Genomic DNA, 57671 nt, shown 5'->3' on the forward strand with positions numbered 1-57671 from the left:
ACAGGTGACGCTGTTAATCCTGACTGGTGGCGTACCGTATGTCCCCGGCGAACGTGAGCAAGCTCTGCCACGTGGCCCGGTGTTTCCGCTCGACGTGACCACTTGGTGGAGCAGTCGGTGTCCGCACTGCGTGAGGCTATGCGCGGCTTTGGCCCGATGCTGCGCTCAGCATGTCCAGATCCATGGAGTACCAGGTCGATCGCAGGAAGGCGTGCAACACATCGCCTCTGGCGGTGTAACGCAGTCCGCTGGCCTCCATGCCGTCGGGCAGGACCACACGGCATTGCCTGCCTTCTTGACGTACCCCGTCACGGCTGATGCGCAACAGGGTCGCGACGTCGTACTCGGGGCCCCAGCCGGTGAGGAGTGCGAGGTCTGCACCGCGTCGCAGCAGCTGGTGGGCTGACCTGCACGGGGAGGGGCCCCAGTCGGTCACCCGCGTGCCGGCGACGGACAGGATGTGGAATTCGGTGTAGGGGCAGAAGTAGGCGGTCTCATCTTCAACGTTGAGCGAGTAGCAGTCGGAGATGTAGGGCAGACCGGCATCCAACGGATAGAGCCAATCGACGGTCAGATCCTCCCTGAAGCGGGCGAGCCCGTGCCCTTCCGGGCCACTTCCGCCCATCGCTTCGTCGAAGTACCCGGCCCAGACCTTGCCCTCGGGCGTGGTCAGCAGCTCCTCGATCGCGTCACCGATGTGACCGCTGTGCCTGAGCTCGCCGCTGCCGGTCCACACCTCCGCGTTGACCGCGCCGCGCTTGGCCCGGGCAGCCGCCAGTAGGACGTGCCCCTCGGGCAAGGGCTGTACGAAACTCACCCGCAGGTCGGTCTCCACGTCGACGGCACCGATGACTCTCCGCCGGCCGCCGACGTGCCAGGTCACCTGCTTGCGGTTGCCGCCATCGCGGTATGGCCACACGGCAAAGGCCGTGCCGTCGGGACCCACGCCTACTGCCTCAGGCTCCGGCATCGTCGCGACACGGTCCGCCGGCATCACGAAGCCGTGACGTCGAAGCGACACGACCGGCAGTTTCAACACCTCCAACCGCCGCCGAAGGCTCGCCTGGTCGCGTTCTGCGTGAGTGCTCATCACCGACATCATCCCCGCTGGGAATGGCGCGGCTGGTGCTGTGTCAACGTAGGTGCGATCACGTCCAACCGGCCTCCGGCACGGGCAGGACCACGCTCACCCACGAAGACCGATGACGGAGCCGGTCTCGTCGGGAGACACCCTCGGCCCGGCACGAGTCGCGTTGACGTCGGGAGACTGTCCGCAGCACCTCCGTGCTACCTGATCACTTCCTCCCGACGGCCCGAGCAACGCGCCGTCGATTCAAGCCCTGTCACCTGCCCGGTTCCGCCGCAGTGCCTTCCGTAACACTTGACCACGTCATCAGGCATGACAGGAGGCTTGTCGCCGTGGCTGATCTTCCAGTGCATCCCTCGGCCGGAGCGTTCGTCGAGCCGGGCGTGGGGCGGACTTTGGCCGTCGGGAAACTGCTCGCCGGGCTCGCCGCGCCGGACGGGGAGATCGCCGCGGAACTGCTGGCACGTCTCGATCCGGGTGACGTCGGAGAGGCCGTGGTCGAGCGGGCGGACCTGCTGACCGCGGCTTCGCGGGAGGCCGAGCGGCTCGGTGACATCGCGGTGCGCCCGGAGCATCTTGTGCTGGGGTGGGTGCGGGTGGCCGAGGACAACGCTGCCGTCCGGTCACCCGGAGTCGCGGGAGTGGACCGCGCGCGCGAGGAGTTGCAACTGTTGATGGCGGACCGGGCGCACGCTCAGTACGAGAAGCTTCGGCCGATTACGCGGGCGGACGCCGTGCGGCGGCCCCGGACGGTCCTGCTCGCCGGTGTCCCGGGGGTTGGCAAGAGCACCCTGGCGGAGGCGCTCGCGTGGCGGATCACCGCTCCGGTGTTCTCCATGGACTGGCAGTTGGGTGCGCTGGTTCCGTTCGGCGCTCTCCGCTTGGACAACACGACGGCTTTGGCGGAGCTGAACCTGACCGCGTCGATCGCGCGCCAGCTGCAACTTGGGCTCGACGTGATCGTTGACGCGACCGGGCACCGCCGGGAAACCCGGCGGCGGTGGCGATCGGTCACCGAGAACCTGGGCGGTGTGTTCGTGGGAGTGGAGTGCGTGTGCTCCGAGGAGCGGGTGCAGCGCAGCCGGGTCGAGGGCAGGGTGCGCGGCATCCCCGGCTGGCATCCGACAGTGTCGTGGGAGCACGTCCTGCGCATGAAGGAGCGGTGGGAAAGCTGGGACGAGCCGCACCTCGTCGTGGATTCGGCGATCGAGTCACCCGAGAGCGCGCTTGTGTTCACCGAGTCCCCGACTGCGTTCGCTGCTGAGGATCAGCGCGCCGGGGACTCGCGCCCGATTCAATCCACCGAGGCGGCGGTCGACAACGCGTCAACGACGGGGGCAGCGACGTGCCGGTCGCTAGATCCGGGCGCGGCCGGCATGTCGTTCAGTGGCCGATACGCTCCAGGTCGGCCACGTCCTCATCGGAGAGGGAGAGTCCAGCGCCGGCGATGTTCTCGCGCAGATGGGCTGTCGATGATGTGCCGGGGATGAGCAGGATGTTCGGTGAGCGCTGCAACAGCCAGGCCAACGCGACCGACATCGGTGTCGCCCCGACCCGGACCGCGACCTCCGAGAGCGCATCGGACTGTAGCGGGGTGAAGCCCCCCAGTGGGAAGAATGGCACGTAGGCGATGCCATCGGCGGCGAGCCTGTCGATGAGGTGGTCGTCATGGCGGTGGGCGAGGTTGTACATGTTCTGCACGCACACGATGGGGGCGATGCCGCGGGCCTCGGCGACCTGCTCGGCGGTGACGTTGCTGACCCCGAGGTGACGGATCAGCCCCTCTCGCTGGAGTTCGACGAGCGTCTCGAACGCCTCGGCGAGCGAACCGGGCTTGGGGCCTTCGGCGTCGCCCATGCGCATGTTGACCAGATCGAGGGTCTCGACCCCGAGGGACTGGAGGTTCTCGTGGACCTGTTTGCGCAGATCTTCGGGTCGCCGGGCCGTGGGCCAGCCGCCTTGCGCGTCTCGGTTCGCCCCCACCTTGGTGGCGATGAACAGCGACTCCGGGTAGGGATGCAGCGCCTCACGGATCAGCTCGTTGGTGACGCGTGGTCCGTACGCGTCGCTGGTGTCGATGTGGGTGATACCGGCGGCGACCGCCTCGCGCAATACGGCTAGGGCGCCATCGTGGTCGGCGGGTGGCCCCATGACCCACGGGCCGGCGAGTTGCATCGCGCCGTAACCGAACCGGGTGATCGTCGAGTTGCCCAGCGTCCAGGTGCCGCCGGGAAGTGATGTGGTGGGCGCGTTCATCGTTGTGCCTTTCGCTTGTCGCCGTGGGTGGCGTCTTCGGCCTCCCCGGACGAGTATGGGAGAGGTACTTCCCGTAGGGAAGTAGGCACCCTGAAGTGCGTAACTCACCCACAGGCGGAAGGCGAAATCAGTGAAGCCGACGAAGGCCGCGCGGAGGGCCCAGGCCAAGATGGAGTACAACGCGTTCCTGGCGGTATGCCCCAGCCGCCAGCTCCTCGACCGGATCTCCGACAAGTGGGTCGTGCTGATCCTGTGCGCGCTTGGCGGCGACACAGCAGACAAACCCGGCCGGCCCGGTGCGCCGGATGCCGCACGAGCGATGCGCTACTCCGAGATCTCCCGCCTGCTGGCGGGAGTCAGCCAGAAGATGCTGACCCAGACCCTCCGAGCACTCGAACGCGACGGTCTGCTCACCCGCACCGTGACGCCGACCGTCCCCGTCACCGTCACCTACGAGTTGACCGAGCTCGGCCTCTCACTCCACCACCTGACACGCGGCCTCAGGCACTGGGCACAGACCCACATGGACCAGGTCCTCGCCAACCGCGAGAATCACGACGCTCGCACTTCCTGACCTGGTACGACCAACCGTCCGATACCGCCACGCTTTCACGCGCCACACCTTCGATTGCGATGAGCCACTTTCCCGCTCTGTCGGTCATGCCGAAGCCCTTCTGTGCTTGGTTGTCAGGAGCTGCGTCGGGTCCGCGCGGCCAGGTAGGCGGTCCAGTCGGTTTGGGCTTAGGTGGACCACGTGATGGCTGTGTTGATGTTGATGTCGAGCAGGTCGGCGAGCACTGCGGCGGGCCGGTCGGGCGCGAGTGCGGCGAGGGCGGCGCTGCGGGCGCGGCGGAGGTGGGTGCGCAGGGCGCGGTAGAGAGCGTCGCTCGCGGGTCCGCCGGGGAATAGCCACGCGGTGTCGCCTGGATGGGCGCGGGCGATCTCGGACGCGCCGACGGCGTGCTTCTGTTGGGCGAGAAGGAGGGTGGCGACGGCGGGTGGCAGGCGCAGACGGTGTCCACCGAACTGGAGCCAGGTGCGACGCTTGGTGTCGGTGTGGATGTCGTCGTGGCGCAGCGCGGTGACGCGGCTGACGGGGAGCCCGTAGAGCAGTACGAGGGCGCCGCCGGCCCGCACGGGCGTGGGGAGGGTGGTGTCGTGCAAGCGTCCGCGAAGCTGATCGACGAGCTTCCCGACCGTCGCCGGGGCGGGTTGGGTCGGCCCGGGGCGCGGTTCCGGTTGGGTGACCGGTCCGTTTCCCCAGGCCGCTTCCCGTACCCGGCGTGCCCCTTCAAGGCGCCGGGCGCTCCACAAGTCCCGCTGGTGCGCGGGTTCTGCCTCGTCAGGCGGTGGCCCAGGGCGACGGATGACCGATCCCCGGTATCGGTAGCGTGTTGTGCTGACCTTCTTCGGGTCGAACAGCAACCTGTCCTGGCCCGTGGGCCACCATCCGCCGCCGCAGTAGCGGTGGCGCAGTTCCTTCCAGGTGGTCCGGCGGTGTTTCCGACGTATCCATCTCCATACCGTTGTGAACACGTAATGGCTCAGGTAGGCGAAGGTCGTCGGTCCCTGCGGCGGGGAGGTCGATGAGGAGTGCGGTCGTCGTCGGAATTGCGTGAGCGCTGCGATGACGACGACCTTGACCGGGTCGTGCACGTCACAAAACCTAAATAATTTGCGCTCAACCGTTCGCCGGGCTTGCGGCAGCGCCTCACAGGTGGAAGGCGAAGGGGGTTCGGTCGAACCGTCGGGTTGGGGCAGCGCGAGAAACCTTGATCAGCGCCGGCAGTGTGAAGAGGATCTCTGAGGAACCATCGGTGTCGATGGCCCGAGAAGACTTGAATTTTCAAATGTCTCAGAAGTGAGAGCAAGCTGCGACGGGTAAGGCTGTCGCCACCCGAGCGAACCCGGTATACGCTGCGGAAACCTCCTACGTCAAGGCGTTGACCACTACTGGTCATGCTGATCACCGCGCCGGATCACGCGTTTCCCGCCGCTGTGTGGATGGTCGTGGTATATGGTGCCGCGACTTGCACTCCCATCCCTTGGAACGGGTCAGGTTCAGGCTCGTATGTTCGGGAGTTCAGTCCACCTTGCTCCGCTCGGCCTATTGTTGAAACTTTCCGGATCTGGGAATGTTGCCGGTGGATCGTGGTGCCAGGGATGGGGTCCTGACGAGGCACGCGTTTCCAGCCGTGCGCCTGGAAGTCGAGTTCGCCGGCGCTGCGTGTCAACTGGGGAACTCGCAGGGGGATTCATGATAGTGCGCAGTGTGGGCGACGCTGTCGTCAAAGACATGTTCTACGAGCTGCGGGACTTCGTGCCGGGGCTCGACGTGCTCGTGAAGCTGGAGGGTCTCAACCCGGCCGGGTCCATCAAGGTGAAGTCCGCCGCCGCGATGATCCGCAGGCTGGCCGAACAGGGCGTGCTGCGCCCGGGCTCGCACATCGTCGAGTCGACCTCGGGCAACCTCGGGGTCGCGTTGGCCGCGGTGGCGGCGGCGGAGGGGTACCAGGTCACGCTGGTCACCGACCCGAACGCCAGCAGCCACAACGTGCGGGCGATGCGCGCGTTGGGCGCCGAGGTCGTGGTGGTCACCAGGCGCGACGCCAACGACGGGTTCCTGGGCAGCCGCATCGACTACATCCTCGGCATGCTGGCCGCCGAGCCGGACCTGTTGTGGCTCAACCAGTACGCCAATCGCGCGCCCGTGGTGGCGCACCGGGACGGCACGGCGGAGGAGATCCTCGCCGAGGTCGGCCCGCCGGACTGGCTGTTCGTGGGAGCGGGCACCACGGGGACGTTGATGGGCGTGGTTGAGCGGTTCGCCCAGTTCCGCAACCGCACGACCGTGGTGGGTGTGGACGCCGTCGGATCGGTGACCTTCGGTGGCGCGCCCGCCAGGCGGCGCGTGCCCGGCCTCGGCACCAGCCGGGTCCCGGAGATCTTCGACCCGACCGCCGAGTTCACCCGCGTCCAGGTTTCCGAATCGGACACCATCCGCACCTGTCGGCGGGTGGCCCGCGAGCACGGGCTGCTGCTGGGCGGTTCCTCCGGCACCGTCCTGGCCGCGGTGCACCTGCTGCGCGACCGGATCGCTCCGGGCGCACGGGTGGTCGCCATCTCCCCGGACATGGGAGACCACTACCTGGACACCATCTACGACGACGAGTGGGTCACCGGGTACTTCGGGCCCGAGGCCGTCGACATCGGCCAACCGCTTTCCGGGAAAGGGGTGTTGAACCTTGTTTGACTTCACCGTGGTGCCCGGCAAGCACATCGCCGAACTGCTCGACGGCCACGAGACCGAGGTCGTGGACCTGGTCCGCGCCGCTTACCTGGCCCATGAGGACGGCCGGACGGTGAACCCGGACAGCTACTTCCTGCGGTTCCCGGACAAGCCCGAGGCCCGGATCATCGCGCTGCCGGCCTACCTGGGCACCGATGGCGCGGGCACCGATGGCGCGGGCACCGATGGCGCGGGCACCGACGAGAGCGGTGACGCGGGGATCGCCGGCATCAAGTGGATCGGCAGCTTCCCCCGTAACATCGAGTCCGGCCTCCCGCGCGCCTCCGCCGTGCTGGTGCTCAACGACTACACGACCGGCTACCCGTTCGCCCTGCTCGAATCCGCGGGCATCAGCGCCGCCCGCACCGCCGCCTCCGCCGCACTGGCCGCGACCGTCCTTTCGCGACAGGACGTCGGCAGCGTCGGTGTGGTCGGCGGAGGCGTCATCGCCCGCACCATCACCACGTATCTCCGCGCCGTCGGTGTCCCGCTGCAGGACGTCCGTTGCCACGACCTGAGCGCCGAGTCGGCCGGGTTCCTCGCCGAGCACCTGCGCACCAGGCACGGCTCGACGGTGGAGATCACCGACCGCAGCACCGCGCTGGAGGCCGACCTGGTCGTGCTCGCCACGACCGCGGGCACCCCGTACATCACCGACCACGAGTTCCGGCCGGACCAGGTCGTGCTCAACGTCTCGCTGCGTGACCTCGCGCCGGAGCTGCTGTTGGGCGCCAACAACATCTTCGACGACGTCGAGCACTGCATGAAGGCCAACACCTCGCCGCACCTGGCCGAGCAGCTCACCGGTGGCCGTGACTTCGTCACCGGCACCCTGGCCGGGGTCGTCCTCGGCCGCGACAGCCTCGACCCGGCCAAGCCGACCATCTTCTCCCCGTTCGGCCTGGGCGTGCTCGACCTCGCGGTCGGCCACTACCTGTACCGGCAGGCCAAGGCCGCGGGTACGGCCGTGGACATCCCCGGTTTCTTCGGCGAGACGAGCCGCTGGTGAGGGGCCGGGTGGCGATCGTCGGCGGCGGCCCCCGCTGCCTGGACCTGCTGGAGCGGTTGGTGTGCCGGGCGGACGGGCACGCGCTGGACGTGCACGTGGTCGAGCCGGGTCCGCTCGGCGTCGGCCTGCACGCGGTGGACCAGCCGGACTACCTGCTGCTCAACACGGTGTGCGAGCAGGTCACCGGCTTCACCGACGAGTCGATGCTCGGCTCTCCCGGAGCCGTGGTCACCGGCCCGTCGCTGTTCGACTGGGCACGCGGGAGCGGTGTCCTGGTCGACGGCAGGCCGGTGCGCGGTACCGACCACCTGCCCCGCGCGTTGCTTGGCGAGTACCTGAACTGGGTCACCGCACGAGTGCTGGCCGCGGCCCCGGGCTCGGTGCGCGTCCACGTGCACCGCACCTCGGCGGTCGCGGTGACGACCGTGCCCGGTGGCGAGCGAATCGACCTGGTGGGCGAGCCGCCGCTGGTGGTGGACCGCGTCGTGCTGGCCGTCGGCCACGGCGAGCGGTCGCCGCACCTGCCCGGGCACGTCGGGGACGGGCCCTACCCGCTGCCCGCCGCGGTGGCGGACGTCGTCCCCGGCGAGACCGTGGCGCTGCAGGGGGTGGGGTTGACCGGCATGGACGTGCTCGCCGCGCTCACCGTCGGCCGCGGCGGCCGGTTCGTCGACGGGACCTACCTGCCCTCCGGCAGGGAGCCGCACGTCGTGCTGGTGTCCAGGCAGGGCAGGCCCGCCATGGTCCGGCCCAGGCTGAACCCCGGTCGGCGGGCACTGCCCGCCCGGTACCTGACCCACCAGGCACTGGGAGGGGGTTCGCTGGACTTCGCCGCCGACGTGCTGCCACTCGTGCTGGCCGAGATGGAACACCGCTGGCGGTCCTACGGCGGCGGCGCCTCCCCGGACTTCCGCGACCTCCTGCTCGGCGGGCCGCCCGCTGCCGCCCTGCGCTCGACCGGGACGTACCGCGCCTGGTACACGGCCCAGCTCACCGAGGACCTCGCGCGCGCCGGGGCCGGGCTGGGCGTCGACCCGGTCAAGGAGGCCGTGGAGGTGCTCCGCGACCACCGCGACGTGATCCGCGCGGCGGTGGACCACGGCCGGCTCACCCCGGCCTCGCACGAGTGGTTCTACGGCGTCTTCGCGGGCGCCGCCAACCGCCTGGTCATCGGCCCGCAGCTGGAACGGCACTCGGAGCTGCTGGCGCTGCTCGCCGCAGGCGTGGTGTCGGTCGGCCCCGGCCCTCGTCCGGTGCTCGGCTTCACGTCGGGCGGGCGGACCCGGCTCACGTCGCACGACCTGGTCGAACCCGGCTCGGTCGTGGTCGACCGGCTGCTCATCGGCCACAGCCCTGCCGTCGACCCGGTCAACGCTGCCAACCCGCTGGTCTCCGGGCTGGCCTGGGCGGGCAGGCTGACCGCGGTGACCGCGTCGGGTCGCCCGGTCGGGGTGCGGGTGGACCGGGCGTTGCGCGCGCTGACGCCGACGGCCGGGCCCAGCCCGCGCTGCACGTCTTCGGGCCGCTGGCCGAGGGCAGCACCTACTACAACCACTACGTCACCTCGCCGGGCGGCCCGTCCAAGGCCACGGCCGACGCCGACCGCCTCGCCCGGCACCTCCTCTCCCCCCTCGCACAGGAACAGGAACGAGAGCATGTCCCAGCCTGACCCGTCCCGATCCAGCTGGCGGAAGGACTACGACCGGCAGACGCTGGCCGCCCAGGCGGGCGGCTGGCGCGACCCCGGCACCGGCGCGATCCCGCCCGCGGTGCACATCGGCGCCACCTACGGACGCGATGCCGACTACCGGCTACCCGGCGGCTACGCCTACCTGCGTGATCAGGGCAGCCCGATGTACGAGCAGGCCGAGTCCGTGCTCGCCCGGCTGGAGGGCGCGGCCGACGCGCTGGTGTTCTCCTCCGGCATGGCCGCGGCCACCGCCGTGTTCGCCGTGCTGCCCGCGGGCGCGCGGGTGGTCGTGCCGCGGACGATGTACTTCGGGCTCACCAAGTGGCTGCGCGAGTTCGGGCCGATCCGCGGGCTCGACGTGGTCACGGTGCCCACCGGCGACCTCGACGCCATCCGGGCCGCGGTGCAGGCGGCACCCACCGCGCTGCTGTGGGTGGAGACCCCGTGCAACCCGACCTGGCTGGTCACCGACGTGGCCGCCTGCGCGGACATCGCGCACGCGGCGGGGGCGCTGCTCGGGGTGGACAACACCGTGCCCACCCCCGTGCACACCCAGCCGATCGAATTGGGCGCCGACCTCGTCATGCACTCGGGCACCAAGTACCTCAACGGGCACAACGACGTCGTCGCGGGCTTCCTCGCCACGGCCGCGGACACCGAACTCTGGCAGCGGCTGCGGCTGCACCGCCAACTCGGCGGCGCACTGCTCGGCCCACTGGAGGCGTACCTGCTGGTGCGCGGCATGAAGACGCTGTTCACCCGCATGCGCCAGATCTCCGCGACCGCGCAGACTGTGGCCGAGCACTTCGCCACCGACCGCCGGGTGCGCCGGATCGCCTACCCGGGCCTGACCACCGACCCCGGGCACGCCGTCGCCGCCAAGCAGATGTCCGGCGGGTTCAGCGGAATGCTCTCGGTGCACGTCGACGGCGACGCCGACCTGGCGCTGCGCACGGCCAACGCCACCGGGCTGTTCATCCGCGCCACCTCGCTGGGCGGCACGGAGAGCCTGGTCGAGCACCGGTTCACCTTCGAAGGGCCGGGCAGCACCGCGCCCCCGGATATGCTCCGCGTGTCCATCGGCCTGGAAAGCGCCGCGGACCTCATCGCCGATTTGGACCAGGCGCTCGACCGGGCGCGGGGGGAGTGACGGTGACCGACGCGTCGGGGAGCACCGCCGTCGAGACGAGGCAGCCGGCCGGGTTCTTCCGCGATTCGTCGATCTCGGCGGTCGTGGCGGGGCTGATCGCGGTCGTGGTGTCGTACTCCGGTCCGATGGTCGTGATCCTCACCGCCGCGGCCACCGGGCGGCTGACCGACAGCCAGACCACGTCGTGGGTGTGGGCGGTGTCGCTGGGCAGCGGGTTGACCTGTGCGCTGCTGAGCCTGTGGACCAGGCAACCGATCATCACCGCGTGGTCGACCCCGGGGGCGGCGCTGCTGGTGACCAGCCTCGGGCAGTTCACCTACGCCCAGGTGGTCGGCGCCTACATGGTGTCCGCGGTGGCGATCACCCTCGTGGGGCTGACCGGTGTGTTCGGCAAGCTGATGTCCCGCGTCCCGGGGCCGATCGTCTCCGCGATGCTGGCGGGCATCCTGTTCACCTTCGGCGTCGACGCGTTCAAGGCGCTCGGAGTGAGCCCGTTGGTGCCCGCCGTGGTGCTCGTGACCTACCTGGTGGTCAAGCGCTTCTCCGCGCGCTACGCCGTGCTGTGCGCGTTGATCACCGGCGTCATCGCGGCCGCGGTCGGCGGCGACCTGCACCTGTCGGCCGTGCGGTTCGACCTCGCCCGACCGGAGTGGACGACGCCGTCGTTCGGGCTGGCGGCGATCATCGGCATCGCGGTCCCGATGTTCATGGTCACCATGGCGTCGCAGAACGCCCCCGGCCTGGCGGTGCTGCGCGGCGCGGGCTACGAGCCCGACGACCGCAAGCTGATCGGCACCACCGGGGCGGTGTCGGTGCTGCTGGCGCCGTTCGGCAGCCACGCGCTCAACCTCGCCGCCATCACCGCCGCCATCTGCACCGGCCCGGAATCCCATCCGGACCCGCGCAGGCGCTACCCGGCCGGCGTGTTCTGCGGCGTGTTCTACATCGTGGTCGGCCTGTTCGGCGCCACGCTGCTGGCGCTGTTCACCGGCCTGCCGAAGGAACTGGTCGCCGCCATCGCGGGCATCGCGCTGCTGGGTGCCCTGATGGGCGGCCTCAAGGGCGCCATGGACGACGACAAGCACCGCGAGGCGGCGCTGATCACCTTCCTGGTGACCGCGTCGGGACTGACCATCGCGGGCATCGGTTCGGCGTTCTGGGGCCTGGTGTTCGGTGTGGCGGCCCACTTGGTGCTCGCCGCTCGCCGCAAGGGCTGACGCCGTTCCTCCACTCGGCCGGTGTGGCTTGTGCCCCCGCCGAGGGTCGGTCGGCGGCGTGTCGATGTGTAGCCCGGTTCTGTGATCGGGTGGTCCGGTGGTGGTGGTGCGAGTTGTAGTGCTTGGTGTGGTGGGCGGTGGTTGTGGTGGGCCGTGTAGTGGTTCAGCGCTGTTCTGAGGTGGTGTTTGTTGATGATGAGCGGGCGGTTGGTGATTTCGTGTCGGATGGTGCCGGCGAATCGTTCGGCGTGGGCGTTGGCTCGTGGGCACCGTGGTGGGGTCTTCACGACGTTGATTCCGGTGTCGGGGAGGGTGGCGTCGAATGAGGTGGTGAACTGGTCGGCTCGGTGTCGGATGAGGAGCCGGAGGTCGTCTGCCTGGTCGTCGAGATCCGTCAGTGGGTTGCGGGTTTGTTGTGTTGTCGCGGGCGGTCGTCGACCAGCCGCTGCACCAGATCGGACAGCCGTGGGCGAAGCCACAGCGGGGCTGCGGTTACTGCGCGGTGAGCAGGACGCGCTTGCGCAGCAGGGCAAACCCGGCTCGACCGTACATCTGGCGCTTGAGTGGGTTGATCTTTTGACCCGGGCCCTCCACCGGACCGGAACTCCACCTCGTGAGGCCCGCACGACGGGGTGTTCAGTTTGTGTTGGGCCAGAGGCGGATGTGCCAGGTTTCGATACCGCGGTGTGTGCTTGCTTCCGGTAGTTCGGCGGCTTCGGTTCGGCCGGTGACGGTGAGGTCGAAGTTGTAGTGGCCGGGGGAGGGGAGTTCGAGGTGTTTGATGTGTGGCGTGTCGTGGGGTTGTTCTGGGTTGGGGAGGTGGATGACGGGTCCGTTGACGGTGGTGGCGAGGCACAGTCGTCGGCCGTCGGTGTGGAACGACCCGGACTCGGTGGCTGATCGGTCGTGTGCGGGTTCGGGTGGTCGGGTTGTCCACAGTTCGAGGCGGACGCGGGCGTGGTGGTCTGTGGCGGCGCTGTAGAACCAGATCCGGTGCGGGTGGGTGGGTGGTAAGGATGTGGTCGTCGGTGAAGTCGGGTTCGCTCTGCCAGTAGTCGGCGTCGGGGTCGACGAGGGAGAGGGTGCCGTGCTCGACGCGGACGTCTTCCTCGATGGCGGCGGTCGGCTGTTGTGTTGTCATGGTTGAGGTTCCGGGTCGGGCTGTGCCGCCGCCGGTAAGCGGCGGCACACCTGGTGGACGTTTGATGAAGTCCTGGTGCCACTGAAGCACTGTCTCCGGGCGTACCAGCAGTCGGAGCCGACGAAGCGCATCGACCGGAAGTCGGCGCAGCAGTGCCGCGAGGAACGCTCGGTCGCCGGGGGAGAACCGTGGACGGGCGTTGCCCAGTTGGCGTTCAAGGACGGTGATCTGGCGCCGTAGCGCCAGGATTTCCGCATCCGTGTCCCGGTCGCTCATGGGCAGCAGGCGCCCGGCTCGGAGTCTCGGGCGAGATGCTGAGGCTGGTCTCGAAGCGGTTCGCCGAGACCGGTGGTGATGTCCTTGCCACGGTCTCGCGCAAGAGGCGTGCCCTTCCGCCGGTGCCGTCCCCGGTGACCGGCGAGGCCGAGGCCCGGCTGATCGCCCTGGCCTGCTCGCAGCCACCGGCCGGGCATGCCCGGTGGTCGTTGCGATTGCTGGAAAAGCACGTCGAACTCACCGAGGACATCCCGAACCTGGACCACTCCACCATCGGCCGGGTCCTGAAAAAACGGAATTGCGCCCTCATCTGAGGAAGTGCTGGAACCTCCCGCCACGGGCGAACGCGGAGTTCGCCGCCCGCATGGAAGACGTGCTCGCCGTCTACGCCCGGCCGCACGACCCCGCCCGCCCGGTCGTGTGCATGGACGAGAAACCCTTCCAGCTACTCGGCCACGTCCGCGACCCGCTCCCCGCCCGGCCCGGCCCGGCCGCGATGCCCGCCAGGACAGCAAATACGTCCGGTGCGGCACCTGCTCGATCTTCGTGTGGACAGAACCCTTACGCGGGTGGCGCCGTGTGCACGCCCTCGAGATCCACCACACCCCCGAACACGGGTCCTGGCTCGACATCGCCGAGATCGAACTCTCCGCATTGTCGCGGCAATGCCTCGACCGCCGCATCGGCGACCTCGACACCCTCAACACCGAACTCGCCGCCTGGCAACACACCACCAACACCAACCAGCGCGGAGTCGACTGGCAGTTCACCACCGACAACGCCCGCACCCGACTCCGCCACCTCTACCCCAAAGGTTGGAAGCGACGGTCTACTAGACTGGCCGCCCCACGTGAGAAGCCAGGGAGTCCCCTTGACCGCACAGGAAGACGCCGAGATCGCAGTCGCCATCGGCCGCGTCTGCGCCGAGGAACCCGCTATCCGAGCCCTTCTCGAAGAAGCCGGCGATGCCGCTCCGCTGGACCAGTTCCTCGCCGCCGCACGGGGCGGCCAGGAACTCACCGCGCCCGTCACCACCCTGCACGCCGCGCTGCAACGCAGTGGCGACGCTCTGGGCCTCCTCGGCGCCGTCCGCACCGCGACCCCATGGGGTCTGGGGCAGATGCGGCCCGTTGACGTCGTCCTGCTGTGCCCCCGGCACCGCTGTTCGCGCACCCAGGTTCCGTCGTCCGACAAGTCCACGCGCTGCACCCTGTTCGATGAACCGCTCCGCCCCGAACGGATCTAGCGATGGGTGGCTTCCTCACGGAACTCGGCAAGAAGCTCGCCGAACGCTGGCTCACCCTGCTGGCTCTCCCCGGCGTGCTCTACCTGGCCATCCTCGCCACCGCCCACACACTGGGGCACACGCGCCCGTTCACCCTCAGCCGCCTCACCGACCGTTTGTCGAACTGGACCACCTCGTCGGCGACCACGACGGCCCTGCTGTTGTTCGTGGTTCTGTTGGCCGCCGCAGCGGCTGGCCTGACCGCCCAGGCTCTCGGTTCCCTGATCGAGCGCGCCTGGCTCGCCGACCGCTGGACATCCCGCCGGCCGCCACTCCGGCACCTAGCCCGCCTGCGCGTTCGCCGCCGCCACCGCCGCTGGTCGACCAAGCAGAGCGCCTACCACGCCCTCGCCCAAGCCAAGGCCGAACGCCTCGCCCACGGCGACCCCGTCCCGCCTGAAATGGACCAAGCCCTGATCGCAGGGCACAGCCGCATCGCGCGCATCGCCCTCGAAGAACCTGCCCGACCGGGCTGGATCGGTGACCGCCTGCACGCCGTCGTGCACCGCATTGACCGCGACTACCGCCTTGACTTGCCCACCGCGTGGCCCTACCTCTGGCTCACCATGCCGGAAGAAACCCGCATCACCATCACCGATGCCAGAGCCGCGTTCGGCCGATCCGCCACCTTGGCTGGCTGGGGCGTGCTCTACCTGGCCGCGGGCATCCTGTGGTGGCCAGGTGCCCTGCTCGCCGCGGCGATCCTGATCACCGCTCGCCACCGCGCCCGCGACGCCACCGAGACCTACGCTTCCCTCGTCGAGGCCGCAACCCGCCTCCATACCCCTGCCCTGGCCACCACCCTCCGCCTGGACCACACCGGACCGCTGGACCGCGCGACCGGCTGGGCCGTCACCTGCCTGTTGCAAGGCCGCCCAGACCTGATCCCCTTCGTGCCGCACAAGTGAATCCCGTCGAAGAGGCGAAGTGGGGAACGGGATGGCTGGTTCGAGCGGCGCAGTAACAATAGGCGGTTCAGACTGACTGGAGGACCCTGCCGATGAGGACGCGGACCCGGGCCGAGTGTGCCGTGTGTGGCACGGGCCTGGTGGTCCGAGGGTCGAAGGTGTCACGGCATTGATGAAGTGACCTCTACGGGCCGGTGTGGAGGTAGGGCGCCCATACCAGTGGGTCGGTGGGCCATTGCGCCCGTAACGCGGTGACCGCGTGGTGCAAGGCGTGGGCGGTGTCCGGGGTGCCGGTGGTGGTGAGGGCCGCGTAGACCGCGTCGGCGACGTCCGGGGCCAGGTGGTCGTAGATCGACCACAGGGTGGCGATGACGTTCCGGTAGCCCAGGAGTTGCATCGCCGCGGCCAGGTGCACGGCTTCGTCGACCATTCTGGGGCTGCCGGTCGCCGTCTGACAGGCGGACAGGAACGCCAGCTCGCGTCGGCCCGGGTTGTGGTGGATCAGATCGGCGATGCGGAGCGGGCCGTCGGCGAGCCAGAACGCGCTCTCAGTGGGGTCGCTGAAGTGTTGGCTGCCGTGGCAGGAGAAGTGCGCCCACGCATGCCGCGGCAGCTCGGCGAGGACCCGGGCCGTGGTCGGGGTGTCCGGGGACTGGCCGTCGGTCCGGTTCTCCAGGCGGGTGGTGATCGGGTAGCGGGCGTGCACGCGGTCCAGCTCGTCGGACACGGCGGGCAGGTCGGTCGCGCCGGGAGTGGTGGGCACGCCGACGGCCAGCAGCGCCGGCCTGCCCGTCGGGGCCGGTGCGTTTCTGGCGCGCAGCAACGCGGTCAGCGTGGGGGTGTACGACGAGATCACGCGGTCGGGCACCGTGCCGCCGGCGGCGTCGGTCCGGCGACGGGGGTGGTGGCCGGCGGCGTGCAGCGGCAGCAGGGCAAGGGGGCCGGTCGGGCACCACCAGATCCTCGGCCACGCGCCGGCCGGCGGGGCGATGTGGCCGAGCCTGGTCAGCACCGGGTCGGCGATGGTGTCCCACAGCCACGCCAGGACGTCCAGGATCGTGTGCCGGTCCTGTTCCCGTTCGGCGAACGAACGGTTCGGGTCGGTGGCGCGGCCCAGGGCGCCTAGCAGGGCGTTGGCCCGTGTCGTCGCCGTCGCGCGGGTCAGGGTGGTCAGCTCGACCACGTCGACACCGGTGGCGGAGACCAGCAGCGCGTGGCAGCCGTGGCGGCTGAGGTTGACGATGACCACCGTGCCGGCACCGGCCGCGGCCCGGAGTTCGGTGAACGACGTGGGTTGGAGGAACCGCTCGAAACCGTCGATGGCACGTATCCGGCCGATGAGGTCGTCGAACTCGCGGGCGGCGCGCATGCGCTCCTCAGCCACGCGATTCTGTTCGGCGCGTGGGTCGTCGTCATCGCCGGACGGGCTCACCGCGGGCAGCGGCGCGTCCAACAGCGTCCGGATCCGCTCGAAGTGCTCGGCCAGCGCGGGTGCGCGTTCGGCCAGCTCGGTGAGGTCGGTGCGCAGGTTGAACAGCTGTGCCCACAACACCGACCGGCCGGTGTCGAGCAGTTCCACCGCCTCCTCGGGACGGCCGGCGCGGACCGCGCACGCCGCGCCGTCCGCGGCCAGGCCACTCCAGCGTGCGACCCGGTCCTCCTGGGTGGCGCGGGCCAGGCCGTGCGAGGCGAACCGCGGCAGCAGCCGTACCGCCGCCGCGTACCCGTCCGCAGCCGAGTCGATCCGACCGGCCTCGGCCGCCATCTCTCCCCACATCCCGGCCGCGGCCATCCGATCCGGGAGTGCACCCGACTCGACGCCGTACGCCTCCCGGAATGCGACGGTCGCCTGGTCAAGGTCTGCCGGTTGACGGGTGCGCCTGAACCGGTCGCGGAGCATCGCGCCGAGGACGATCAGTGCCTTCACGCGATCGGGGTGTTCGCGTGGGAGGCCGGCCACCGCCTCGCCCGCAGTGGTGATCGCCTCGTCCACATCCGTGAGTTCGCCGGTGCGCTCGAACCGAATGCCCAGGAGGACGGCGAGGTGCACCAGAGTGCTCCGGTCGGGATCGTCGGGCGGGGTGGCGGCGATCGCGTCACGTGCGGTCGACAGCGCCTCGTCCAGATCGCTCGCCTCGGCGGTGCGCCGATACCGGGTCTGCAGCGCGTTGCTGAGGCTGTTCAGATGGGTGGAGCGCACTGGGTGGTCGTGCGGCGTGCCCGCGATCGCTTGCCGGATGGCGGTGATGGCCTCGTCGAGATCGGCCGGCTCGTCGGTGACGCGGTACCGGTCGATCAGCCCCGTACCGAGGTTGCCCAGGAAGATCTGGTGGTACGGGTTGTCCGGCCGGCTGGCGGCGATCGCGTCGCGATCCAGCGCGATGCTGTCGGCCAGGTCGGCCAGGCGATCGGTGTGCAGGTAGCGGGTGTGCAGCGCGGAGCCCAGGTTCGCCAGGTACCGGTGGTACCTGGCGTGGTCGGGTGCGGTGCGGGCGACCGCGTGGCGGCCGGCGACGACGGCGTCGTCCAGGTCGGCCTCCTGGCGGGTGCGCCGGTACCGGTGATGCAGGGCGACGCCGAGCCTGTCCTGGATGCCGGGGTAGTCCGGGTGCGTGGCCGACGTGACCTGCGCTGCGTCGCGTAGGGCGCGGACGCCCTCGTCGAGGTCGGCCGGCGTCCCGGTGCGCTGGAACCTGGTCAGCAACGCGGCCCCGAGTCCGGCCCGGTTTAGGGCGAAGTCCGTGTGACCGGCCGGTGTGGCGACCACGGCCTGACGATGTGCGGTGACGCCGTCGTCGAGGTCGGTCAGGTCGCCCGTGCGATCGAACCGGGCGAGCAACGCCGTGCCGTACTGCGAATGGAACTTCGCGAAGTCCACGTCCTCCGGGGTTGCCGCGGCCGTCGAGGTGCGGGCGGCGGCGACCGCACCCTCCACATCGGATAGTCGGCTCGTCGACTCGAACCGGGCGAGCAGCGTGCGGCCGAGGTTGTGGTGCAGCCCGGCGTAGTTCGGGTCGTAGGGTTCGGTGGCGGCGCACGCCTCCGTCAACGCGGTGATCGCGTCCGTCAGCGCGACTTGGTTCCCGGTGGTGATGAACTGTTCGTGCAGTGCCAGGCCGAGTGTGCTCACGCACGCGACACGGTCGGGGTGACCGGGCTGAGCGCCTGCCACGGCCGCGCGTCCGGTCGTGACGGCCTCGTCTAGGTCCTCCCTCCGGCCGATGTGCTCGGACCGGACGCGGAGCGTCGCCGACAGGTTGGCCAGGTACCCCGGATAGCGGACCGAGTTCGGGGGAGTCTCGGCGAATGCCTCGCGACCGGCGGTGACGGCGTCGTTCAGGTCGTCGAACCGGCCGGTGCGTTCGAAGCGGTCCCGCAGCGCGAGACCGAGCTGGGAGAGCACCGCGGGCCGCTCGGACGCCACCGGTGACAGGGCGGCCCGCGCCGTGAGCAACCTGTCGATGACCGCGTCGAGGTCGGCCAACCGGTCGACGAGGTGTCGCCGGGCGTTGAGCAACCGGACGACGGCGAGCAGGCGCTCGGCCCGCGCCGCGTCCCCAGGAGGGGTGGTGTCGGCGGCCTCGGTGAAGGCGGCGAGCGCCGCGTCGAGGTCGGCCGGTTCGCTCAGCCGGATGAACCGTTCCTCGATGGCACAGCCCAGGTTGAACAGCCGGCCGGGGCGGTGCGGCTGCCCAGGCAGCGCCGCGGCCACCGCGTCCCGAGCGGCGGTAATGGCGTAGTCCACGGCCGTCAGCGCTACTTGCGGGTTACCGCCGTCGGCCGGTTCCGCGTCCTCGTGCGCGATGGCGTACGGACTCATGATGACTTCGGTCTGCTGGACCGGATCGGTGGTGACGGTGATCCCGGACGAATCGACGGTGTTCGGCGCCGCGCAGCCGGGGCAGCGGACCACCGTGTCGTTCCGGTAACGCAGCGCGTCGTGCCACGAATGTCCGCACCGGCCGCATTTGACCCGCGCGACGAAGTTGTCGCCGTGGCCCCGGGCCGCCGATCTCAGGCCGAACGCATTGGTGATGGACTCGATTCGTCCGACGCAGTCCGCCGACCTGGTGTCGGCTTGCCAGGGCAGCAGGTTCTCCAGGTACAGACCCTCGATGTCCGTGCCCCAGTTCCCCTGCGGGGTTTCAACCACGATGTAGAACAACTGGCGCTCGACCCGTCGGGTCAACAGGAACGCCTTCGCGACCTCCGCATCGGCAGCGCGGTAGGTCTCGTAGACAGCACCATTCTGGTTGGTTTCGGTGAACACGTACACCGGTTGACCCTGGTCCGGCGTCGACTCGCGTCTCGACCAGCTCATCGAACCTCCTAGTGCTGTCGAGGTCCGACTTTACTGGGTGTTACTGGCTGGTCACACCGGTTTCGCGAGTCCAGCCGGTTGTTGCCGGGTGGGCCACGGGGGCGCACTTCGTGACTGGCGCAGGTGCGGTCGGCGTGGTGGGAGTTGGGCCACGACTCGCCCATGGACAGGATCGCCGGTGCGGCGTCCCGCCGTGACGGCGAAACGCTCCCGGCTCGAACCCGACGGGTTCGAGCCGGGAGCGTCGTGAGATGGGTCAGGAGCAGGTCAGCGTCGGCGCGATCCAGTCGGGGTGGTCGGAGCCCACACCGTCGATGCCGCCGCCGACGACCAGATCGAGGATGTCCCCCGTGATCGGGACGTCGATCGCCACCGCGGCCTGGCCGGCCCTGATCACCGGGGTCGTGGTGAGCGTGACGCCGTCCACGACGACGCTGAAGGTGACGCTGCCCGCGCCGCCGGTCTCGTCGTCCACGCCCACGAGGGCCGTGAAGCGCGAGCACTTCCCGCCGAGGTAGAACTGCAGGTCGCTTTCCGCGTGCACTCCGAGGCCCTTCGGGTAGACGGTGCCCGCGATGGTGAGGGGTTTGCCGTCGCCCGCAGCCAGTTCGCCGTTGCTCATGTCGCGCTCGACCGGGCCCCAGCCGCTGACGGAGCCGAGGAAGGGCAGGCCGCCCACCTCGACCTCGCCGCTCGGGGGCAGGGCCGGGACCACGCCGATGATCCGCTCGTCGGTCACCGACGTATGCCTGCCCTGCTGCTGGAAGCTCGCCTTCACCTGGAGGTCGGCGGGCACCGGTGTCCCGCTCGGCGCGGTGACCGGCCACGAGAACACCGCGGACGTGCCGCCGTTGACGCGGCCAACCGACGCCGGCGTCGCCCGGCCGACCGTCCAGCCCTCGGGTGCGGTCAGCGTCGCGGTGACGTTCCGCGTAGCGGGCGCACCGGTGGGCACCCGCACCGTGGCGGTCGCCGTGAACTGCTGCGCGTTCCCGGCCGTGTCCGGCACGCTCAGCGAGACCGACGCCTTCGGCGACGAAGGTCCCGTTCAGCCAGACGGAGAACGCGCCGGCCGAGCCGCCGCTCTGCGACGACGGCGAGATGCCGGTCTGCTTCCCGTCACTGGTGAAGCGGCCCCGGTACCAGGTGTTGCCGGTGTGGAAGCCGTAGTCGTCGGCGAACAGCACGGGCAGCGTGCCCGGCGCGGTCTTGCTGTTGGTGGTCATCTTGTCGGCGACCGGCCACGCCGAGTCGTCGAAGTCCGGTCGGCTCTCCGGCGACTCCTGCTGGTGCTTCCAGTCGGTCAGCGCGGGCAGGGTGACCGGCGCGGCCACGGGCAGCGCTCCCGTGCGGCTGCCGCTCGGGGTGCTCCGCGTCTGCACCCGCTTGCCGTTCCAGTCGACGTGTGTGGCGGTGGAGAACACCTCCACCGTGCCGTCGGACGTGGTGTCGCCGGTCAACGTCAGCAGCCCGCCCGCGGCCCGAGCGGAGCGCAGGAGGTGGGTGCCGCGGACGAGTACCGGACCCGACGCGGTGTCCTGCCGCCAGAACGTCGCCGCGGTCTGCTTGTCCGCGAGCAGCAGCAACAACGGCTGCCTGCCGTCGTCGACGAGCACGCGGGTCAGCCCGCCGTGGGTGTAGTTCAGCCGCAGGTCGCCGCGGGCGGCGTCCCAAGTGCTGGTGGCCGCGCTGATCCTCCGGTGACCTGGCCGAACCGGGACAGGTCGAAAGTCAGCCTCTGCGCGGCCCCCGGGTTGGCAGCGACGATGACGAGACGGCGCGCGGCGCTGTCGTAGGCGGCGACGGCCAGTTCACTGCCGGTGTCCAGGATGCGCATGCCCGGCCGGATGTGCCGGGTGAACTGGGCGACCACGTAGAACTTCGTCTCCACCGCCGGATGTCCTAAAAGTACGCGTGGCCCTGGACCGGCGAGTTGTCTTCCGCAGCGATTTCACCGGCGACCGGCTTTATCGGCGAGACAACGTGCATGAACTGGCTACTTCACGCGTGACCTATGGCCACCAGCCGACACGACGCCCACCACCCCGCCGACCACAACCCGGTCCGCAGTTCCTGACAACCAAAGCTCCGGTACGGCGGGCGACCGTCCACACGGCAGTCAAGACCGCCTTCGGTCGGGCCGGCTATCGCCAATGATCATCTAGCCGGCCCAACCGGTACCTGCATACAAGTCGGAACTTCACAGGTACTGGTCGATGTGATCGTCCGCGCTCGGCATCGCGCCGTTGGCAGCCGCACCCGACGGGACGTCCCCGCGGTCACAGGCGTCGCCAGGATTTCCGGCAGTGTTCGCTGCCCTGCACACGTCTCCTGCACCAAGTCCTCGACGGCCACCTTCGCGTCCAGGTCGGAATCCGCGGTGCGCGGTCGGCGGTGCGGCCGTCGAGGCGCGGGAGCGCGGCCACGGGGTTGTGAAGCCGCGCTCCCACACGCGTGTGCGGCTCCGGGGTCAGCGGCGACCCAGGTTCAGGCCGAGGTCGAGTCCCAGGCCCAAGTCCAGGCCGAGGAGTCCGCCCCGGCTGGTGCGGAAGGGCCCGCAGGCGGCCGGTGAGGTGGCTTCCAGCGGCAGGGACGGGTCGAGGTCGCTGGGTGCGCTGCCGTCGTAGGTTCCGCTGCGGTTGGGGTCGATGCCGTGCACGACCAGCACCGCCTTGCCGTTGCGGATGTTGCTCGCCACATCGGCGGTCACCGTGATGCTGCGCCGGTAGTTGTAGGAGTTGCCGTCGGGCGTCGGGAAGCGGTCGATCGCCAGGCCGCTGGCCGGGCTGGTGTCGCCGCTGGTGGTCAGCGAGGTGCCGATGTGTCCGTAGAAGGGATGCCCCTCGGTGGTGTTCACGATGCCGTCACCGCTGGTGTCGGCCCGCTGGGTCGGGCATCGGCCCTGTGCTCCGATGTGGATGTGCTGCGCGTGCGGGGCGTCGGCGAGTACGCCGCGGACGCGGACGGCGATGTCGACCTGGTTGCCGCGCAGGACGAGAGCGCCCTGCCCCGAGGCGCCGCTGTGGTTGAGCTGCCGGAGTTGCACGGTGGCCACCGTGGTGCCGCCGTCGTCGCCGGAACCGGTGCCGTGGTCGCCGTCGTGGGCCGAGGCCACCGCAGGCGCGGTGAGAGCCAGCCCTAGGGCGAACACCGGAACCGCCGCACGTGCCGCTCGGGTCTTGAACGTCGTCATGATCGTTCCTCTTCTTGAAGGGGTTCGAAACGGTCTGGCCTACACATGGCCTTCGGCGCGAACCCCCATCCGGATTGCCCGTATCGCAAAGTCGCCTGCCGCCCTCGACGCCACGGCGGACAACCCGGACAACAACACCATCAGGTGACACCCCGCCGACCGTGTCATCTCACCGAAACCAGCGTCACGCAGCGGCCCACCGCGCACCCGACCCACCGTGCCGGCCGCCGTTGCCGTCCGAGTTGGACACGGTTACGACGGTCACGAGGCCGACGCGGGGCGAACCACTGTCGGTACCGCAGCCGTCGTCGCGCACGCTCGCCGACGACGGTTGAGGGCACTGAAACGATCACCGGCGAACCTGGCGGCCTACCGCGTCGCGCGATGGAAACGGTCGTGCAGCTCAATCAGCGATGCACCGTGCGGTACGGCCACGCAAGCTGCTCTCGTCCGAGGACGCACGGGCCCCTGGACGAGACGCTGGCCTGGTACGCGACGTGCGCCGCCGCCAGGCCGGAGTCAACCTGCTCGTCGAGGGTCTGATGATCTAGTGGTCGGTCGAGGCCACCGGGCAGGACCACGGCGCGGTCGTCCAGCGCCTGGCGCTCGCGGTGGGACGGCTGATACCGCCGACCGCAGTCGACCCACTTCGGCGGATGCGCGGTGGCGGACCGGCGGAGAACGCGCTTCATCGCCCGGGACCACCATCCGTCGTCGGCAGAGCCCAAGCCTGGCTGCCGGCCACCCGCGACGGCGCACTCACCGTGGTCACGGTGGCCTGGAACTGCGACTCCGAGAACCGGCCGTTCGGCATGACGATCCACGACGAGCCCCGAGTGATCGTCGGCGGCGCGGGCGTCGGCAGTGCGATCGAGTGGTCCGCACCCGCGATCACCCGGCCACGGCCGCCGACTCGCCCGTTGGTGACCTGGCGTTGTGGTCCTTCGACGGCCGGTCGAACCACTGAACGAACCTCAGCGGGGGGCCGCCGATCGCGTTGCCGGACGCGACGAGGGGTCGCGGCCACGGTGAGAGTGGCCACGACCCCTCGTCGCATGGGGCGGTACGGGTCAGGAGGTGGGCATCATGACCTTGTCGATGACGAAGACGGTGGCGTTGGCGGTCGGGATGTTGCCGCACAGGACCTTGGCGCCGTTGACCGTGACGTTGTCGCCGGAGCCCTCGACCTTGAGCGTGCCGCCCTGGACGGTGGGCAGGTTCGCGGAGGACAGGATGCCTTCCTTGTCCATGCGCTGCGGCACGACGTGGTAGGTCAGGATGGAGGTGAGCTTGGCCTTGTCGGCGAGCACCGCGTTCAGCGTTTCCTGACCCAGGGCCTCGAACGCCGGGTCGTAGGGCGCGAAGACGGTGTACTTGGCGTCGGTCTTGTTGAGCGTGTCGACGAGGCCGGCTTCCGTGACCGCGGCCACAAGTGTCTTGAGGAGCGGGTTGTTGCTCGCCGCCGTGGCTACCGGGTCGTCGACCATGCCGTCGAGGGAACCCTCGGTGTCCTTGGGCAGGCTGGCGCAACCGGCGCCGAAGACGTCGCTGGTCGTGGTGACGCCGTCGCTCATCGCCTTGCTGGTGGTCGTGGTGGTGGTGGTCGTCGTGGCGGCGGCCGAGGTGGTGGCGTCCGAGGCGGTTTGTTCGCCGCTGCCGCACGCGGCGACGGAGATCATGGCCGCGGTCAGGACGCCGATCGCGGACGCGAGCCGGGTGCTGCGCATGAGATTGCTCCTTTGAGGACGGTGCCGGACTGTGTTTCCCGGCTTGTCATGAGTGGTTCGGTGCCGGTGTGGCGTCGGATTGGTCGATTCGGGAAAATGTTGAGTCGTTTCCGCGCCGGCCGTTGCACAGGTGGTCAGGGTCGTGCGGTGAACACGATCGTGTGCCATCCGGCGGCGCCGTCCGGGATGGGTTCGGCGCGTTCGCTGGTCTGGGTGTAACCGGTTCGGTCGGTGGCGCGGACTTCCAGGGTGTGCGAGCCGGCGGGGAGCTCGAGTTCGGCGCGCCACATCCGCCAGGTGTCGACGTTGACCTCCGTGCTCAAGGCGGTGGCCTGCCAGGGGCCGCCGTCGACGCGGACCTCGACCTTGTCGATGCCTTTGTGCTGTGCCCAGGCGACCCCGGCGGCGACGAACCTGCCCGCGGGCACCTGTTCGAAGGCCTTGGGCCGGTCGATGCGGGACATGGTCTTGATCAGGGCTCGTCGTGCCCAGTCGCGTTTGACCCAGTAGGCGTCGAAGTCGGCGAAGGTGGTGAGTTCGGCGTCGACCAGCCACTTGGTGGCCGAGACGAACCCGTACAGGCCGGGCACGACCATGCGCACGGGGAAGCCGTGCTCGGCGGGCAGCGGTTCGCCGTTCATGCCGATGGCCAGCAGCGCGTCGCTGTCGGGTTTCATGATGTCCTCGACGGGTGTGCCGCAGGTCCAGCCGTCCACGCTGCGCGTCGCGAGCTGGTCTGAGCCTTGTTGCACGCCTGCTTCGGCGAGGATGTCGCGAAGGGACACGCCGATGAAGTTCGTGGTGGAGATCCCGTGGGGATCGGTGGCGCGGTCACGTCCGGGGTGAGCCGGATGGAGCGGCGGGAGGCCTCCACGTCGACCCGTCCGCCGATGAACTGCCCCGCGCCGGCGGTCACCCCGGCCGCGGTGGCGACAGCGGTGGAGGTGATCAGGAAGCGGCGGCGCCCCAAGCCGGGAACCGACCAGTCCAGCGCACGCGTCTGTGGTGGACCGGCGCTGTCGACGGTGTCGTTGACAGGCTGCGGCTTGTCCGCACCGGGCTTGCCCGCAGAGGTGCGGCGGGCGAGCCCGTGCAGCCACCGGAAGATCAGCACACCCACGACCAGGCCGGCCAACGGTGCCAGCACGGCGATCGGGGCCAGCGTGGGGCGGGTGAGCACCGCCGCGACACCGAGCACCCCCAGCGCCGCGGCCAGGAGCGTTCCGGGCAGCGGACCGCGGCGGGACAGCAGTCCGGCCAGGACGGCCGCGGCGGCGATGACGAACGCCATGCCCGCCAGCAGCACGATCTTGTCGTCCTCACCGAACGTGCGGATCGCGAAGTCCTTGACCGGGTGCGGTGTCAGATCGATCGCGGTGTTGCCCACGGCCAGGAACGGCGAGGCGAACGGGTCTATCAGCGCGGCCACGAGGTGTCCCGCGGCCAATGCGGCGGCCACGGCGATCAGGCCCACCGCAGTTGCCGCCAACAGCGGCAGCCGCGGCACCGCGGTGTCGGACGACTGCCTGGGCGTGGATGCGTTCATACCAGGTGTTCGCAGCCGGCCTCCCTGCGGATTGCCTCTTTCGGTCAGGTGTTGCTCAGACGAGCGGGAGAACCACCACGGTCGGGGTCGTGGGCCGAGGGGATCCGCCTCGTGGCTCCACGGTCAGGCCCACGGCTTCCCGGCCGGTGAAACCACTGGCGAGCAACGGATCGGGATGTTCGTCGGAGGACGCGAGCAGACCGGCCGGACGTGGGCCGTCGGCGCCGATCAGCCACATCTGATAGGTGCGGTCCTCGGGCAGCCGTGCCAGCCCGTCGGCGAGGAACACCACCTGTCCCTTGGTCGCCGACGCCACGACAGTGCCCGTACCACCGCCTGCGACCTCACCGCGGACGAGCTTGGCGTCCGGTGCGGCCAGCAGTTCGGCGACCTGGCTGTTGCGGGTGTTGACCTGTTCCAAGGCTTGCAGGTCGCGTTCCAGCCGATTGTTGGTGTCCACGGCCTGGATGCCCAGCGTCACGGCGACCGCGATGCCCGCCGCGGCGGCCAGCGTCGCGGTCCTGCGCAACCACAGGCTTTGGCCCGTGGATCCGCCTGGGCGCGGGAAGTGCGCTTCGGGTGGTGGGCCCGCAGGATTCCCGGTTCCCGGTGGCAGTTGGCGGGTGTCGGCGACGGCGGCCAGTACCCGGTCGCGCAGGTGGGCCGGAGGCTCGACCGCAGTCTCACCGGCCAGCAGCGCCGTTGCCTCGAACAGTTCGGCCGTTTCCCGTGCGCAGCTCGAGCAGCCCGCGATGTGGTCCTCGAAGAGGCGGCGCTCGGTATCGGCGACGGCGTTGAGCACGTAGGCGCCGATCAGCGTGTGCGCTTCGATGCGCGCGGTGTCGTCGGTCATCGGGTCACCCCCAGGCAGTCTCGGAGTCTGATCAAGCCGTCGCGCATCCTGGTCTTGACCGTGCCCAGCGGGATGCCGAGCACGGACGCGGTCTCCGGGTATGTGTAGCCCTGGAAATAGCCCAGGAGGATGGACTCTCGCTGAAGGTCGGTCAACGTGGACAGGCAGCGGCGCACCTGCCGCTGTTCGATGCGGGCGGCGACCTGCTCGCTGACCGTGTCGAACGGTGTCTCGACGTCGCGGCGGGCGGCGATGTCCTCGCGCCGGGTCGCGGCCTGCGCGGAACGGACCCGGTCCACGGCGCGGCGGTGCGCCATGGTCATCACCCACGTCAGCGCGCTGCCGCGTTGCCGGTCGTAGCGGGCGGCGGTGCGCCACACCTCGACCAGCACCTCCTGAGTGACCTCCTCCGACTGCGCGTGATCGCGCACCACCCGACGCACCAGGCTGAACACTCTGCTCACCACCACGTCGTACAGCCGGGCGAACGCCTTGTCGTCACCGCGCGCCACCAGGCTCAGCAACTCCTCGGCGGTGGCGTCGCTCCCGTCGTGGGTGTCGGCGGATACGGCCTGGAGCTTGCGCTCACGCCCTGCCATCGTGCCCCTTCCCGATCGAATCGTCCTTGACAGTTACTCATCGCCGAGCCCTTGCCCGGCTCGTCCACGAGGGAGATCAACCGATAGGAGGACGAGTCGAGCGGCTACCTCTCGTTCGTCGCCGGACGCGGATCAGATTGGTTCGCACGGCCCGCGTCATGTCGACCGATCCCCGAAGCGGCGAGCGGCACGGCGGGGAGGCAGCGGGAAGAAGCCGCTCGTGCGCTGCACGTAGTCGGCATAAGCGGGACGTCGACGGCGCAGGTGCTCCTCGAGCATCGGTTTGCCCGTTCCTCTCGCGAGGACGAATGTCATGAGCACCGGTGACACGACGGTCACGAGGCCGTGCCAGGAGGAGCAGGCGAGCAGGAACAGGCCCCACCAGACGCAGGCGTCGCCGAAGTAGTTCGGGTGCCGGGTGTAGCGCCACAAGCCCCGGTCGAGCACCCGGCCCCGGTTGCCCGGGTCGGCCCGGAAGCGCTGCAACTGCCAGTCGCCGACCGCCTCGAACACCACTCCCACCAGCCACAACACCGCTCCAGCGGCCATCAACGCCGGGTGGACGCCGGTGCCGTACTGGGCGACTTGGACCGGCAGCGACACCAGCCACAGCACGATGGCCTGCGCCACGTACGCGCGCACCAGCACGTGCAGGTGAGGGTTTCCCCTGGCACGCCGGCGCATCTCGGCGTAGCGGTGGTCCTCGGGCTCACCCCGGCTGCGCAATCCTATGTGGACCGCGAGGCGGACGCCCCACACCACGGTCAGCACCGTGACCAACACCCGCGTCGTGGTGTCGTCCTGGCCGCTGGAGAGCAGGAACGTCGTGCTCGCGATCAGCGCGAAGCCCGGGCCCCAGGCGATGTCGAGGGTGTCGTGCCGATTCCTGACCACGGAGACCGTGAAGGTGACCACCATGAGCAGCGCCACCACGGCGGCGCTGATCGCGAGGTTGAGGGGCAACCCGGCGGGCAGTTCCGGCCAGGTCACGTGTCACCGCCGGATGCCGCGCTGTCCAGAGCCAAGGGGTCGGTGCGGTGCCATGGCATACCACTCGCGCCGTCGGTGGTCGGGCGCACGGCGAGGATCTGGTCCACGCCCATGCGGTTGTCCTCGAAGGCCAGCGCCCCGCCGGCCAGGTAGAGCCGCCACACCCTGGCCTGACCTTCGCCGACCAGTGCGACGACCTCGTCCCAGCGCCGTTCAAGGGTGGCCGCCCACTCCCGGACCGTGCGCACGTAGTGCTCGCGCAGGGCGTGCACGTCGCGGATCTCCAGCCCGGCGTTCTCCAGGTGTGCCAACGTGCGGCTCAGCGGTCGCATGGTCATGTCGGGCGCGACGTAGGACTCGATGAACGCGCCGCCGCCCGGCGCCGTGGCTCCACGCGACATCTGCTGCAACAGCAGTCGACCCGCGGGGCGCAGCAGGCGGTGCAGGGTCGAGGCGTACACCGGGTAGTTCTGCTCGCCGACGTGTTCGCCCATCTCGATCGACGCCACCGCGTCGAACGGCGCGTCGCTGATCTCCCGGTAGTCCTGCAACCGGACCTCGACGGCGTCCCGCAGGCCCAGTTCGGTGATCCGGCGGCTGACGTGGGCGTGCTGCTGTCGTGACAGCGTCACCCCGGTGGCGTGCACGCCGTGGTGGCGGGCGGCGTACAGCAGCAGCGAGCCCCACCCGCACCCGACGTCCAGCAGGCGCATCCCCGGGCGCAGGTCGAGCTTGCGGCAGATCAGCTCCAGCTTGTCCCGCTGGGCGTCGACGAGCTCATAGCCGGGTCCTTCGACGGCCCAGTACGCACAGGAGTAGGCCATGCTCGGGTCGAGGACGAGCTGGTAGAACTCGTTGCTCAGGTCGTAGTGGTGGGCGATGGCCGCACGGTCCCGGCGGCGGGTGTGCAGGCCGCCCGCCAGCCTGGCCTCTTCGGCCGGCGGTCGCGGGCGGGGACCGAGCACACCGAGCCGGATGGCCGTGCGAAGCAGCGCCACGCGTTCGGAGACGGTGAGCCCGCGGCGCGGGCGGTCGGCTCGGGCCAAGGCCCAGAACCGGCGCAGCCCGGTCGTGATGTCGCCTTCGACGTCGAGGTCACCGGAGACGTAGGCGCGGGCCAAGCCGAGTTCGTCGGGGTTCCACAGCAACCGGCGCAGGGCGTGGGGCGACCGCAGCACCACCCGCGGACCGTCGGACGGGCCGGCCTCGCTGCCGTCCCAGGCCCGCAGCCCCACCGGCAACGCGGTGCCCAACACCCGCTCCACGACATCGGCCAGCACCGCGGCGTGTCCGGTCTTCCTGTCCTGCACGTCGTCCCCTTCACCGTCGGCTTCCCGGGTGGTTCGAGACCACGGGCACGGCGGGTTGGCCCAACCAGGAAATGTGACGCGCGACACAGCACCCATCTGGTGGATGATGTGCGCCGAATGCTGGTCGTGTCACACCTCCACTCCGACACCGGGCGGGTCCGGCAGCCCTCGATCCAGAGCTGGGGTCAGCCGACGACGGCCGGCTCCGCGGTACTGGTCATACCGGGCGGTCGTGCTCGCAGCTGTGAACCCGCGAGCCGGGCCAACCTGGCCTACCAGCGGATGGTGCCGTTCGCCCGGGACCTCAGCCGGACGGTGCCCGCCGTCTGGCTGTTGCGTTACCGGTACCGGGGGTGGAACGAACCCGACCGCGACCCGGTGCGCGACGCCCGCTGGGCATTGGCCCGGCTGCGCGAACGGCACCCCGGGGCGCGGGTCGCCCTGGTCGGCCACTCGATGGGCGCACGCACCGCCCTCCGGATCGCCGACGACCCCGCCGTCACCGCGGTGTGCGCGTTGGCGCCCTGGATCGAACCCGGTGAACCGGTCGACCAGCTCCGCGGGCGTGCTGTCCTGCTCGCCCACGGCGACGTGGATCGGTGGACCGATCCACGGGCGTCCTACCGCTACGCGGTGCGCGCGAAACAGGCCACTGCGACGACCTGCCGGTTCGTCGTGCACGACAGCGGCCACACCATGCTGCGGCGGCGTGCCGACTGGAGCGGGCTGGTCCGCCGGTTCGTGCGCGGCGCGTTCGACCCCACCGCCACCGATGCCCTGATCGCCGAGGCGATGACCGCCCCTGCCCCGCACGGACTCTCCGTCGCCCTGCCCCGAGGAACCCGATGACGACCACACCCCGCCGCGTCGCCGTGATCGGCGCGGGAGTCGCCGGCCTGACCGCCGCCTACCTGCTGCAACGCCGCTACGACGTGCTGCTGTTCGAGGCCGGTCCGCGCCTGGGCGGCCACGCCCACACCCACGACGTCGTGTCCGACGACGGCGGCACCGTCGCCATCGACAGCGGCTTCATCGTCCACAACGAACGCACCTACCCCCACCTGCTGCGGCTGTTCGCCGAACTGGGTGTGCGCACGCAGGCCACCGAGATGTCGATGAGCGTGCGCTGCGAGGGGTGCGGTCTGGAGTACGCGGGCGCCAGAGGTTTGGGCGGGCTTTTCGCCCAACCCTCGAACACGACGCGTGGGCCGTACCTGCGGATGCTCGCGGAGGTCACGAGATTCCACCGGAACGCCCGGCGCGTGCTGCACGACCCGGCGGCCGACGGCGTCACGCTCGCCGCGTTCCTGGCCATCGGCGGGTACAGCAGGTTCTTCGTGGACCACTTCGTCGTGCCCGTGGTGTCGGCGGTGTGGTCGGCCGACCAGGTCACCAGCCTGCGCTACCCGGCCCGGTACCTGTTCGAGTTCCTGCACAACCACGGGATGCTGTCGATCACCGGCTCGCCGAAGTGGAAGACGGTGGTTGGTGGCTCTCGCAACTACGTCGAGCGCGCGGCCAAGCAGTTGACCGCCGTGCACCTGTCCAGCCCGGTACGGGCCGTGACCCGCACAGGGCGCGGCGTCGAAGTCCGCGACGACGGCGACGAGGTCCACCGGGTCGACAAGGTCGTCATCGCCACGCACCCCGACCAGGCGCTGGCGTTGCTGGCCGACCCGACCGACGACGAACGCGAGGTGCTGGGAGCCTTCCGCTACTCGCGCAACGAGACCTGGTTGCACACCGATGCCTCCCTGCTTCCGCGATCGTCGGATGCGCGTGCCTCGTGGAACTACCTCAAGCCCCACTGCCGCTCCGACGACGGGCCCGTGCTGGTCAGCTACCACATGAACCGGCTGATGCGGCTGGCCGAACCACAGGACTACCTGGTCACGCTCAACGCCACCGACCGGATCGCGGAGTCGTCGGTGATCGCCCGGATGCGTTACGAGCACCCGGTGTACACGCCCGAGTCGGTCGCCGCGCAGCGTCGCCTGCCCGGGTTGAACACCGGATCGACCGCGTTCGCCGGCGCCTACCACGGCTGGGGATTCCACGAGGACGGCTGCGCCTCCGGCGTGCGAGCCGCCGCGGCACTCGGCGTCGACTGGTGACCGCAGCCGCGCTGTACGACGCCGTGGTCACCCACACGCGCCGCCACCCGGTGCGCCGGACGTTCCGCCACCGCACCTACCTGTGGCTGGTCGACCTCGACCGGCTCCCCACCGTGCCGAGGTGGCTGCGCCCGGTGGCACAGTTCCGCGCAGTCGACCACCTGGGCAGCTCCGATCGCGGCATCCGGGAGAACCTCGACACCTGGCTCGCGGGCCAGGGCGTGGACCTGCGGGGCGGACGCGTGCTGATGCTGACCAACGCCCGCGTGCTCGGCCACGTGTTCAACCCGATCACCGTGTACTGGTGCCACGACCCCGACGACGAGCCCGTCTGCGTGGTGGCCGAGGTGCACAACACCTACGGCGAACGGCACTGCTACCTGCTGCGCCCCGACCCCGGCGGACGCGTGGAGACCGACAAGGCGTTCTACGTCTCCCCGTTCCTGACCGTCGAAGGGCGCTACGTGATGCGGTTGGCCCGGCCCGCCGAGCGCCTGTCCGTGGCGATCAGCCTGCGCCAAGGCTCGCGGACACCGTTCAGCGCCTCGCTGACCGGCGTCCGCCGACCGGCCACGCCGTGGACTCTGCTGCGCCTGCTGTGGCGCCACCCGCTGCCGACCCACCGGGTCAGCGCGCTGATCCGCTGCCACGGCATCGCCCTGTGGCTGCGCCGACTGCCCGTCGTCCCCCGCACACCGCACAACGCACAGGAAGGTGTCCGATGACCACTTCACCCACCCGGCAGGCGGACACCGCGCTCACTGGCAGGGCCTGGCATTGGCCGGGCCTGCACGAGCCGCGGCACTCCGCCGCCCGCGCCGCCGCCGCACGACTGGTGTTCCAGCACGCCGTGAGAACGCTGCCGGTCCGGGTGGCGCTGCCGGGCGGCGAGCGGCTGGGAGCGGGCGGCCCGGACTCGCCCGTGATGCGGATCGTGCGCCCGGGAGCGTTCTTCCGCCGACTCGGGGCGGACGCCAAGATCGGCTTCGGCGAGGCCTACATGGCCGGTGACTGGACCAGCAACGACCCCGCAGCCCTGTTGACCCCGTTCGCCGCCCGCATGGCCGACCTCGTGCCCAGGCCGTTGCAGGTGTTGCGCCGCTGGGTCGACGCCCGCCAACCCGCGCACGAGCGCAACACCGTCGAGGGAGCGCGGGCGAACATCCACCGCCACTACGACCTGTCCAACGATTTGTTCGCCGCGTTCTTGGACGAATCGATGACCTACTCCTCGGCCTGGTTCGCCCCCGGCAGCGACGACCTGCACACCGCCCAGCTGCGCAAGATCGACGGTGTGCTCGACCTCGCCGACGTGCGCGCCGGCACCCACCTGCTCGAGATCGGCACCGGCTGGGGCGCGCTGGCGATCCGCGCCGCCCGCAGGGGCGCCCGCGTCACCACGCTCACCATCTCCGCCGAGCAGAAGCACCTTGCCGAACAACGCATCGCCCGAGCCGGACTCGCCGACCGCGTGCAGGTGCTGCTGCGCGACTACCGCGAAGCCCACGGCAGCTACGACGCCGTGGTGTCCGTGGAAATGATCGAAGCCGTGGGCGCCGACTACTGGCCCACCTACTTCCAAACCCTCGACCGCGTGCTCAAGCCGGGCGGCCGGGTCGGGCTACAGGCCATCGCCATGCCCCACGACCGGCTCCTGGCAACCCGCCGCTCCTACACCTGGATCCACAAGTACATCTTCCCGGGCGGCCAACTGCTCTCCGTCCCCGCCATCCAGGACACCGTGCGACGGCACACCGCACTCGCCATCACCGAACAGCGCTCACTCGGACCCGACTACGCCCGCACCCTGCACCACTGGCGCACCCGCTTCCTCGACAACTGGCCGCAGATCGCGGCGACGGGCTTCGACGACACCTTCCGCCGCCTGTGGGAGTTCTACCTCTCCTACTGCGAAGCCGGCTTCCGCTCCGGCTACCTCGACGTGCTGCAACTCGGCATGGCCAAACACCGCTGACCGGAAGGGTCTCGACACCACTGCCGAGGTGGTGGTCCGCAGCCCCCCTGCGGACCACCCGAGCAGCGCGCGACGACGCTGCTCAAGCTGGTGGCAGCGCAGCGAGGGCGGCGGCAGCCGATGGTCTGCCTCCCACTCGGTGGGTGTTCGTGGCGAAGGGGCGACACGGATTGCCCGGCCTTTCAACAGAACCCGTTCGGGCTTCGTAGACAGGGGCGTTCACCACAACAGGAGGCGTTCATCCGCATCCCGCATCACTGCGTTCGTCGGGATCGCCGCGCTCGCGGCCGTGCTCGTCGCACCCGGCACCGCAGGAGTCACCGCCCCGGGCAACGACGTGCACCTGCTGACCGAGGACGGCCTGCACCCGGACACCGGCGCGGTCGCCGCCATCGACGGCACGTTGGTCCACATCGACGGCGGGTCGGCGCCCGCGGTCACTGCCGCGGCTACACCAACAGCGTGGCCGGGGCCACCAGCACGACGCTGTACGCGATCGACTCCGGACACGGCACCCTGGTCACCCAGGGCACCCGGGCAGGCGTCACCCCGGTGGTGTCACCCAACACCGGCCGGCTGTTCACCGTCGGACGGCTAGGTGTCCACATCGGCCGTACCAACGGCTTCGACATCGCCCCGGACGGTGCAGCCCTGGTCGCGTCGGGTGCGCGGGTCTGCCGGATCGACCTGGAAACCGGTCGGGTCCGGCTCGTCGGCCTGGTTCCCGGCAGCGTGGTCGGCTTGGCGTTCCGCCGCTGAGCCCAACCTCGCGCGTCGCCTCCCACCACAGCCCAGGTAGCCGAGCACGCGTCTTCAGCTGGCGGCGAGCGGGCTGACCGACCGATCCGTGGGACATCGTCACCGCCTACGACTACACCGATCTGGGGCAGCAGAAGGTCCGCACGCTGACCAGCGCGGGCGGTTCGTCCAACCGCACGATGGTGTGGGACTACTACCCGGACGGCAAGCTCAAGTCCCGCTCCGACGACGGAGTCCCGGTCGGCAGCCATGTGGCGCTGACCGACAACACCGACGCCGGCTTCGTCGAGACGGTCGGCACCTGGACGGTGCGTACCGCCGGCAGCGGCTACCAGAACACCAACCACCGCAGCGCCCCGGCCGGGACCGGCGCGGCGACGTTCACCTGGAAGCCGGTCATTCCGCAGGACGGCACCTACGAGGTGTTCGTCAAGTACGCCACCGGCCTGACCGGCGTGGCCACCAACACCCCCTACAAGATCGACAATGGTGCCGCGCAGACCACCGTCCCGGTCGACCAGACCAAGAACGGCGGTCAATGGGTCAGCCTCGGCGGGCACAGCTTCACTGCGGGCGACAAGGCGAAGGTCACCGTGTCCGACGCCGCGAACGGCATGGTGCTCGCCGACGCGGTCAAGCTGGTCCGCGACCACAGCGCCGACATCGACAACGAGAAGAAGACCTTCACCCACTCCTACGACGCCAATGGCAACCTGCTCTCACTGACCGACTCCTCACCCGGCGCGAAGGTCGACGCCTACGCGATGACCTACAACGGCCTCAACCAGCTGGCCAAGGTCGAGGAGAAGCTCGCCGCGGTGGTCAAGGGCACGACCACGTTCTCCTACAACGAGAACGGCTCACCGCTGACCCGCGGCCACGACCGGCAGTCGTCGGTATTCCGCTACAACCCGCGTGACCTGGTCGACCAGGTAACCAACACCGAGACCGGCGGTCAACCCAAGGTCACCGCCTACAGCTACACCGACCGCGGCCAGGTGCTGCAGGAGACCAAGCCCAACGGCAACAAGGTGACCTACGGCTACCACCTCGACGGAGCGCTCGCCTCCCAGGCCGAACGCAAGACCGACAACACCCTGGTCGCCGAACACCAGATCGAGTACAACGCCAACGGCCACCGCGTCCGGGACGCCTCCAAGATCCAGAACGCCGACAACGCCACGGCATACCTGGACGAGGTGCGCGAGTACGCCTACGACCCGCTCGACCGCCTCCGCAACCTGACCAAGAAGTCCGCGGCCGGCGCGGTGCTGGAGACCGAGGACTACGTCCACGACGCCAACAGCAACGTCACCAGCCAGACCCTCGAAGGCAAGACCACCACCTTCAACTACTACTTCAACCGCCTGCTCACCGCGACCACATCCGGCGTGACAGCGGCCTACAACTACGACCCGTTCGGCCGCCTCGACACCGTCACCGGCGGCGGGAAGATCATCGAGTCCTACAAGTACGACGGCTTCGACCGCACCACCCAGCACAGCAAGCAGGGCGAGGGCGGTGCACTCACCACCGCTACCTACGCCTACGACCCGCTGGACCGCACGACTTCCAAGACCGAGGCCGGCAAGACCACGGACTTCGCCTACCTCGGGCTGTCCGACAAGGTCGTCGGCGAGGAGATCGCCGGACAACTCCAGCGCACCTACCAGTACGACGCCTTCGGCCAGCGCCTCACCCAGATCAAGAAGGACACCGACGGCACCGGCCCGCAGGTCGCCGAGGACTCCTACTACGGCTACAACCCCCACACCGACGTCGAAACCCTCACCAAGGACAACGGCGACACCCGCGCCACCTACGGCTACACCGCCTACGGCAAGGACGACACCGAAGCCTTCACCGGCATCGACAAGCCGCAGGCGCAGCAGCCCGGCACCGAGCCCTACAACTTCTACCGCTACAACGGCAAACGCTGGGACCCCAACTCCGGCTCCTATGACATGGGGTTCCGCGACTACAACCCCGGCCTCAACCGCTTCCTCACCCGCGACAACTACAACGGCGCCCTCGCCGACCTTAACCTCGGCAGCGACCCCTTCACCGGCAACCGCTACGCCTTCACCGGCGGCAACCCGATCAGCCGCATTGAGATCGACGGCCACTGCTGGGCGTACGACTGGATCTGTGACACCGGCAGCGCCATCGGTGACGCGGCCTCCGCGACCGGGAGTGGTATCGCGACCGCAGCCGAGGCGACGTGGGACTTCTTCGGCCAGGTCGGCGGGTTCTCGGTGGGCATCATCGAGGGGGTCGGGAGCACTGTCGGCGAGGCATGGGACTGTGTCTCGGCCATCTTCGCGTGTGGCCAGGGCATCGCAGACTTCGCGAGTCTCACGTGGAACGATCCCGGCACGGCGGGCGGCCTATTGTGGGGCTCGGTCACCGCGCCCATCGTCGACGACTGGAACCAGGGCAACTACGGCGAGGCGATAGGACGTGGCGCATTCTCGATCATCGAGGTGATCGCAGGTGGCAAGGGCATCAGCAAGCTTGGGGCTGCCGGCAAGACGCCCGATTCCGGCACGAAGAAGCCGGGTGGTCTCACTTCGCAGAACTTCAACCTGCAGACGTTGAAGGAGCTGTTCGACTCGGGGCAGCTTAAGCACGGCGACGCCACGCCGCGGCCGGACAGCAATGTGCCCAATGCGTCCGACAGTGACCTGCTGAACATCGCCAGGAACCCGCGCAACCCGGACGAACAGGTCAAGATCAATCGGAACTCGGATGGCACGATGACCGTGATCCAGGGCAACCAGCGGCTGTACGAGCTGTTGAACCGCGCCGGACAGGGCAGGATCGGGTGGAACGAGGAGGTCCCCGCTGTGGGGCTTCTGGTGACGAGAACGGATCAGGGCATGAGCATTCGTCAGTGGGTGGCGAACCTGCTGCGCGCCCGCGAACCTGACCTGCGCACGCTGACTCGCGAACGACTGGTCGCACTGCGCGAGACGGCGAAGTCGCACGGGTACACCGGGCGGGCGTGGCGGGACGGCGAGGACTACGCCATCAACGAGTCCGCGTTCATCTGGCTCGAGGCCGGAGACGAGATCGGCGATGGCGTGGTGGTGTGCAACCTCGTGGTGTCACAGATCGAATTCACCGGCAGCAGGCCAACCGGCACCCCGGTCCGACGCCATACCCTGCACGTGCACCAGGACGACCTGCGGCGGCTGAGGCGTGCTTCAACGGAGGACGCACGCCGCGCCTACTTCGTGCTGCAGGCCGCATTGCCGCTCGATCTCGATGAGGTCGGGCCCTGGTGAAGGCGAAGGGCATCTGACCCAAGAAGGACACCGTTGGCGAATACGGACGGCGCGACTGAGCCCGGCGTACTCAACTCGATCACGCCGGGCACGGCGGTCATGGGAGCCTCCACCCAGAACTCGTGCGCGACCGCCTCGGCACGCTCGCCGCCGATGGCAACCATTACGCGGCCGTACGTTTTCGGGTTCCGCCCGAGACGTTCGGCGCACGATGCCCTGCAAGTGCTCGTTGACGAGTCGTGGCAGGGCAAGCGGTGGGTGGTCGAGACGGACATCGCCGAGCGCTTTTCGGCTACTCCGCACGAGAAGTTAATGCAGGTGATCGAGGAACGCGGTCGACAGAGACCCGCCATGGGAGGAAGGTGGGAGGACATTGGGAGAAGTCAAGGTGTGACAACAGGATCGAACTGCGCTCAAGTGCATCCAACGGTGCCGTCGTGACCTGCGGATTCGGCGTTTTCACAGGTCAGACCATGACCTGATCCCTGGGGGCAAGGGGTCGCAGGTTCAAATCCTGTCGTCCCGACGGTCGATGACCAGCGGGTTTGTCTTTCGAGGCAAGCCCGCTGGTGTCGTTTTGGGCTGTTGTGGTCGCAATGTGGTCGCGTCCCGCGGGTCAGGCGACGTCGGCCTCGTTCAGGGCGTGGGCGATGACGTCGACCGCGTCGTGGGCGATGTGGCGTAGCAGGTCACCGACGGTGTGGCACGACGAGCCCCGACGTGGTATCGACCGGGCCGGTCGCGGCGGTGCGGCTTCGTCGACGCCCGGTCGACAGGGGGTAGCGTCGGGTACGGCGAGGACGCCGAGGAGCAGGGCGCCCGCGCAGGTCGCGTAGGTCGTGGCGGTCAGCGGTTCGACACCCGCGAGGACGCGTGGTCCCGCCAGGGTGTAGGCCGCCCAGCACACAGCGCTCAGGGTGAACAGGGCATCGCCCAGGAGCCGAGACGGCCCTCCGCCTCCACCGCCACCGGCTCCGATGAAGAAGATCGCCGCGCCGGTGAGCCCGAGTGCCAGACCTGTGACGCGTGCCCAATTCGCCTTCTCCCGACCGGTCACCAGGAGGAACGCACTGGTGAGGACCGGGCTCAGGACCGGGATGAGGATTCCGGCGTCCATGGAGGGGGCGAGCGACAGTCCCCAGAAGAAGAACCCGTTGTAGGCAAAAACGCCCAGCACACCCGCGGCCGCCGCGAGCCATCCGTCACGGGCCGGCACGCGTGCGGTACGGCTGCCGAACATCGCTACGGCAAGTAGCAGGGCCAGCGCACCGCCGCCGAAACGCAGGAAGGCTGCCACGGAGTGCGGCACGTGCTCCACGACCGACTTGGAGCTGGAGAAGGCGCTTCCACAAAGCACCATCGTCACCGCCAGAAGCGCATATGGATTGCCGATCCTGCCCGTCGTTCCCATGTGCGGATCCTGGCTGCTGGACCGCGTTCTGGCTTGAACGCCTGTGCGCGGCCACAATGGGTTAATGCACAACGGAGCCAGTTGGGTGCGGTACTGGCGGGACGAGGCCCGTCCGCTGGAGGCCATGCACGCGCACTTCCTGGATCACGTGTACGCGTTGCACAGCCATGACACATATTCCTTCGGCATCACCGATCTGGGCGCCCAGACGTTCCGCTGTCGCGGGGCGCACCACACCAGCGGTCCCGGCATGGTGATGGCGTTCAACCCCGACGAGGTCCACGATGGTCATGCCGCCGCGGAACTGGGCTATCAGTACCGCATCGTGCACGTCGGTCTGTCCGTGATGCGCGGTACCTTGGCAGACGCGGCCGGCGATGGGGCCTCGGGGGCGATGCCCCTGTTCGTTCGCCCTGTGCTGACGGATCCCTTGCTCACCGGAGCGCTGACCCGTCTGCACAAGGCGCTGGTGCACGGTTCGGGCAGCATGGCGCGAGAGGAACTCCTCAGGGCCACCGTCCTCATGCTCGCCGAAATAGGCACCACACGGGCCCCGCATCGGAGGACGCTGGGAGGCGAGGCACAGCGGCGGGCCGCCCGACGGGTTCAGGTTCTGCTGAACGAGGCCTTCCTCGAACCGCTGTCGGCGGAAGACCTGGCCGTGGCGGCCAGCTGCAGCCGTTTCGCGCTGTACCGGGCCTTCCGCTCGGAATTCGGCTTGGCGCCAAGCGACTACCAGCGCATCCTCAGGCTCCGTCGGGCACGGCAGCTGCTGGCCCGCGGGCTGTCACCGGCGAATGCCGCGGCATCCACCGGTTTCTCCGATCAAGCGCACTTCAACCGGTGGTTCAAGCGCGCCTACGGCATCACCCCGGCGATCTACCAGCGTGCCGGTCGCTGAAACGCTGTGCTTGCCGGAAAATGTCGCTTGATTTGTGACGGCTGGTGGCAGTGTGCGCAGTGGTCGGGCGTTGACGATGCCTTGGTGGGGTCGGTGGGTGTTGCAGAAGTGCTCGTACTGGCGTAGCGCACGGAGCAGGTGCCGTTGGTCCAGATGAGGGTGCGGTCGAGTACTTCGCGTCGCCCTCGCCCTGGGAGCCGAGGTCCCCCGCAACGCGCTGACCCAACGCCACCCCGACCTGCGCAACCGGTTCTACGCCCCCGTCCGCGACCACGCGGGCACCCCCGACGACGAGGTCCGCCTGCGCGCCACCATCGCCCAGTTGAAGAAGACCATCGCCGGCAAGAACACCGAACCCGCCCGACTCGACCGCGACGTCCATACCCGCACCGCCGCCCCTGTGCCGCTCGAAAAGTCATCGCTGCTGGTCAGGCGGCTTGTCTGTATTCGTTGATGAGGCCGCCGAGGATGCGGGTGCGGCGCAGTCTGTGTGTGTCGAGGTTGTGTACTGCACCAGGGTGCTGCTGGGACTTGGGTGGTAGTTGGCCGCGAGATTGGTGGGGGTCGGTGGCGGTTGTAGTGGTGCGCGTAGGTCTTGAGGATTTGTCGTGCGTGGGCTTCGCCCATGATCAAAATGTGGTCGGGGAGTTCGCGTCGGAGGGTGCCGATGACTCGTTCGCAGTGGGCGTTCATCCGAGGCGCCTGTGGCGCGCTCTTGATGACGCGTAGGTCGTCGCTCTGGAAGACGGCGTCGAACGCGTGGCTGTACTTGTCGTCGCGGTCGCGGAGCAGGAAGCGTAGGGACTCCGTCCGGTGTCCGAGGTCGGCGGCGAGGTTCCTTGCCTGCTGGGTCGTCCACTCCCGAGTCGGGTGGGAGGTGACGTCGGTGACGTGCAGGCGGCGGGTGCTGTGTTCGAGGAACGCCAACGCGTATAGGCGCCTGCCGAGCACGGTGTCGAGGTGGAGGAAGTCCGCCGCGATGATGCCCTGGGCCTGGGCGGTGAGGAACTCGCGCCAGGTCGGGCCATTGCGGCGTGGTACCGTGTCGATGCCCGCTTGGTGCAGAGTCCGCCAGACTGTCGAGTGGGCGATGTGATGGCCGAGTCGGGCCAGTTCACCATGGATCCGCCGATGACCCCACCGCAGGTTCTCCCGGGCGAGCCTCAGCACGAGCGTCTTGACCGCCGCTCGAGTCGGTGGACATCCGGTACGTCGACGCGCGGAGTAGTCCCACTTGCGGGCCATGAGTCTGCGGTGCCAGGCGAGCAGGGTGCCCGGTGTCACGGGGACGATCTTCCGCCACCGCTGACGATCCACCAACCCAGACAGGGCGGCGAACCGGAACCGATCCGTGCGCTCATAGCGGACAGGGACCCGTCAGTTGCCGGCGAAGAACTGCGTTCTCGTGCCGCAGCACTAGCAACTCGGCATCTTTCGTCGCCTCGCAGCGCAGCAGCATCGACGGAACTGACAGCAACCTTCGGGTCACCCTGTACAGCAGAGACACGATCACCCGGCCATGCTCTCAAGACGGTGGGCCCTCGCTCTACCAGCGACGATGACTTTTCGAGCGGCACAAGATGCCACGGCGCATGACAGCCGTGCTGTGAGCGCTTCGAGGTCTTGGGCTTTGCACGCCCTCTACCTGCGTGGATGGAGTTCTCGGCAGGTACAACGATCACCGCAGCTCAACGCCCGAGTGCAGAGTTCTGGCACTCCACAGGGCGAAAGGTTGCCACCTGTTCCGGTAGGGAACGCGGATCGGGTCACCCGTGCCCTGGTTGCTAGAGGGTGGACAGTAGGTGCCTGGCCTCGACCCTGAACACCTCGCTCCACCGGGTCAGGGCACGGGCCGCGCGGCGCCGGATGTGCCGGGGAACCGCGTTGTCGAACGCCACCTCCCGCGCCACCACGGCTGCTGCGTCACGGGACTCGCGCCGCAGGTCCACGGCGGTTTCAGCGCACCGGACGCGGACGGTGGGAATCAGGTCGCGGTCTCGCGCCATGGCCAGCAAGCCCAGCGCCGCCTCGGTAGGCTTTGCTGTGCCGAGCACCTGCCAGACCTGACGGCGAAGGGAGGGGTTGGGGGTGCTCAGCAGATCTTCGAGCACCGCCAAGGCCACGCGTCGGGCTGCTGGTGCGACGTCAATCAAGATCTCAGCCGCACTCGTACGGACCGACACAGGCAGCGTCGTGTCCTCGGCCATCTCGTGCGCCAAGGCGGTCGCCTTTCGTCCGCCCGCCTCGCCCATGGACGCGAGGTCATTCGCGATGTATACGCGCAACGCGGGGCGGACCGCGTGGTCGGCGACTGTCGTGGCCAGCATGCGCACAGCCGCAGCCCGATCCTCGAAATCGAAGCCGACCAACAGTTTCGCCGCCCGGCACCTGATCGCTACGGGCGTGCTTGCTGAGTCTCGCAGTCGTCGAAGCGGTTCGAGGCCGTCGACTCGCCTCAGGTGGTACCTCGCGTCGGCCTCGTTTCGGCTGGAGGAGTTCGGGTCGACGAGGACGTCTCGCAGCAGAGCGACGAGCGTCGATGGTGTCGTGGTGGTGATCTTGAGGACAAGGTTCATCGCAGCGATCCGTTCGCGGATCGGACGCGCCGCGTCCATCGCGATCGCCTCAGCCTCTGCTGTTATCCGGCATCGATGTTCCTGGTCGAGCCGTGCCAATGCGTGGCGTGCCCGGGAGGGAGCGGGAGAGTTGTCGGCGAGTTCTTCCAGCAGTTGAACAACCTCCGGTACGAGCCGGGTCGACAAGGTCGATAGGGCGTACGCGGCGTTGACCCGTTCACGGGCCGATGTTTCCGGGGCGGCGAGGACTTCGCGGATGGTGGCCTCGGCCTCTGCTGCGAGCGGCAGGTCGTCCCAGTAGTCCTTAGCCGGCACCCGGTCCACGATCGACAGCTCGTGGTCGTCGAGCAGGCTTCGCTCCACCTCGGTCCGTAAGCCGCGGGGGAGGTTCAGCAGTAACAACTTACGCCAAGCGATGTTCGTCGGGTTCCGGGCGATTGCCATGATCAGGTGTGGTTCAAGGCCTGCGTACGCGCTGATCTGCGCCAGCCAGAGTGCGCATACAACACGGTCATACGGTGTCGTGTGAGGGTCGTCCCGCAGGCGGCGCAGCACACCGACGGCACCCGAGGTCGTAGACCGGTCGAGGGAAACATGTGTAACCGCAGCCCAGGCACGGCTGTGCACGTTCTCCGCCTCGTTGTTCATCACGTCCCGGTGGAACGCCACGGCATTGCGTCGCTCCGATTCGCGCAATGCGGCCAAGTGCTCGAAAGCAGTACTGCGATCACTAAATCCTAAGTGGCCGTCAGCGGTCTGTCGGCGCAACTCCTCCAGTGCCGCGTGCTCTCCCTCGGGATTCAGATGGAGCAGTGCCACCGAGGCCGCTATACGAACGTGGCGGGCGGTGTCCCGGTCAGTGAGCAGAGTACGTACGCCGGAAACGATGTCGGCACCGAGCGCGGTCAGGCGCAGGACCACGTTCACCCATGACGTCAGTGGTACGTCGTCCTCCGGGATCGGCAGGGTCGAGACGGCCTTCGGGGCGAGGGAGGTGAGCATCGTGGTGGCGTCGAACCGAACCGACGAATCCGCCGACCCGTCATTGACCAGTGCCGTGAGGGCTTCCCTCACTGCTGGAGCGTGGGCGTATCCCAGTGTCTCCAGCGCCCCCACGATCTTCCAAGTGTGGCCGGCTCCAGCCACTGCGGGGCGTAGCAGCTCGTAGAGCACCTCAGCGATTCTTTGGCGGAGGCCGCGCCCTACATCATCGAAATGCGTCATGAGGTAGGGAAAGTCGAACTGCGGTACGGTGACGGAGCGGAGCAGGTCGCATGCCCGGTCGACTGCCGTGCGGTGAAATGCCCGCCCGAGGGACACTACGGCGCTGAGGGCGGCCAACCGGGAGCGGAAGTGCCGTGTGGGGTCGGCGGCAACGGTCAGCAGCACGTCGGCGATGGCCACTCGCTCCACCTCGGACGACGCGAACCGGGACAGGGCGGGGAACCGGGTGATCGGGTCTGGAAGAAAACCGGTCGGTGCCAGCAGCGCCGCCAACGCGCGGTCGTGGAACGTGATGTCGAGCTGACGCAGCTCACCCCACGCCTCCAGGGCCACGCCCGCGTCGAGGGCGGTGGTGGCGATGTCCAGCAGGTGGCCGCGTGCCTCGGCGTGGAATCGGGGACCCGAGCGGATCAACTCGCTCACGGCGTAGCGGCGGTCGCTAGCGATCGCGCCGTGATCGGCCGCGATGCCCTGGAGTCGCCGCAGTGCCGAGGCCCGGTGCGGTTCCCCGAGCCTAATCAGGTAGCTGAGAAGGACGTTGACCTGATTTGGGTTGTTGGGATGCAGTTCGTCCAGCAGCGCCCACAGTACCGAGGCCGCCTCGGCGAAGTACTCCGGCCCGAGCTTGCCGAGCGCGTTCGCTGCGTTCATGACGTCGTTGGCGGCTGCGCCAGGATGCTTGGTAATCGAGCGCAGCTCTTGTTCTGCGCGCTCCCGGAATGCCGGGCCGAACTCGGTCAACCGGCTGGCACAGTACCGGCGGTGGGTAAGGGTCGCGCCCGGCTCGTCCATGATGGCGAGCACGAGTCCACCCGCGGTGGTGCGGTGCTGGAACCCAAGCCTGCCGAGCACTTCGGCGGCGTTCACGCGCTCGAAGATGTTTCGCCGGGTGTCCTCGACGAGCTTCGTCAGCGCCTCGACCGCCTCGCTAACCAGGTCGGGACCGAGCTGCGCCATCCCCAGTGCCGCCTCTTCCCGTCCGGTCTGGCTGTGCACGGGGTCATGTAATACCCCGCGGAACGCCTCCGCTGCTCGCGCGTGGTGGTCCGGACCGATCTCGATCAGACCGGTCGCTGCCTGCACGAGGACTGCGGTCGGTGTCTCCGCATCGTCAAGTAGTCCAGTGAGCGCCGCGGCCGCGGCGCGGTTGGTCTCGGCGCCGAACGCGGACAGGATCACCGCGGCGGTCCGGCAGTCTCGGCCCGACGCGTGCGGATCGGCCAGCACGGACCGCAATCCCCGCTCGGCCGCCTCGCGCTCGTTCGAACCGGTTTCCGACAACCCCTCGGCCGCAGCCAACCGCACCGACACCGCAGCACTCTCGTTGTCGACCAGCGCGATCAGGAACGCGACGGCCTCCGGCGCCTCCTCCCCGCGAAGCCGCGCCGCCAAGGTCGTCGCTGCCTCGGCCCGGGAGCCCCAGGGTGCATCCCCGTCGCGCATCAGCCCGACCAACCACTCGGCCAGCCACGGGTACCCGGTCGCCCGGCTGACCTGCGACAGGATCGCCGCCGCCGGGTACTGATTGGTCATCGCCCAGCCGCGCGCGGTCTCCAGGAACGCCTGCACCACCTCGGGGCTGGCAGGCAGGCGCTTGGCCAATAGCCGAGCAGCCAACAAGTGCTGTTCCCCGTCACCCGAGTGCAGCCAGTGCAGCATCGGATCGGCCTCGGCCGGGCGCAGGCGGCAGTAGTGCAAGGCCACGGCGCGAGCGAAGCGGCCCCGTTCGCGCGGGCGGGCGGCGTGCAGGAGGCGGACGAAGGTCTCCTCCGGGGCGAACGCCGTGGCCAGGGTCCTGGCGTGGGCGGTCGCTGCTAGGTGTTCGGCGAAGCTGTGGTGCAGGAAGCGCAGGTCGTCGTTGCGCAGTTCCAAGGGGCCCACCGAAGCCAGGAACGCGGTCAGCTCCTCCGCCCAGCCCCTAGGCGGCTCAGTGGTCATCAGGTGAGCGCGGGTCCAGGTCGTGGCCGCTTCGCGGAGGGATGTGTCGCTCTCCAGACGCACGCGGCCCAAGTGTTCCAGCAGCGGGGTGCGGTACTGCTCGAACGGGCCGGAGGGGGCGCGGTCGGAGCGCAGGAACGCCAGATACGCCTCGTACAGCTCGTACTGGTTGTCCGGGAGGGGGCGGTCGCCGCGTTGGTCGAAGACGACCGCGGCGATGGTGGCCAGGAGCGGGACACGGACAAGTTCATCCAGGTGAGCCGCGTGGATCTGGCGGAGGAACCGGTCGGCCCGGTCGGGGCCCTCGGCGGTGAACCAGTTGTGCGCGAAGCGGCGCAGGGCCTCCTCGTCGAACGGCTGGAGCTCGTAGCGCACCGCCCCGACGCGGTGCAGGGGCGCCAACGCGCCGCCATCGACCGGCCTGGTCATAAGGACCACCCGGTACGGCGAGTCGGCCGCGCACCGTGCCAGCGCCTTGACCAGGCGGTCGCGGTCATCGGCGTCGGCGACCTCGTCCAGGCCGTCGATCAGCAGCAGCCACCGGCAGCCTGCGACGCGGTCGCGCAGCAGGTCTGCGGTCAGCGGTGAGTGGAGCAGGGAGCCATAGTCGGCGCGGGCGCTGTCGGCCAGGGCCTCGGGGAACGGGACGCCGCGCCGGGCGGCGAGCTCGCGTGCGGTCACGCGCAGCGGCACCACGGGTTCGGTCAGGGGTTCGTCGCCCTCGGCGAACCAGCGGGACGCGATGTCGGCGGCCAGGCGCAGCGATAGGGTCGACTTGCCCTGGCCCGCGCCGCCCACGACGACGAGGTGCCGATCGGTGTCGAGAGCTTCGCGTACGGCTCTGGCCGGTGGGCGGACCGCGACCCGGGCGACGGGCGGGGCGGGCGCCTCGACCAATTGGCCGTGGCCGTCGAGGATCGGCTGGGGCGGCTCGGAGCGCGGTTCGTCGGTGCTGCCGCCCAGGTCTTGGCGGACGTAGACGGCGGCCAGCGACGGCCGGCGGGCACCCGGCAGGCGATGCGGCAGGTCCTCGGCCGCCTGGATCTGGGTGTGGAGCAGGGACCGGATGGTGTGGGGGAGGACCGGTGCGCGGTCCCACGTCTCGACTGCGGGAGCGGGTTCCGCTGGTACGGGCGGGGTGTGGATGTGGACGCCGCCGTTGATCACGGACGCTTGGACGGTGGGGCCGCGGGTGTCGCCTTGGATGTGGTTGGTGGTCAACGCCTCGCCGTCCCGGTGCACCCGGTCCCCTCTCCGCCGAGGGTGCATCCTCCCACGGGCGAACACGCGGGCGGGCGCAATGCTGCGGGTCCGTCGCCATATCACCACGCGGCACTGGATGTGCCACTCCTGCGGCGGTCGATGTGCCCATGCGGCTGCATTCACCTGTGTCGATGACTACTCGAGCGGTGCATCGTGGAGGTTGTGGGCGGTCGGAATATAGTCAAGTGATGTCGGCCGAGCACGGTTGTCAACGGTGTGGATCGCACTTGAGTCCACATCGGACAGGGCGTGGCGATGAGCGAGGCTCGTGTGCCGCCGGTCTGTTGAGACGGACGGGTGGCGAGACACGGTCGACCGGGTCTTCGCCACCACGGCGATGTGGTTGGTGGGGTCTGTGGATGTTGGTCGGGATGTGGCACTCCCGTTGGCGGTCGGCGTCTCCGCGGAACGTTCCGAACATGGTCGGTAACCAAGCACGGCACGTTCTCAAAGTGGCGCAGGACGGACGGCACGTACGGGTCAACTTGTGGTCGGTAAACTTCGTGTAGCTGTAGAACAGGACGTCCGGGACGGTGCGAGCGAGGCGCAGCCAGGCGAGTGCGTAGGCGTCGGAGAAGTAGTCGCCCGAGTCGTGCACCCGCAGCGCCGCACCTCGGTACTTCGGGTGGGCCAGCTCGGCGCGGATGTCGGCTTCCCACCGGGGCAGGTCGTCCAGGACTCGCGCGAGGTTGCGTTCGTGTTTGGCGAGCACGGCTGGGAAGCGGTAGGTGCCGTGGCGGGCGTAGCAGACCGCCGCGCACACCCCGGCGGCCGGGCAGGTGTTGTAGGTGCGGCCGTCCGGGAGGCGTCCGGCCCAGGCGGGCAGGGAGAAGGTGTGGATGCCGTGTGGGCGCAGGTAGGAGTTCTGGGTGATCATCTGTTCGGGCCTGCGCCCGCGTGTGGTCGTGGTCGTGGTGGGGTGCTCCTCGGGGTCAGTAGGTGTCGGTGTCGTCGGCCGGGGTCAGGGCGCGGCCGTCGGCGTCGCGGGGGTCGACCAGCGGGGTGACGCGGTGCTCGGTGCTGATCACGACGCCGAAGGTGCCGAGCAGGACGAGGGCGGCGGTGATGAAGCCGGTGATGGCGTCGCCCTGGTCGGTGGTGAGCAGGCCGGAGCCGACCAGGCCGGTGACCAGTGCGGTGAGGCCGCCGACGGAGCCCGCGACGCGCAGCGGGCGGGGGCGGGTTTCGGACACGAAGGATTCCTCCTGAATGGGGTTGGGGTGGTTGCCGTCGTGCCGCTCGAACCACAGGACGAAGCGCATCGAGGCTTTGCCGAGTAGCCAGAGCAGCAGGGCGAGGGAGAGTACGAGGGAGCCGCCGCCGGGTTCGATCCCGGTGGCGGACTCGTGGGTCATGGGCGGGTCAGCCAGTCCCCGGCGCGGATGTGGTCCGGGTTGGCGATGCCGTTGCGTGCGGCGATGGCCGCGACGGTGGTTCCCCAGCGCGCGGCAAGAGCCGAGAGGGTGTCGCCGGGCCGGATCTGGTAGCGCTCGCCGCCACCGGGGATCTGGATGGTGTTGTTCGCGTAGATGAGGTTGGGGTTGGCGATGCCGTTGCGGGAGGCCAGTTCGGCCACGGTGGTGCCGGTGCGTGCGGCGATGCCGGACAGGGTGTCGCCGGGCTGGATGACGTAGGCGATCCAGCCCGAGGGCGCGGACGGTGGCGCGGGTTGTGGGGTCGGTGCCGGGGCGGGTGCGCCGTCGAGGACGAACGAGCCGACGCGCCGGTCGCCGATCGTGGCGTTGCGGTCCACGAACCCGGTGAAGCCGGGGACGATGCCTTCCTGGGAGTGCTGGTGGATCGCCAGGCGCGGGTGGCTGTAGTAGGGGCGGCCGGGGTCGCCGTTGTAGTGGGCGACCCACAGCAGCACGTGGTCGTCGGCCCACTCGTCGGGGCGCAGGCGGCGGGTGAACCAGTGCTGGTTGGCGTAGACGAGCAGTTCGCGGCGGCCGGAGCGTGCGCGGTACTCGCGGACGAACTCTGCGATGAAGTCGTTGGGGTCCCAGGCGAAGCCGTCGGCTTCCATGTCGAGCATCGGCCACAGCGCCCCGGAGCCGAGCAGCCCGCGGGCGTTGAGGTTGGCGACGAAGTGCGCGACCTGTCCGGCGACGTCGCCGGGGTGGGCGTAGTGGTAGCCGCCGGTGTGGATGCCGACGCCACGGGCGCCGTCGACCTGGGCGGTGGCGGCGGGGTTGACGTAGCCGGTGCCCTCGGTGACCTTCACCGAGCAGTAGGAGATGTTGTTGCCCTTGACTGCGTTCCAGCCGATTGCAGAGCCCTGCCAGGAGCTGATGTCGATGCCGTAGTCCACGTGTTCCTTCCGGTTTTCGGGCATGGCGAAGCGGCCGAACACCGGGGCGGTGTCGGCTCACGGGCGTAGGTCGGTCAGGTGGGTGGAGGTTCGCTGCGCCGCGCGGCGGCGGCCTCGTCTTCGGCGCGTCGGCGGCGGTCGCGTTCGGCGTCGAGTTCGCCTTCGAGCCCGGCGAGGCGGCGTTCGAGCTTGCCGATACGGGTGCGCAGCGCTGCCAGTTCGGCGGCGTGGGCAGTGCGCATGGCGGTGAGCTCGGCGGCGTGCGCCGTCTCGCGCGCGGCCAGCGCCGCCAGGTACTCGGCGCGGTCGCTGCGGTTGGCGGTCATCAACCGGTGGTTGGCCGAGAGCAGGTAGCCAACGACCACCACCAGGGCACCGGCTACGCCGAGGCTTGGCAGGAGGGAGAGGTCCAGGGGGCCACCCCCTGCGCTAGGCTGCGGCCTGCTTCACGCACCACTCGACGAGGTGCTTGACGTAAGACCGAATCACCACAATCCCAACCCTCACAGTTGTCCTCTGTCCCGTTGGCCTGAAGTACAGGTCAATCGAGCCGGAACAGGGTTGGTTTGCGGTGCGTTCAGATCCTCGACATGAACGACCAGCAGGAAGCCAGGCGCTCGACCTGAGAGCCGAAGCTGGAGGACTTGTGTCGGGTTGGTTCTGGTTCGGGATCGCTGTGGTGGTGGCGATTGTCCTGATCATCGGGTTGGTGGCCGTGAAGCCCCTCCATGCGCGGGTACGCGCGCTGCTGCGGGTAGGTCGTTGGGTAACGCTCTCGCTGGAACTCGACCCCTCGCCTCCCACTACGGGACGCGGACGCCCTCGCGGGCGAGGACGGCGCGGGCGTCGGGGTCGATAGGCGGGTCTGGGTAGAGGTTCTGGTCGGTGGATGGTCCGGGGCTCAGCGTGGCGCGCAGGGTGAGGACCTGGCGGATGCGCCCTTGGTCGTCGCCGCTGGTGCGGATGCCGACCACCCATGCCGGGGTGCTCAGGGCTGCGCCGACGGTGTCGGTGATGCGGACGAGGTCGCCGAGTTGGATGCGCGGGTCGGGCAGGATCTCGACGTCCCCGAGCACGGGTAGTGGAGAGCTCGCGACGGCGAGCAGGTAGGAGGCGACCGACGAGGCGGCGGCCGAGGTTTGCAGCCACGGGGTGGCCTGTACTTGGTAGACCTGCGCGCCGTAGCGGGTGACGCTGGTGGTGTCGGTTCGTCGCAGCATCCGTTGGGAGGGGCCGTTGTTGGCCAGTTCGACGGAGTAGATCGACAGCGATGGGACGTTGCCGCTGGTGAGCATGTAGACGGTGCTCGACCCGGTGTTGCGGAAGGTGATCCGCAGGGTCGCGCCGTCGCGCTCGGTGGTGGACTCCACCCGCCCGTGGATCCCGGTACTGCCGTCGCTGGTGGTCGACCAGCGCACCCGTGAGGTGGTGCTGGGCGTGGTGGTGACGTAGGCGATCGGCGGTGGGCTGTCGTATTCGGTGAAGTCGTAGTTGTAGGTCAGGGTCAGGGTGGAGAAGCCTGGGATGCTGCGTCGGGTGGTCTCGGTGAACCGTTCCCGCGTGGAGCCGATCGTGTGGACGGAATAGGGCACGTCGATGACGTTGCGGACGGAGTCGATGGCTTCCGATACCCGCAGTCCGGCGATCTCGCGTGCGCTGGTGGCGGTGAGCACCGGGTTTCCAGGCGTGGTGAAGCGGGTGTTGTTGCGGTAGCGGAAGATGCCGTGTTCATCGAACGAGGCGGTGGCCTGTTCGGCGCGGGCCACGGCGCTGATCACCTCCCACGCCGAGCCCTGGGTGGGCGGGATCGCGGTCAGGGTGCTGGTGAGGTTGTCGAGCACCGCGCCGCGCTGCCAGGTCGGCCCCTCGAAGTCCGCGCGAGTGGGCTGGGTCAGCGTCAGCGAGACCTGCACCGCCTCGACCGGCAGCCCGGAGGTCAGCGAGATGTAGTTGAGCTGGGTGCCTCCGGCGGGCATTCCGCCGAGCGTGCCGGGGTTGAACTCGTTGTAGTGGCCGTCCGGGCCGGACATGAAGACGCGCGCCGACGGCTGGGTTCCGTTGAACGACCAGAAACAGCCGAGGTGCCAGCGCCCGACCGGCAGCGGCGTGAGGAACAACTGGGTGGCGAACTGCCCGTCCGAGCTGGCCGAGGCTCGTTGCGGGTCGGACTTGAAGTCCACTCCGAACTCGACGGAGTTGGTCGCGCCGTCGGCCTGGTAGAAGCAGGACAGCGCGACCGTCCCGGTGTCGGGGCCGATGGTGCTGGTGTCCACCCAGCACTCCACGAACAGCGACCGGCCGGGCACGGTGGTGCGGGTGCGTGGGTCCCAGCGGACGGTGAAGCTCGTGGTGGTCGAGCCGGGCAGCGCGGCCATCTCCCACGGGGCGCGGGTGCGGGTGTAGCCGATGGAGCCGGAGTGGGTGCGGTAGAAGCCCACGTCGGGTGCGATGCCGCTGTGCATGGACGCGTAGAGGATGCAGTCGGGGCGTGGTGGAGGGGCGGTGTGGATGCCCGCGTCGCGCAGCAGGTTGTCCACCACCCAGGTGCCCGAGGCTATCGGGACGGTGTTGACCGAGACGGCGGCCGGGAGGCGGGCCGCGCCGCGTAGCCGTTCCGCGCCGTCCAGCGCCGACACCTCGACCCGCCCGGTGCCGGAGTCGGTGATGCGGTCGCGCACCAAGCCCCGGAACGCCGGTAGCGCGTCGTCGGCCAGGCCCCAGCCGTGCAGCACGGATTGGCGGGGTCGGGTGATGTCGGCGGTGGCGTGCGGGGCGTAGGGGCTGTAGAGCTGGGCGGCGGTCTGGTCGCTGTGCCGGTCAGGGTCATGCGCAGCTCTGCCGAGGCGCTGCCGTTGGTGGCGCGCATCGGGGCGGGCAGGTCGGAGTCGTAGGCCCGGTCCAGCGACCAGGCGGTGACCTGTCCGGTGAGGTCGCGTCCGCCCAGCCTGGTGAGGCTGGTGTGGACGCGTTCGGGTTCGCCGAGGGCGGCGGTCAGCGCGGGGTCAGCTTGGAGCACGGCGCACCTCCACGAGGGTGAGCGACAGGTCGCGGTGTGGGAGCCGCGGGCGGTCGGCGTAGCCGGTGACGGTCATGGCGGGGCAGCCGTCGCCCACCGGGATGGGTTCGGCGGCGTCAACCGGTTCACCGAGGCGCAGCAGGGCGCCGCCAACGGGGGTGGGCGTGGTGAGGGCGGGCAGCCACACCTTGGGCGAGGCGAACACCGCCCCGGCGGGCGGGACGGCGGTCGCCACGGGCGAGACGGGGCCGACGGAGTCGAGGAACGTTCCGGCGCCGTCCCAGAAGTCCAGCACGGCCCGCGCGCCGCCGCTGCGGGTCAGGTCGCTGGTAAACGAGACCGGCACACCTGGCAGCACCGGCCACCCGGCCCAGTACGGCGGCAGGTAGTAGAGCTGGCTGCTGTTGTCCCGCGTATCGGTCACGGTGAGCGTCCCGTCCGCGCGTTCGGCCAGGGCGCCCCACCCGGCGAGGGAGATCCGGCGGGGTGTGCGCCCGAGGGATTGACCGGCCTCCAACAGGTTGTCGCCGGCGGGGTCGAGCACGGCCAGCGGTCCGGGTCCGTGGGCGCGGCGGGCCAGGGCATCGAGCCACCGGGCGTGGTCGGGCAGCAGCGCCGACCAGGACAGCGTGAGGCGGCGGGGCGGGGTGGCCAACCGGGTGGTGGTCACCCCGCCCGCCAGCGAGGCGAACTCTTGCACGCCCAGCGACACCGAACGGTCGAACTCCGTTGCGGTGTCGGGGATCTCCCGCAACGCCCCTGGCGGTCGATCCACAGCGAACGCACGGGCGCTCACCTCCTCGACAGGATGCGGTCGCCGTCTGCGGTGGCGCGGGCGATCTCGGTAGCGCCGACCTGCACCACGACTGGCCGCGCGGCCAGCTCGCGCACCGCTTCCACCAGCTCGTCCCAGTCCGGCTGTGTTGTGCCGGTGGTCGTGGTGGTCGGGGTGACCATCCGATCCGGGCCGGTTGCGGCGCGGACGTCGGCGGGGGCGGTCATGCGGGGGATGCTGCGGGTCAGGTCGGACAGGTACGCGCGCACGGCGGGTTCCTCGGCCTCCAGACCGGAGATCAGCCCGCGCATGATCAGGACACCGTTGCGGCGCAGCAGCTTCGCGTCCCGCTCGGGCGGTCCCTTCCATTCGGGCAGCAGGTCGGTCACCTGGCGCAGCTTGTCGCGCAGGAAGTTGACCATGGACTCGATGCCGCGCAGCAGGCCCCGGATCACGTTCTTGCCCGCCTCGACCAGCAGCGATCCGAGATCGCCGAGCGCGCCGAGGAGTTTGCCGGGGATGCCCGCGACGAACGACACGAGCCCGCCGGTGGCGGCGTCGATGCCGGAGGTGATGGCCTGCCAGGCTCCCGAGACGATGTCCTTCACACCGGACCAGGCGCGGGACCAGTCGCCGGTGATCACGCCCATGACGACGTCGAGCACGCCCTGGATCACCCGCAGGGCACCGGACACGGTGTCCACGATGCGCGCGAAGGTCGGGCCGACGACGTTGTCGATCAGGAACTTCAGGATCGGGATCAGCGTCGACCCGATCTCGGCCGCGACCCGCGCGACCATCGCCGCCCAGGTGGCGAGTATGTCCACGGCCTGCATGACCACGGGCATGAGCAGCTCTACGAGCTGGAGCACGGAGGGCAGCAGTTCGGAGGCGAGCCGGAGCAGGACCTGGGCCAGCGGGAGCAGGCCCTCAGTCGTGATCCGGAGGAGCCCTTCGACCAGTGGCGACAGCAGCGGCAGGAGTCCTTGCAGCGCTACGGCCAGCGTTTCGCCGAGCAACTGTCCGATCTGGACGAGTACCGGTGTGGCCGCCGCGAGTCCGACCGACAGCACCTCGGCCAGCCGCTGGACCGTGGAGACGACCACCGGCAGCACCGGCAGCACCGCCTGAAGCGCCGCCAGCAGCACGCGGGCGAACACGTCGGCGAGTTGCCCGATCAGCGGCAGGACCGCCGACAGGGCGGTGAGCAGCGCGCCGCCGACCTCGACGGCGATCGGGGTCAGGACTCGGAGCAGGTTCGCCAGGGCGGGGGCGGTGATCTGGACGGCTTGCACGAGCAGTTGGCCGAGTTGGACGATCAGGGGCGCGGTGGCCTCGGCGAGGCCGATCAGCGCCGGGGCCAGTGCGCGGACGGCGTCGGTGAGGGCTCCGCCGACGAGTTCGCCGACGACCTGCGACACGGCGGGTGCGAGTGCGGCGGTGACCCCGGCCAGCAGTTCGAACGCCGGGACCAGAAGCGACGCCAACGCCTGTGCCGCGACCCCGACCAGCGGTGCCAGCGCGGCCAGGACCCGGCCCGCGGGCTCGACCGCGCCCGCGAGCGTGCCGAATGCCTGGGCGATCATCGGGCCGAGTTGCGCGATGGCGGGCGCGAGCACGGACGCCGTGACACGGGCGACTTCGGCGAGCAGCGGCAGCAGCGCCGCCGCGATCGCGCCCAGGCCGCCGAAGATTTGTTGCAGGGCGCGGGTTCCCTCCGCGCTGCGGAGGAAGGCGAGCATGGAGGCGGTGACCGAGTTGAGGGTCTGGAGCAGTCCCGCGCATTGGACGTTGGCGGCCCTCAGGACGGTGGAGACGATCCGGACGACGTTGCCGAGCAGGGTGGCCAGGTCGCCGAGTGCGGAGAGGCCGGCGGACATCCACTCGCGTAGTTGCCCGGTTTCGCGGGCGGTGGCGATGAACTGCGCGAACCGTTCGGTGCTTTCCCCGATCCCGGAGGCGAAGCCGGGAAGGAAATCGCTGCCGACGGCGGTGATGTCGCGGAAGGCGCGCAGCAGCGGCGCCACACCACCGGCCAGCGCGCGGACGGCTTGGCCGGTGTTGTCCAGGATCAGCCGGACGTCGTCCACGGTGCGGGCTTCGGAGGCGAACCCGGCCGCCTGGCGTGCGGCGTGGTTGTAGCCGTCGGAGATGCCGCCCAGGCCGTCGCGCAGCACCGGCAGGTACCGGTTGCCCAGGGCGGAGACCTCGCCGCCGAGTCCGGCGAACAGGCGGGCCTGCACGTCGAGCTTGAGCCCGTCGAGCTGCGGGCGCAGCGCGCGGACGGCGTCGGTGGTCTCCCGCATCGCGGACGGGAAGTCCTCGACCGCCTTGGCGTACTCGGCCGGAGTCTCGGCGGTCAGGGCGTCGTTGAGGCCGTCGACGCCGAGCTTGAGCGTGCGGACCGCCACCGCTGCGGCGATGCCGATCGCCGGGACGATCAGCAGCGACCCGGCCGCAGTCCCGGCCGCCGCGCCGAGCCCACCCATCAGCCCGAGGACCTGGGCGATGCCACCGGCCAGCGCCGCGTACTTCACCGTCGCCGCGCCCACGGTCGCGGTGTGCGCGGTGATGCCGCCGGTCAGCCGCGCGACGCCGGTGTCGAGCTGCGCCAGGCCGCGCACGGACGCGCCGACTGAGCGGTCCAGGACCGTGCGGACGGTGACGGTGTGCCCGGACAGGCGGCGGCGCAGCGCCGCGAACTCCGACTCGGCCTGCCCAGTGTCGAGCTGGGCCAGCAGCCGCAACGCGGTTCGGTCACCCTCGCGCGCCAGCGCGGCGAGTTGGGCGCGCACCAGCGCGGTCTGGATCTGCGCGCCCAACGAGATGTCGGGTGCGCCGCGCTCGGCCTGGTTGATCTGGTCGCGGACGTGACGCCCCAGGCCCTGGAGGCTGGGCAGGATGGTGAGGTAGGCGTGGCCGACGGTTGCCAGGAGCGCTCACGCTCCCCGCATCCACAGCGCGATCTCGCGCAGGGACTTCGTCTCGACCTGGGGTTCACCCCCTGCGGGTGCGGGCGGGGCGGTGTCGCCGAGATCCAGGGGTGCGGCCACGTCGGCGTCGGTGACTTTGCCGCCCAGCGTCGTAGCGACCGTGGCCCACAACAGGGTCACGCGGCGTTCCAGCGCGGCGAGCAGGACTTCCGGGCGGGTCCACCCGGCATCCGGTCCGGTCGCGCGCCACACGGCGGCGTCGTCGGGCAGGTGCGCGACCACAGCGCACACCCGCCGGAACGACAACCCGCCCCGGTAGAGGTCCAGCAGGTCCAGGCCGTAGCGCAGGAGGTCGACTTCGAGTGCGGTCGCGGTGGTGTCGTCCGCCAGCAGGCGGGCGACGATCAGGGGTTTCCCCGCCCCAGCTCCCGCATGATCGTCTGCGAGAAGTGCTCTGCGTCGGCGGCCGTGGTCGCCAGACCGCGCCACGTCTTGTACTGCTCGTCACCGAGGATCATCCGCAGCGACAGCAGGACCTTGCCCTCCTCCTCGGCCTCGATCGCCGCCAACGGGAACTCCGAGGCGGACGGCAGGGTGAAGCGCTTACCGCGCCACATCACGGCGTGCTCAATGCGCGCAGGCGGGCGGTTAGTGGCCTCTCGGCGCTGGGATCGGCTCACGTACAGGTCTCCTCCGTGGTCGGGTTGGCTACGTACCTCTCCGCGTTGGCGTGAGCGATACTGTGAACGTGAAGAAGCGGGATGGTGGGTTGCTCAGTGAGATCGAGCGTGGAGCCTTGGACGACCGGGTCTCGATCACGACCTTGCTGCGCAAGTGCATCGCCCTCGGGGGACGCGCGGGCTCGGAGAAGCTCCGTGATTGGGCGCAGACCGAACTGGATGGCTACAAGAACGGCCAGGGCATTCCGCAGTACCGCAGGGTGCCTGCAATCATCGCCATCGACGGATTGCTCCCGTTCGGCGGTCAGGTCAAGGGTGAGCAGATCAGCCGTTACGACCTGCCGGACTTCGTCCAGGAGCACATTGGCGACGAAGTCCCCTTCGGAAATGGCATCGCCCACCTTGAGGAACTGGCGAATTCCGCCGAGGACCACTTCAAGCTGGCGTTGCCGGACTCGGCCACGCTGATCAAGTTCATGCACGACGAGATGAACGATCCATCCAGGCGGATCACCCGGCTATACTGGGTGGCTTCCCGGTCGAGCATCAAGGGCGTCGTCGAACACGTGCGAACAGCGCTGGTCAAGTTGGTGGCTGAGATGATCGCAGTCATGCCGAACGAAGAGACCCTACCCAGCAAGGAAGCCGCCGATCAGGCGGT

Annotated in this window: 45 protein-coding genes and 5 pseudogenes (2 of these 50 running past the window's edge); 20 read left to right on the top strand and 30 right to left on the bottom strand. The window is 69.6% G+C overall.

Features of this window, described 5'->3' with window-relative positions; all coding sequences use genetic code 11:
* Window positions 1-4, bottom strand: a pseudogene (locus F4560_RS46480) (IS5/IS1182 family transposase); its annotated part reaches 232 nt to the left of the window's first position; the annotation flags it as partial.
* A gap of 132 nt (window positions 5-136) precedes the next feature.
* Window positions 137-1090, bottom strand: coding sequence for a hypothetical protein (locus tag F4560_RS04150; RefSeq protein WP_184916433.1), 954 nt, complete (start codon window positions 1088-1090; stop codon window positions 137-139).
* Between the two features lie 329 nt (window positions 1091-1419).
* Here F4560_RS04150 and F4560_RS04155 point away from each other — a divergent pair, with 329 nt between their 5' ends.
* Window positions 1420-2577, top strand: coding sequence for a P-loop nucleotide/nucleoside kinase family protein (locus tag F4560_RS04155; RefSeq protein ID WP_184916435.1), 1158 nt, complete (start codon window positions 1420-1422; stop codon window positions 2575-2577).
* Here the strand turns inward: F4560_RS04155 and F4560_RS04160 are convergent.
* Entirely contained in the window at window positions 2471-3343 is an 873-nt protein-coding gene (locus F4560_RS04160; RefSeq protein WP_184916438.1) for an aldo/keto reductase family oxidoreductase, read from the bottom strand. The genes F4560_RS04155 and F4560_RS04160 overlap by 107 nt on opposite strands.
* A gap of 169 nt (window positions 3344-3512) precedes the next feature.
* Here F4560_RS04160 and F4560_RS04165 point away from each other — a divergent pair, with 169 nt between their 5' ends.
* Complete coding sequence (locus F4560_RS04165; RefSeq protein ID WP_184928888.1) at window positions 3513-3917, top strand: winged helix-turn-helix transcriptional regulator; 405 nt, start codon at window positions 3513-3515, stop codon at window positions 3915-3917.
* A gap of 167 nt (window positions 3918-4084) precedes the next feature.
* On the opposite strand, the gene F4560_RS04170 is transcribed toward F4560_RS04165, so the two are convergent.
* A complete protein-coding gene (locus F4560_RS04170; protein ID WP_184916441.1) occupies window positions 4085-4507 on the bottom strand; it encodes a hypothetical protein in 423 nt (140 codons plus the stop codon).
* 1108 nt (window positions 4508-5615) lie between these two features.
* Between F4560_RS04170 and sbnA the strand changes: the two genes are divergently transcribed.
* From sbnA to F4560_RS04190, 4 genes are read left to right on the top strand one after another with little or no spacing between them, the layout of a single operon-like run.
* Entirely contained in the window at window positions 5616-6596 is a 981-nt protein-coding gene (sbnA, locus tag F4560_RS04175) for a 2,3-diaminopropionate biosynthesis protein SbnA (RefSeq protein WP_221483330.1), read from the top strand.
* Complete coding sequence (gene sbnB / locus F4560_RS04180; RefSeq protein WP_184916445.1) at window positions 6589-7641, top strand: 2,3-diaminopropionate biosynthesis protein SbnB; 1053 nt, start codon at window positions 6589-6591, stop codon at window positions 7639-7641. The genes sbnA and sbnB overlap by 8 nt, the downstream gene beginning before the upstream one ends.
* Window positions 7638-10481, top strand: a complete 2844-nt coding sequence (locus F4560_RS04185) for an aminotransferase class I/II-fold pyridoxal phosphate-dependent enzyme (protein WP_184916448.1) — start codon at window positions 7638-7640, stop codon at window positions 10479-10481. The genes sbnB and F4560_RS04185 overlap by 4 nt, the downstream gene beginning before the upstream one ends.
* 2 nt (window positions 10482-10483) lie before the next feature.
* The gene (locus F4560_RS04190) at window positions 10484-11698 is read left to right on the top strand and encodes a benzoate/H(+) symporter BenE family transporter (RefSeq protein ID WP_221483331.1); all 1215 of its coding nucleotides are present in this window, start codon (window positions 10484-10486) and stop codon (window positions 11696-11698) included.
* A 113-nt stretch (window positions 11699-11811) separates the two neighbouring features.
* Here the strand turns inward: F4560_RS04190 and F4560_RS44040 are convergent.
* A pseudogene (locus F4560_RS44040) lies at window positions 11812-12177 on the bottom strand (integrase core domain-containing protein); the annotation flags it as partial.
* A gap of 737 nt (window positions 12178-12914) precedes the next feature.
* Between F4560_RS44040 and F4560_RS04200 the strand changes: the two are divergent.
* The 4 genes from F4560_RS04200 to F4560_RS04215 all read left to right on the top strand — a co-directional run bounded on the left by F4560_RS04200 (window position 12915) and on the right by F4560_RS04215 (window position 15308).
* Window positions 12915-13079, top strand: a complete 165-nt coding sequence (locus tag F4560_RS04200) for a hypothetical protein (RefSeq protein ID WP_184916452.1) — start codon at window positions 12915-12917, stop codon at window positions 13077-13079.
* Window positions 13080-13150: 71 nt separating this feature from the next.
* Window positions 13151-13429: a helix-turn-helix domain-containing protein gene (locus F4560_RS04205; RefSeq protein WP_246477719.1), complete on the top strand. Its 279-nt coding sequence runs from the start codon at window positions 13151-13153 to the stop codon at window positions 13427-13429.
* Between the two features lie 557 nt (window positions 13430-13986).
* Window positions 13987-14361: a hypothetical protein gene (locus F4560_RS04210; protein WP_184916455.1), complete on the top strand. Its 375-nt coding sequence runs from the start codon at window positions 13987-13989 to the stop codon at window positions 14359-14361.
* A gap of 2 nt (window positions 14362-14363) precedes the next feature.
* Window positions 14364-15308, top strand: coding sequence for a hypothetical protein (locus F4560_RS04215; protein WP_184916458.1), 945 nt, complete (start codon window positions 14364-14366; stop codon window positions 15306-15308).
* Between the two features lie 184 nt (window positions 15309-15492).
* Here F4560_RS04215 and F4560_RS04220 read toward each other — a convergent pair whose 3' ends face one another.
* The 13 genes and pseudogenes from F4560_RS04220 to F4560_RS04270 all read right to left on the bottom strand — a co-directional run bounded on the left by F4560_RS04220 (window position 15493) and on the right by F4560_RS04270 (window position 29847).
* Window positions 15493-19629 (bottom strand): CHAT domain-containing protein, encoded by a 4137-nt coding sequence (locus tag F4560_RS04220; protein WP_184916461.1) that lies wholly within the window; start codon window positions 19627-19629, stop codon window positions 15493-15495.
* A 256-nt stretch (window positions 19630-19885) separates the two neighbouring features.
* Window positions 19886-20638, bottom strand: a complete 753-nt coding sequence (locus F4560_RS44045) for an NPCBM/NEW2 domain-containing protein (RefSeq protein WP_312868410.1) — start codon at window positions 20636-20638, stop codon at window positions 19886-19888.
* 73 nt (window positions 20639-20711) lie between these two features.
* Window positions 20712-21245 (bottom strand): annotated as a pseudogene (locus F4560_RS44050) (beta-galactosidase domain 3-containing protein); the annotation flags it as partial.
* A 26-nt stretch (window positions 21246-21271) separates the two neighbouring features.
* Window positions 21272-21520: a hypothetical protein gene (locus tag F4560_RS44055; RefSeq protein ID WP_246477720.1), complete on the bottom strand. Its 249-nt coding sequence runs from the start codon at window positions 21518-21520 to the stop codon at window positions 21272-21274.
* 579 nt (window positions 21521-22099) lie between these two features.
* Window positions 22100-22822 carry a hypothetical protein gene (locus tag F4560_RS04230; RefSeq protein ID WP_184916464.1) on the bottom strand — a complete coding sequence of 241 codons (723 nt, stop codon included), beginning with the start codon at window positions 22820-22822 and terminating at the stop codon, window positions 22100-22102.
* A 407-nt stretch (window positions 22823-23229) separates the two neighbouring features.
* Entirely contained in the window at window positions 23230-23514 is a 285-nt protein-coding gene (locus tag F4560_RS04235; protein ID WP_184916467.1) for a hypothetical protein, read from the bottom strand.
* A complete protein-coding gene (locus F4560_RS04240) occupies window positions 23511-23786 on the bottom strand; it encodes a hypothetical protein (RefSeq protein WP_184916470.1) in 276 nt (91 codons plus the stop codon). Before F4560_RS04240 ends, F4560_RS04235 begins: the two co-directional genes overlap by 4 nt.
* Before the next feature lie 106 nt (window positions 23787-23892).
* Complete coding sequence (locus tag F4560_RS04245) at window positions 23893-24549, bottom strand: fasciclin domain-containing protein (protein WP_184916472.1); 657 nt, start codon at window positions 24547-24549, stop codon at window positions 23893-23895.
* A gap of 134 nt (window positions 24550-24683) precedes the next feature.
* A pseudogene (locus F4560_RS46775) lies at window positions 24684-26095 on the bottom strand (molybdopterin-dependent oxidoreductase).
* Between the two features lie 55 nt (window positions 26096-26150).
* Window positions 26151-26948, bottom strand: a complete 798-nt coding sequence (locus F4560_RS04255; RefSeq protein ID WP_184916475.1) for an anti-sigma factor — start codon at window positions 26946-26948, stop codon at window positions 26151-26153.
* Complete coding sequence (gene sigK, locus F4560_RS04260; protein WP_184916478.1) at window positions 26945-27547, bottom strand: ECF RNA polymerase sigma factor SigK; 603 nt, start codon at window positions 27545-27547, stop codon at window positions 26945-26947. The genes F4560_RS04255 and sigK overlap by 4 nt, the downstream gene beginning before the upstream one ends.
* Before the next feature lie 156 nt (window positions 27548-27703).
* Window positions 27704-28465 carry a DUF1295 domain-containing protein gene (locus F4560_RS04265; protein ID WP_184928889.1) on the bottom strand — a complete coding sequence of 254 codons (762 nt, stop codon included), beginning with the start codon at window positions 28463-28465 and terminating at the stop codon, window positions 27704-27706.
* Between the two features lie 68 nt (window positions 28466-28533).
* Entirely contained in the window at window positions 28534-29847 is a 1314-nt protein-coding gene (locus F4560_RS04270) for a class I SAM-dependent methyltransferase (RefSeq protein WP_312868417.1), read from the bottom strand.
* Window positions 29848-29964: 117 nt separating this feature from the next.
* Here F4560_RS04270 and F4560_RS04275 point away from each other — a divergent pair, with 117 nt between their 5' ends.
* From F4560_RS04275 to F4560_RS04300, 6 genes are all read left to right on the top strand, one after another.
* Window positions 29965-30696: an alpha/beta hydrolase gene (locus tag F4560_RS04275; protein ID WP_184916485.1), complete on the top strand. Its 732-nt coding sequence runs from the start codon at window positions 29965-29967 to the stop codon at window positions 30694-30696.
* Entirely contained in the window at window positions 30693-31961 is a 1269-nt protein-coding gene (locus tag F4560_RS04280; RefSeq protein WP_184916488.1) for an NAD(P)/FAD-dependent oxidoreductase, read from the top strand. Before F4560_RS04275 ends, F4560_RS04280 begins: the two co-directional genes overlap by 4 nt.
* Window positions 31958-32686: a DUF1365 domain-containing protein gene (locus F4560_RS04285; protein ID WP_184916491.1), complete on the top strand. Its 729-nt coding sequence runs from the start codon at window positions 31958-31960 to the stop codon at window positions 32684-32686. Before F4560_RS04280 ends, F4560_RS04285 begins: the two co-directional genes overlap by 4 nt.
* Window positions 32683-33936, top strand: coding sequence for an SAM-dependent methyltransferase (locus F4560_RS04290; protein ID WP_184916494.1), 1254 nt, complete (start codon window positions 32683-32685; stop codon window positions 33934-33936). The genes F4560_RS04285 and F4560_RS04290 overlap by 4 nt, the downstream gene beginning before the upstream one ends.
* A gap of 120 nt (window positions 33937-34056) precedes the next feature.
* A complete protein-coding gene (locus tag F4560_RS44060) occupies window positions 34057-34695 on the top strand; it encodes a DUF4394 domain-containing protein (RefSeq protein ID WP_184928890.1) in 639 nt (212 codons plus the stop codon).
* A gap of 179 nt (window positions 34696-34874) precedes the next feature.
* Entirely contained in the window at window positions 34875-37982 is a 3108-nt protein-coding gene (locus tag F4560_RS04300) for a golvesin C-terminal-like domain-containing protein (protein ID WP_246477721.1), read from the top strand.
* 616 nt (window positions 37983-38598) lie between these two features.
* Here F4560_RS04300 and F4560_RS04305 read toward each other — a convergent pair.
* On the bottom strand, window positions 38599-39348 hold the full coding sequence (locus F4560_RS04305; RefSeq protein ID WP_221483333.1) for a DMT family transporter: 750 nt from the start codon (window positions 39346-39348) through the stop codon (window positions 38599-38601).
* A gap of 109 nt (window positions 39349-39457) precedes the next feature.
* Here F4560_RS04305 and F4560_RS04310 point away from each other — a divergent pair, with 109 nt between their 5' ends.
* Window positions 39458-40294 carry an AraC family transcriptional regulator gene (locus tag F4560_RS04310; RefSeq protein ID WP_184916500.1) on the top strand — a complete coding sequence of 279 codons (837 nt, stop codon included), beginning with the start codon at window positions 39458-39460 and terminating at the stop codon, window positions 40292-40294.
* A 322-nt stretch (window positions 40295-40616) separates the two neighbouring features.
* Entirely contained in the window at window positions 40617-40748 is a 132-nt protein-coding gene (locus tag F4560_RS45400; protein ID WP_281392378.1) for a hypothetical protein, read from the top strand.
* A 167-nt stretch (window positions 40749-40915) separates the two neighbouring features.
* Here F4560_RS45400 and F4560_RS45950 read toward each other — a convergent pair.
* From F4560_RS45950 to F4560_RS04345, 7 genes and pseudogenes are all read right to left on the bottom strand, one after another.
* A pseudogene (locus F4560_RS45950) lies at window positions 40916-41539 on the bottom strand (IS3 family transposase); the annotation flags it as partial.
* A 539-nt stretch (window positions 41540-42078) separates the two neighbouring features.
* Complete coding sequence (locus F4560_RS04320) at window positions 42079-47274, bottom strand: NACHT domain-containing protein (protein ID WP_184916503.1); 5196 nt, start codon at window positions 47272-47274, stop codon at window positions 42079-42081.
* 229 nt (window positions 47275-47503) lie between these two features.
* Complete coding sequence (locus tag F4560_RS04325; RefSeq protein ID WP_184916505.1) at window positions 47504-48172, bottom strand: GP88 family protein; 669 nt, start codon at window positions 48170-48172, stop codon at window positions 47504-47506.
* Between the two features lie 55 nt (window positions 48173-48227).
* Window positions 48228-48650: a hypothetical protein gene (locus tag F4560_RS44070; RefSeq protein ID WP_246477723.1), complete on the bottom strand. Its 423-nt coding sequence runs from the start codon at window positions 48648-48650 to the stop codon at window positions 48228-48230.
* A complete protein-coding gene (locus F4560_RS04335) occupies window positions 48647-49648 on the bottom strand; it encodes a GH25 family lysozyme (protein ID WP_221483334.1) in 1002 nt (333 codons plus the stop codon). The genes F4560_RS44070 and F4560_RS04335 overlap by 4 nt, the downstream gene beginning before the upstream one ends.
* A 32-nt stretch (window positions 49649-49680) precedes the next feature.
* Window positions 49681-49974 (bottom strand): hypothetical protein, encoded by a 294-nt coding sequence (locus tag F4560_RS04340; protein WP_184916511.1) that lies wholly within the window; start codon window positions 49972-49974, stop codon window positions 49681-49683.
* A 435-nt stretch (window positions 49975-50409) separates the two neighbouring features.
* Window positions 50410-52338, bottom strand: coding sequence for a hypothetical protein (locus F4560_RS04345; protein WP_184916513.1), 1929 nt, complete (start codon window positions 52336-52338; stop codon window positions 50410-50412).
* Here F4560_RS04345 and F4560_RS04350 point away from each other — a divergent pair.
* Window positions 52330-52497, top strand: a complete 168-nt coding sequence (locus F4560_RS04350; RefSeq protein ID WP_184916516.1) for a hypothetical protein — start codon at window positions 52330-52332, stop codon at window positions 52495-52497. The two genes, F4560_RS04345 and F4560_RS04350, sit on opposite strands and share 9 nt — an antisense overlap.
* Window positions 52498-52608: 111 nt before the next feature.
* Here the strand turns inward: F4560_RS04350 and F4560_RS04355 are convergent, their stop codons facing one another.
* The 4 genes from F4560_RS04355 to F4560_RS04370 form a co-directional block, all read right to left on the bottom strand.
* Entirely contained in the window at window positions 52609-53418 is an 810-nt protein-coding gene (locus F4560_RS04355) for a hypothetical protein (RefSeq protein ID WP_184916519.1), read from the bottom strand.
* Complete coding sequence (locus tag F4560_RS04360; RefSeq protein ID WP_184916522.1) at window positions 53415-56219, bottom strand: phage tail protein; 2805 nt, start codon at window positions 56217-56219, stop codon at window positions 53415-53417. The genes F4560_RS04355 and F4560_RS04360 overlap by 4 nt, the downstream gene beginning before the upstream one ends.
* Window positions 56220-56336: 117 nt before the next feature.
* Window positions 56337-56819 carry a hypothetical protein gene (locus F4560_RS04365; protein WP_184916524.1) on the bottom strand — a complete coding sequence of 161 codons (483 nt, stop codon included), beginning with the start codon at window positions 56817-56819 and terminating at the stop codon, window positions 56337-56339.
* A complete protein-coding gene (locus F4560_RS04370; RefSeq protein ID WP_221483999.1) occupies window positions 56735-56947 on the bottom strand; it encodes a hypothetical protein in 213 nt (70 codons plus the stop codon). Before F4560_RS04370 ends, F4560_RS04365 begins: the two co-directional genes overlap by 85 nt.
* A gap of 131 nt (window positions 56948-57078) precedes the next feature.
* Between F4560_RS04370 and F4560_RS04375 the strand changes: the two genes are divergently transcribed.
* Window positions 57079-57671 carry the 5' portion of an AbiTii domain-containing protein gene (locus tag F4560_RS04375; protein ID WP_184916529.1) on the top strand. Its footprint extends 220 nt past the window's final position, so the window shows 593 of its 813 coding nt (coding positions 1-593); its start codon is at window positions 57079-57081; the stop codon falls past the right edge of the window.

The sequence above is a fragment of the Saccharothrix ecbatanensis genome, from assembly GCF_014205015.1.
Lineage (GTDB): Bacteria > Actinomycetota > Actinomycetes > Mycobacteriales > Pseudonocardiaceae > Actinosynnema > Actinosynnema ecbatanense.

Bases quoted from the DNA above. Each gene is read 5' to 3' on its own strand.
- F4560_RS04150 (WP_184916433.1), bottom strand. From the start codon at position 1,090: ATGAGCACTCACGCAGAACGCGACCAGGCGAGCCTTCGGCGGCGGTTG.
- F4560_RS04160 (WP_184916438.1), bottom strand. From the start codon at position 3,343: ATGAACGCGCCCACCACATCACTTCCCGGCGGCACCTGGACGCTGGGC.
- F4560_RS04165 (WP_184928888.1), top strand. From the start codon at position 3,513: ATGGAGTACAACGCGTTCCTGGCGGTATGCCCCAGCCGCCAGCTCCTC.
- F4560_RS04205 (WP_246477719.1), top strand. From the start codon at position 13,151: ATGCTGAGGCTGGTCTCGAAGCGGTTCGCCGAGACCGGTGGTGATGTC.
- F4560_RS04215 (WP_184916458.1), top strand. From the start codon at position 14,364: ATGGGTGGCTTCCTCACGGAACTCGGCAAGAAGCTCGCCGAACGCTGG.
- F4560_RS04220 (WP_184916461.1), bottom strand. From the start codon at position 19,629: ATGAGCTGGTCGAGACGCGAGTCGACGCCGGACCAGGGTCAACCGGTG.
- F4560_RS04230 (WP_184916464.1), bottom strand. From the start codon at position 22,822: ATGACGACGTTCAAGACCCGAGCGGCACGTGCGGCGGTTCCGGTGTTC.
- F4560_RS04235 (WP_184916467.1), bottom strand. From the start codon at position 23,514: ATGAAGCGCGTTCTCCGCCGGTCCGCCACCGCGCATCCGCCGAAGTGG.
- F4560_RS04245 (WP_184916472.1), bottom strand. From the start codon at position 24,549: ATGCGCAGCACCCGGCTCGCGTCCGCGATCGGCGTCCTGACCGCGGCC.
- F4560_RS04255 (WP_184916475.1), bottom strand. From the start codon at position 26,948: ATGACCGACGACACCGCGCGCATCGAAGCGCACACGCTGATCGGCGCC.
- sigK (WP_184916478.1), bottom strand. From the start codon at position 27,547: ATGGCAGGGCGTGAGCGCAAGCTCCAGGCCGTATCCGCCGACACCCAC.
- F4560_RS04265 (WP_184928889.1), bottom strand. From the start codon at position 28,465: ATGGTGGTCACCTTCACGGTCTCCGTGGTCAGGAATCGGCACGACACC.
- F4560_RS04275 (WP_184916485.1), top strand. From the start codon at position 29,965: ATGCTGGTCGTGTCACACCTCCACTCCGACACCGGGCGGGTCCGGCAG.
- F4560_RS04280 (WP_184916488.1), top strand. From the start codon at position 30,693: ATGACGACCACACCCCGCCGCGTCGCCGTGATCGGCGCGGGAGTCGCC.
- F4560_RS04290 (WP_184916494.1), top strand. From the start codon at position 32,683: ATGACCACTTCACCCACCCGGCAGGCGGACACCGCGCTCACTGGCAGG.
- F4560_RS44060 (WP_184928890.1), top strand. From the start codon at position 34,057: ATGGTCTGCCTCCCACTCGGTGGGTGTTCGTGGCGAAGGGGCGACACG.
- F4560_RS04300 (WP_246477721.1), top strand. From the start codon at position 34,875: ATGGTGTGGGACTACTACCCGGACGGCAAGCTCAAGTCCCGCTCCGAC.
- F4560_RS04310 (WP_184916500.1), top strand. From the start codon at position 39,458: ATGCACAACGGAGCCAGTTGGGTGCGGTACTGGCGGGACGAGGCCCGT.
- F4560_RS04325 (WP_184916505.1), bottom strand. From the start codon at position 48,172: ATGATCACCCAGAACTCCTACCTGCGCCCACACGGCATCCACACCTTC.
- F4560_RS44070 (WP_246477723.1), bottom strand. From the start codon at position 48,650: ATGACCCACGAGTCCGCCACCGGGATCGAACCCGGCGGCGGCTCCCTC.
- F4560_RS04370 (WP_221483999.1), bottom strand. From the start codon at position 56,947: ATGTGGCGCGGTAAGCGCTTCACCCTGCCGTCCGCCTCGGAGTTCCCG.